Raw genomic sequence first — 50,520 nt, forward strand, 5'->3', positions numbered from 1 at the left:
TGGGGCAAGAGCCCTTTGCTTACTTTGGGGCTTTTCCAAAGTGAGCCGCCGTAAGGGCGGAACCATAAGCCGCCGTTACCCAAATAACGGATATGTACACCGAAAAAATGCCATCGCAGGCAAGCCAGCTCACACATTAGACCGGTGTACATCCAACAAAACTCAGCCGCAGGACAGACCGCCTTCGCGAGCAAGCCCGCTCCCACATGTCCAGCGCAACACTCAAAGTTGTGTAGATACCTATGGTCATCGCAGGCAAGCCACACACACACAAGCGAGTTCCCACATGGGGTTTGGATTTGGGTTAGAAGAGGCGGGCGAGCAGGGCGGTGACGGCGGTTTCAACCCGCAGGATACGTGCGCCCAACTGTACCGGCTGCATGCCGGCCTTGGCCAGAAGGTCTACTTCATAGGGAATCCAGCCTCCCTCCGGGCCAATGGCCAGGGTCACCGGCTCATCCAGCCCACGCGGGCAGGCCGGGTAATCGCCGGGATGGCCGATCAACCCCAAGGTGCCGTCAACCATGGCCGGCAGGCGGTCTTCGACGAACGGTTTGAAGCGCTTCTCGATGATGATCTCGGGCAACACCGTATCCCGCGCCTGTTCCAAACCAAGGATCAGTTGTTCGCGAACCGCCTCGGGTTCCAGAAACGGCGTTTGCCAAAAGCTCTTTTCCACCCGGTAGCTGTTGACCAACACCACCTTGGGCACGCCCATGGCGGCCACGGTTTGCAGCACCCGGCGCAGCATTTTCGGGCGGGGCAGGGCCAGCAGCAGGGTCAGGGGCAGTTTGGCCGGCGGCGGCTGGTCGAAGCTCACTTGCAGCTCGGCTTCGCCGGCGTCCAGGCGCAGCAACTGGGCATTGCCCATCAGCCCGCCGATGCGGCCGACCCGCAGGTTGTCGCCTACGGCGGCGCGGTGCACTTCCTGCATGTGCACCAGGCGTCGGTCACGCAGCACCACGCGGTCGGCCGCGATAAAGTCGGCCTCCTCCAGCAGCAATAGGTTCACGGCTGGGTCGCTGGCGGCTGGTCGTCTTCGGGTTGGTCGTCCGGATGGTCGCCACGTTTGCTGATCAAACCGCTGAACAGGATGCCGATCTCGAACAGCATCCACATCGGCACGGCCAGCAGGGTCTGGGAGAAGATATCCGGCGGGGTAAGGATCATGCCCACCACAAAGCAGCCGATGATCACGTACGGGCGGATCTTCTTCAGGTACGCCACGTTGACCACGCCGATCCACACCAGCAGCACCACGGCCACGGGGATTTCGAAGGCCACGCCAAAGGCGAAGAACAGCGTCATCACGAAGTCGAGGTAACTGGTGATGTCGGTCATCATTTCCACACCGGCCGGGGTGGCGGCGGCGAAGAATTTGAAGATCAGCGGGAACACCAGGAAGTAGGCGAACGCCATGCCGGTGTAGAACAGTAGGATGCTCGACACCAGCAATGGCACCGCGATGCGCTTCTCATGCTTGTACAGGCCCGGTGCGATAAAGCCCCAGATCTGGTGCAGGATCACCGGGATCGCCAGGAACAGCGACACCATCATCGTCAGCTTCAACGGCGTGAGAAATGGCGACGACACATCGGTGGCAATCATCGTCGCGCCGGCCGGCAGGTACTGGCGCAGGGGCGTGGAGACGAAGGTGTAGATCTGCTGGGTAAAGGCAAACAACCCGGCAAAGATGATGAAGATGGCCGCTACGCAACGCAGCAGGCGGGTACGCAGCTCGGTGAGGTGCGAGACCAGCGGCATATGCTGGTCGTTTTCCGGTTTATCAGCGCTCATGGGGCTCGCGGCGGCAAAGTAGGGTCATGGGGCGCGGGCGACGCAGCAGGCGTCGGCGCAGGCTCGGTGGGCGCAACAGGTGTGGCTTCGATAACCGGCGCAGGTGCGATGCTCTGTTCGGCCACAGGCTCAACCGGTTTGGCAGGCTCCTGCACCGGCGACAGAATCTTGCGGGCCTCTTGCTCCAACGACAGGATGTGCTCGTTGTGCAGTTGGCGGCGGATTTCGTCGGCGCCGATTTCCCGTTCAACTTCCTGTTTGATGGCGTTGAAACTGCGTTTCAGGCGCCCGATCCACAGGCCGGCCGTGCGCGCGGCACCGGGCAGGCGTTCTGGCCCCAGTACCAGCAGGGCCACGAGGCCGACGAGCAGCAGTTCAGAGAAGCTGATACCAAACATTAGTCAGTGCTCACGAGTCTTTGCGGGTCGGCTCTTCGACTTTCTCAGCCTGTACGTCGAAGGTACGACGCTCGCTGATCGGCTGGGCGGCCTGGGGGTGTACAGGCTGCGCTGGCGGTACTGGGCTGGCCGCAGGGTCGGCTGGCTTTTCGTCGTCGTTCATGGCTTTACGAAAGCCCTTGATCGACTCGCCCACGTCAGTGCCCAGGTTCTTGAGTTTCTTGGTGCCGAATACCAGTACGACCACCACCAGAATGACGATCCAGTGTTTCCAGTCAAAAATGCCCATGCTGCAATTCCTCTGTGAAAGTGAGTCAGGTAGTCGGGCGCGAGGCCTTTTCGGCGTGCCCGGACAAGCCAAAGCGACGGTCCAGTTCATCCAGTACGGCCTGTGGATGCTGCCCCAGTTGGGCGAGCATGACCAGGCTGTGGAACCAAAGGTCTGCAGTTTCGTAGATCACGTCGCTGCAATCGCCGCTGATTTGTGCGTCCTTGGCGGCGATGATCGTCTCAACGGATTCTTCGCCGAGCTTTTCCAGAATTTTGTTCAAACCCTTGTGGTACAGGCTTGCAACGTAGGAGCTGTCGGCGTCTGCGCCTTTGCGGTCTTCCAGCACCTGGGCCACGCGGTTGAGGGTATCGCTCATGTCTAGTGTCCTGCCGAGTAGATGGCGTGCGGGTCTTTGAGCACCGGTTCCACCACTTTCCATTCGCCATTCTCGAACACGCGATAGAAGCAGCTGTGACGGCCGGTGTGGCAGGCGATGTCGCCGATCTGCTCGACCTTGAGGATGATCACATCCGCGTCGCAGTCGATGCGCATCTCGTGCAGGGTCTGCACGTGCCCGGACTCTTCGCCCTTGCGCCACAGTTTGCCACGCGAGCGTGACCAGTAAATGGCGCGCTGCTCAGTGGCGGTGAGGCTCAAGGCCTCGCGGTTCATCCAGGCCATCATCAGCACGCGCCCGGTTTTGTAGTCCTGGGCAATGGCCGGCACCAGGCCGTCACTGTCCCACTTGATCTCGTCCAGCCAGTCTTTCATGTTCGGCTCCGGCAATTTGCGACAGTGTATAACCGGATTGGCTATCGACGCACGATCAGATAAACACCCACGGCGACCATGATGCCGGCCGGCCAGTGGCCCAACGCATTCAATGGCCCGCCCAGGCCCAGTATCACGCCACCCACCAAGTGCGCGGCGCCCAGCAGGCGCAGGAACCAGTCATCCTTGCGCTTGTGCCACGGCGGCGGTGGGTCCTTGGCGTGGGGCTGGGACATGCGCTCCAGCAGGTCGCGGGTCATACTGGCCAAGTGCGGCAATTGTTCGAACTGGCTGTGCAGGTTGCCGATCAGCGTCTTGGGGCTGACCCGCTCACGCATCCAGCGCTCCAGGAACGGCTGGGCGGTGTTCCACAGGTCCAGGTCCGGGTACAGCTGACGGCCCAGGCCTTCGATGTTCAGCAGGGTTTTTTGCAGCAGTACCAACTGCGGCTGCACTTCCATATTGAAGCGGCGTGCAGTCTGGAACAGGCGCATCAGCACCTGGCCAAAGGAAATGTCTTTCAGTGGTTTTTCAAAGATCGGCTCGCACACGGTACGAATCGCTGCTTCGAATTCGTTGAGCTTGGTCTCGGCCGGCACCCAGCCCGAATCGATGTGCAACTGCGCCACGCGGCGGTAGTCACGTTTGAAGAAGGCGAACAGGTTGCGCGCTAGGTAGTCCTGGTCTTGCGGGGTCAGGCTGCCGACGATGCCGCAGTCGATCGCAATGTACTGCGGGCTCCACGGGTTCACGGTGCTGACGAAGATATTGCCTGGGTGCATGTCGGCGTGGAAGAAACTGTCGCGGAACACCTGGGTGAAGAAAATCTCCACACCGCGCTCGGCGAGCATTTTCATGTCGGTGCGTTGGTCGGCCAGGGTGGCGAGGTCGGTGACCTGCACGCCGTAGATGCGCTCCATCACCAGCACTTTGGGGCGGCACCAGTCCCAATACACTTGCGGCACGTACAGCAGGGGCGAGCCTTCGAAGTTGCGCTTGAGCTGGCTGGCGTTGGCGGCTTCGCGCAGCAGGTCGAGTTCGTCGTAGATGGTTTTCTCGTAGTCGGCGACCACATCCACCGGGTGCAGCAAACGCGCATCGGCACTGAAACGCTCGGCGGCGCGGGCGAGGATGAACAGCCACGCCAGGTCCTGGCCGATGATCGGCTTGAGGCCGGGGCGAATCACCTTCACCACCACTTCTTCGCCGCTCTTGAGCTGCGCCGCATGCACTTGGGCCACGGAGGCGGAGGCCAGGGGCTCGACGTCGAAACGGCTGAACACTTCGCTGATCTTTTGGCCCAGCTGTTCTTCAATCAGCTTCATCGACAGCTGCGGATCGAACGGCGGTACGCGGTCTTGCAAGAGCATCAGCTCATCGGCGATGTCTTCGGGCAGCAGGTCGCGACGGGTGGAGAGGATCTGCCCAAACTTGATAAAGATCGGCCCCAAATCCTGCAACGCCAGGCGCAGGCGCGCGCCACGGCTCAGCTCCAGCTTTTTGCGCGGGAACCAGCGCCACGGCAGCACATAGCGCACCGCCAGCAGGAACCACGGCAGGGGCAGGGCGAACAGCAGGTCATCGAGTTGATAGCGGATTACGACGCGCTGGATACGAAACAAACGGCGGACGGCGAGCAGCTTCATGCGTTATCGCTTGGATCAAGGGAACGGCTCAGGCGCTCGAAGCGTGCCTCAAGGCGTTCCAGGTCGATTTTGGCCTTGTCGAGTTCACGAAAGCGCGCTTGCGCTTCCCGTTGCCCGACCAGGGTGCGCGATTCTTCGCTCAGGTATTCGGCGAGGTTCTGGTTGAGGCTGGCGAACCCCTGTTGGTACCAACGCGAGCGGCTGCGCAGGTGCCCGCTGATCAACTGGGTGGCCACCGGGCCGATCCAGCGTGACAGCTCGAATTCCCAGTCCAGCTCCAGGTCTTGCAGCACGGCGGCCAGGTCCATCAGCACCGAGCTGTCACCTTCCAGCTCCACCTCGGCGCTGTGCAAGATTGCGGTCTTGTTGCGGCTCAGCGCCAGGTGCAGCAGGCTCGAGGCCGGTGCGCGCAGGGTGCAGTCGGCCTCGGCGGCCCATTGGGCGGCGAGCATCAGGCCTTCATCGCTGGGCAGGATAAACAGCTGCAAGGCGGGGCTGCGGCAGTCCACGGCAATCACTTTGCCGTTGAGGTGCGCAAGCCGCGCCAGGGCGGTGCTGTCCAGTCGCAGTACACGGTTAACCCCGTGCTCGACGCTGGCGAGAAGACCTTGGAACAGCATCAGGGCTTGATGCCGCGGTGCAGGGCGACGATGCCGGAGGTCATGTTGTGGTAGGTCACGCGGTCGAAGCCGGCGTCTACCATCATCGACTTGAGGGTTTCCTGGTCGGGGTGCATGCGGATCGATTCGGCCAGGTAGCGGTAGCTCTCGGCGTCATTGGTGATCAGCTTGCCCATCAACGGCATGAAGGCGAAGGAGTAAGTGTCGTAGACCTTGGACATGATCGCGTTGGTCGGCTTGGAGAACTCCAGCACCAACAGGCGGCCACCCGGCTTGAGCACGCGCAGCATGGAGCGGATCGCGTCTTCCTTGTGGGTGACGTTGCGCAGGCCGAAGGCGATGGTTACGCAGTCGAAATGGTTGTCGGGGAACGGCAGCTTTTCAGCGTCGGCCTGGACGAATTCGATATTGCCGGCCACGCCTTTATCCAGCAGGCGATCGCGACCGACCTTGAGCATCGAGCCGTTGATGTCGGCCAGCACGACCTGGCCGGTAGGGCCGACGAGCTTGGAGAACTTGGCCGCCAGGTCGCCCGTACCGCCGGCGATGTCCAGCACGCGGTTACCGGTGCGTACGCCCGACAGCTCGATGGTGAAACGCTTCCACAGGCGATGCATGCCGCCCGAGAGCACGTCGTTCATCAGGTCGTACTTGGCCGCGACGGAGTGGAACACCTCAGCGACTTTTTCCGCCTTTTGGCTTTCCGGGACGTTCTTGAAGCCGAAGTGAGTGGTGGGTTCGGCATCGCTGCCTTTGCGCTGATCAGTCATATCGCTGTCACCAAAAGAGAATGCGGGACATGATAATCCCCAAGGCCTGCTTTGTCTTGGCAAGGCTCATCTGTAGTGAGCGGGCTTGCCCCGCGCTAGGTGGCGAAGCCGCCCCAATAGGGCCGCCGCGGTGTTTCAGGAAGACCGAGTTGCTTGGGTTTAGGGCGGCTTCGCCACCCAGCGCGGGGCGAGCCCGCTCACTACAAGGTATAGAATGACGGCCACCGAGACCTTTTGCCGCATAGAAGGTATCCAAACCGCTATTAAAGAGGAGTCATTGCAATGGCCCGTATAACCGTTGAGCGTGCACATTCCCTGGGTAAAGAAGGGGCGCGGGCAAAGGCCGACAAGTTGGCGCAAAAACTTCAGGAGCAATATGGCCTGGAACCGTCGTGGTCCGGCGATACCTTGAACCTCAAGCGTTCGGGGGTTAAAGGCACCGTACTTGTAGCCGATGATTCGCTGCGCATTGATGTGGAACTGGGGCTGTTGATGTCGGCCATGAGTGGCACCATCAAGTCCGAAATCGAGAAAGCCCTGGATAAAGCGCTTGCTTGAACGTTGTGTTCTAGGGTGCCGATTCTAATTTTTCCTCCTACTTTGTGCCCAAGCCCTCAACTCCTGTGGGCCGTTCCTCCCCCCTATTCTGCGTGAGGTGCACCATGGCCAAAGTTATCTTGAAGAAAAAAATCGACGCCCACACCACTGCCCTGAGTGACGTTAAATCCTACGCCCGCAAGATTTGGCTGGCAGGCCTGGGGGCTTATGCCAAGGTCGGCAGCGAAGGCAGCGAGTACTTCAAAGAGCTGGTTAAAACGGGTCAACATGTTGAAAGTAAAGGCAAAAAAGTTGCAGTTGAACAACTTGAGGCCGCCAACAGTCAGATTGACCAAGTAAAGAGTAATGTCTCCTCCGTCAAAGGTCTGGTAGAAGTTCAGCTGGATAAAGTTGAAAAAGCTTTTGATACTCGTGTTGCAAGTGCCTTGAATCGAATCGGCATTGCGTCTAAACATGACGTGGAGACACTCTCTGCTAAGCTCGAAGAGCTGACGGCATTGCTCGAACGTGTCGCGCGTAAACACTAAGGAGACATCGGGATGGCTGTTAAAAAGACTACTCAGAAAGAAGGCAGCTCGTGGGTCGGGGAAGTTGAAAAATATTCCCGTAAGATCTGGCTGGCTGGTTTAGGCGTGTACTCGAAGGTTAGCAGTGACGGCGGCAAATACTTCGAGACTTTGGTCAAGGACGGCGAGAAGGCCGAGAAGTTGACCAAAAGCACCGTCGGTAAAAAAGTTGAAGCGGCCAAGGCAACTGCCGGCTCCGCCAAGTCGAGCGTTTCTGACGCCTGGGGCAAGTTGGAAGAAACGTTCGACAAGCGCCTCAACAGTGCCATTTCGCGACTGGGCGTGCCTAGCAAAGCCGAACTGAAGACGCTGCACAGCAAGGTCGACACCCTGACCAAGCAAATCGAAAAACTCACTGGCGCCAAAGTGGCTCCGGTAAAAACCGCAGCGGCCAAACCGGCTGCCAAGCCTGTCGCTAAAACCGCTGCTGCAAAACCCGCCGCTAAAACGGCAGCCAAGCCATTGGTAAAAGCTGCCGCCAAGCCGGCTGCCAAGGCCCCAGCAAAAGCAGCCGCCAAGCCTGCGGCAAAAGCCGCCGCTTCCAAACCGGCCGCCAAGCCTGCTGCTAAACCTGTGGCTGCTAAAGCGGCTGCCAAGCCTGCGGCCAAAGCAGCAGCCAAACCTGCGGCGAAACCTGCGGCCAAAGCAGCGGCCAAGCCTGTGGCTAAAACCGCAGCGGCCAAACCTGCTGCTGCCAAGCCAGCCGCCGCGAAACCGGCCGCCAAGCCGGCAGCGACTAAGCCTGCGGCAAAACCTGCCGTGGCGAAAAAACCAGCGGTGGCCAAAAAGCCTGCGGCGGCCAAGCCTGCTGTTGCTGCCAAGCCAGCCACTTCGGCACCAAGCGTTTCGACAGCCAACTCGGTGTCCGCGCCCACCCCTGCCGCTACTGCGACTGCAACGCCGGTAACGCCGACGCCGTCCAGTCAGTCCTGATTGTTTCAGGGCACATAAAAAGCCCGGCCTGCTAAGGCCGGGTTTTTTTTGCCTGTTCGCAATGAGGTCGTTTCAGTTGTAGCTGATAGAAACGGTAACCGCACTGGCCAGGTTGCCCGCACTGAGCGCTAAGCCGGTTTTATGGTAGTTCGCGTTCATCGGTAAAACGGCTTTTCCAGCGGTGGTTGGAATTGTGCGGGTTCGCTCGGCGACAGTGCCGTTGGCGGGAATGTACGCGACGTTACGGTGGGAGAGTGAGAGTGCTGTCCCGCCTGAGCTTCCCGTATTGGCAAAGAGCGTGGCGTTTCCAACCGACGAAGGGCCCGTGAACAGAAAGTTCACAAACCGGATGTCGGATTCGCAATCGGCAGTGAGCTCAAATTGCACAAGCCCTGCGGTGTTGGAGTTATCAAAGTCGGAAACTTTCACTGTCGGCAGTGTAATGGTGCGGTTCACATCACCGGCCGCGAGATTGCACGTGCCTGCGGTGACCAGACCGTTAAAAGTCAGCCTGCCGGTGGTCGCGGCCTGGGCAGCCGTGCTGGCCAGGCCTGCTGTGATTGCGAGCATGAGGGGGAGATGTCGTAATTTCATCAGACTTCCCTATTTAGTTGTAAGTGATGGAGACCGTCACGGCACTGGCCAAGGTGCCTTGGGTGACCGCAACATCGGTTTTGTGGTAGGCCGCTCTGAGTGCAAGTATTGCCTTGTTGCCACTTGTAGCTACCGTTCGGCTTCGCTGGGCGGGTGTACCGTTGGCCGGAATGGTTTGAAGGCTTGGTAACCGAGACGTCAACCAAAGGGCTGTGCCACCGGAGGTTCCTGTGTTGGCAAACAGCAGGCCGTTGCCGGAGGACGCAGTACCGGTGAACAGGAAAATCACATTTCGCAGGTCCGACTCACAATCGGCAGATATCTCGAAATCAAAACTCCCCGCAAAAGGGCTCGTATCGAGATCTGGGACCTTGATCGTTGGCAATGTAATGGTGCGGTTCTCATCGCCAGCTGCCAGGTTGCACGTGCCCGCGTTGACCGTGCCGGCAAACAGCAAATTGCCTGTGGTCGCCGCTTGGGCAGCCGTGCTGGCCAGGCCAGCAGTAATCGCCAGTAGTAGGGGGAGGTTTCGCAGTTTCATCAGGGTTTCCTTCTGGTTTCAGTTGTAGGTGATGTTGACAGTGGCCGTGCTGGCCAGCGTGCCTTGGCCGACCACGCCGTTTCGGTAGTAAGCGGCGCCGAGCGGCAACACCGCGCGATTGCCGGAAACAGCGACCATGCGTGTGCCGTTGTGGCTGATGGTTTGGGGTGTGCCACTGGTGCGTGAGTACAGCCATAACGCTACGCCACCGGCACGTGAGTACAGCCATAACGCTACGCCACCGGCACTGCCGGTATTGGCGAACAGCGCGTTGTTTCCAATGGCGGGGGTGCCGGTGAAACGAAAGGTGACGTTGCTGGCGTTGGTGCAAGTGGCAGTCAGTTCAAAGTTGAGTGCGCCCGCAGAGACGGCATCATGCAAGGCCCTGGCTTGTATGGTGGGGAGCGTGATCGTGCGGTTGACGTCACCGGTCGCCAGGTCGCAGGTGGCGGCCGGCCGGATGAAGCGCACCGGGCTGCCAAGTTGCAGGCGAAACGTGCTCGAAGACTTAGTCCACTTTTGCTCGAAGAAGTATCCGCTGGGCACTGTTCCTGTGGTTACGGGGCCAATCTTGTAGAAAGTTGCTTCTGCCGAAGTGAAGCTCGAAGACGGTCCGGAAAAGGTGAGCGGAGCTATGTTATGAAGCGTGTGGAGTGAGCTGCTCCCGTTGTGCGATGTCATCCGAACGGCTATGCCGATGCCTGGAACCTCCGTGGGGTGCACACCTTGGTTATGATTGTTAGGGTAGCGCCCGTTGACCCATCGGGTAGCCAGGATGCAGAACGTGTTCCAGTTGGGAGCTGTGCCGTTGAATGCCTGGCGGGTTATGACACTGCCGATGGGAAGGCTGTCAGGCACCGCGATGGTCGCCGGAAGATTGAGTGTAAACGTGTCGTTTTGATACCTACCGCACGTCGCGTGGGCGGCAACTGGCAGTCCGAGAAACATCAGTGTCAAAAGACATTTAACCGACAGCTTCATTTTCAACCCCGTGATGAGATATGTGGCGCTGTGCACCGTGACGCCATCAGTTGTAGGTGATGCTGATGGTGGCGGTACTGATAAGGGTGCCCGCGCGGACCGTGCCGTTTTTGTGATACGCGGCGAGCATCGGCAGGACCGCTCGATTGCCGGAAACGGGCACCGCGCGTACGTTATTGGCATTCGGCGAGATGGTTTGCTGCGCCCCGTTCAGGTTTGAAGCCATCCACAGGGCCACTCCTTCGGCCGAGCCGGAGTTGGCGAAGAACAAGCTGTTTCCATTGGCAGGGGTGCCGGTGAAACGAAAGGTGACGCTGGTAGCGTCGGTACAGTTTGCGGTTAGTTCGAAGTTGCGCATGCCCGCAAAGTTGACGTCTTTCAGGTCGCTGGTTTTTATCGGGGCGAAGGTGATGGTGCGGTTGACGTCACCGGCGGCCAAGTCGCAAGTGGCGGCTGGGTTGACGAAACGTACCGAGTTGTTGAGTCGAATCTGAATGCGACCCCTGTGCCCATCGAGTGCAGAGTCCTGAAGATTTCCACTGGCCAAGGTACCGTTCGTTACAGGCCCTATTTTGAAAAACTCTGCGCGTAACGTGGTGACGAAATGGATGTAATTGGTGTTCGACCACCATGTTTTACTGCCATTTCGTAGCGGCACGCTGAAGGGGGGCTCGTAGTTGTCACTCTCTATCACCCGCATCCCGATGCCGGGAACATTCGTGTGATAAATCACGCCCCCTGGCGCCGATGAGCTAGACGAAAAGCGTCCTGTGTAGGCCTGTACCATGCCGGCACCGCAGTAGAACTTCATGTACGGAAAAGGACCGTTAAATGCCCGGCTGGTAATCATCCCGCCCACAGGAAGGGATTTGGGCACCGTGATGGTGTCTGGAAAGTTCACGCCATAGGTAACATTCGGGTACCCCGTGCACAGCGCCTGAGCGCTGATCGGCAGACCAAGGCTCAGCACTGTCAAGATGATTTTGCTCGAGTGTTTCATGTTCTTGTTCCTCGATAAGGCGTAAGGCGCCCCCTGGATCGCACACGGTTTTGCCGCCGAAGTGTCAGCCGGATTAGTTGTAAGTGATGTTGACGGTGGCGTTGCTTACGAGCGTGCCCGCGCCGACCGTGCCGTTTTTGTGGTACGCGGCGAGCATCGGCAGGACCGCACGATTGCCGGAAACGGGCACCTCGCGCACGTTATTGGCATTCGGCGAGATGGTCTGCTGCACCCCGTTCAGGTTTGAACCCATCCACAGGGCTACCCCTTCGGCCGTACCGGTGTTGGCGAAGAACAGGCTGTTTCCGTTGGCAGGGGTACCGCTGAAACGAAAGGTGACTTTGCTGGCGCCGGTGCAGTTTGCGGTCAGCTCGAAATTTTGCATGCCGGCAAAGTTGACGTCTTTCAGGTCGCTGGTTTTTATCGGGGCGAAGGTGATCGTGCGGTTGACGTCGCCAGCAGCCAGGTCGCAGGTGGTTGCTGGGTTGACAAAACGTATGGCGGTATTGAGAACCAAGCGATGAACTCTGTTGCCGTTAAAGGTGAGTTCAATAATTCGCCCGGCCGCCAGCGTACCGCTCCCGACGGGGCCGGTTTTATAAAATTCTGCCCGCAATGAAGTGTAGTTATGTTGGTTTGCCCCGGGGGGCAGTATTGAACCGTGGTTGTCTAGCCTCAATGTTGTGGAGAGCCCCGTATTAAAGGTTCCCCATACCCTCATACCGATGCCGGCAACACTGGTTTGATAAATGCCGGTTCTGACAGGGGCACCCAATTGCCCGATTACTGCTGTTGTCACTGGGGTGTTGCAGTTCATGACAATGATCGGATAGGGGCCTCCAAACGCTTGGCTCGTAATTAGCGCTCCTACAGGCAAGGTAGTCGGCACGTTAATCGTTGCTGGAAAGGAGACGCTATTTTCAACGTTGGCATAGCGGTCACATGCTGCATAAACGGCATGCGGCAGGCCGAGGGCCAGCATTGTTAAAACGAGCTTGATGGAATGTTTCATCTTGGGTCCCACAGGAATAAGTTGAGCTTCTGAGCGCACCCGATCATTTGCCGGAATTGGCTTGGCAAGTGCCTGCGTCCAGGTGGCGCAAACGGTTGTTGCCACCTGCCCCTTCTTCCGCCACAAGGCCGTATTGCAATAAGCAAGAGGCATCGGTGTTGGCGCCCCACTTCACGGTCAACGTTCCCTGTGGACGCGCCACGCGCACAAACGCCTTGCCACCCTGGCCGACGATGCCCACGCTGGCGCCACTCTCATCAAACACATCCGAACCAAACGGCAGCAGTGTCCCGTCCTCGCGCAGGGCTGTGATCAAGATCGCCTGGCCGCTGGTGGTCTCAAATTGCAGCTTTACCACCGACCCCGCGCGAGGCGCGATGTTTTGCGCGGCGGTCTTGAGTTCCACGTCCACGGAAAGGTCCTTGGGGTCCAGTTCCACGACGTTCTGGCGATACGGGGTGAGGTGAGGTACTACGGCGTAACCGCTCTTGCCGATTTGGGAACCGTGGTTGCCATTGATGCGCGCGCCTTGGGCATCCGGGGCCTGGACGATGCCGATGGTGTCGCCCAGTTCCGGGGCAAAGGTGACGCCGCCTGCATGGGCGACGATGCCGCCGGTAATGCCCAGGGACGTTGCACGGTAGGCGTTGCTTTGTCCGTAACCTGCAGACAGCACGCCATGACTGGCCTGGTACTTCATATCGGCCGACATCGTGTTGCTACTGCCTTGGGTGCGCGTGCCACCCAGCCCGTAGCTAAACTCGCTGCGCTCGCCCAGGGTGCCGCCGAGGTTCACCCGCTCGCCACTGCTTTGGTTGCCGCGGTAGGCCGTGGTGGTCAAAGTCGGTGCACGTGCGTCATTGCCCAACGGCAGGCTCACGCTCAGTTCCACTTGTTTGTCGACCCTGTCGCTGAGCAGGTCCGTGGTGCGCTGGGCGCTGAGGGTGTAGTTCATGCCTTTCCAGCTACTGGTGTAGCCTGCCGTGAAGGTCACGTTGCCGCTGGAGCGATTCCAGTAGTTTTGCGACGAGCCGGTCAGGTACACCGAACCATTGCCCAGGCTCTGGTTGAGGCTGATGTCCATCCTGTCGCGGATGCGCGACAGGTTGTCCAGGCTGCGCCCCTCGATGGCCAGGTCGCGCACCCTGGCTGCGTCGCCGATGGTCAGGAAGCCTTCGGTGGAGTAACGATAGGCACCGAGGGCAAAGTGGGTGCCGGTGTCGGTGAAGTTCTTGCTGTAGCGCAACTGCAGGCTTTGCCCGTCGCGGGACCCGTAGCCTGGCAGGTAGGCGTTGGAGTTGGTCAGGTCAAAAGACAGTGCGCCAAACGGAGTGTTGAAGGCCGTACCCACTAATTGCGAGCGATAGTCTTCGCCCACCACGGCCCCGGTGTAGCCGGTCAGCAAATTGTTCAGGCCATGTTGGTAAGTGGCTTGCATCAGCTTGGGCGGGTTTTGCAGGCCAATTTCGTCCAGCAGGCCGAAGCTTAAGGAGTAGCGGTTGTGGCCTGCACGCAGCAAGTTGGCGTTGGCGGCAAACGGTACGATGAATTCGCGTTGGCGGCCGTCGGCTTCGGTCACCGTGACCGTCAGGTCGCCGCCATAGCCGGTGGGGAACAGGTCGTTGAGCACAAACGGGCCTGGCGCGACCGACACCTCATCGAGCAACACGCCACGTTGGCGCACGGTGACCCGGGCATTGGTCTCGGCAATGCCCCGTACGACCGGGGCGAATCCGGTCTGGGAGTCGGGCAGCATCCGATCATCGGTGAACAGGCTGGCACCGCGCAGGCGCACGCTGTCGAACAGTTCGCCAGGGGTGTAGATCTCGCCTATTACCAGTTGCGAGCGCAGTGGGCTCAACTCGCGCTGCACATAGGTGCTGCTGCTTTGGTAGCCCGAGCCAGCATCGGTCTGGCTGAAGCTGCCGTTGTGGCGCCAATGCCAGTCGCCCAGGTTGAGCCCGGTGTTCAGGCCCAGGTAGTGAGAGTCGGACGAGCGACCGTTGGTGCGGGTTGCGAAGGTGTTGGCGTTGTAGCGTACAAAAGCGGCATCGACCCCGCTGTCCCAGTGCTTGGGGTCCACGTAGCCGCGCGCCTTGCGTGTCAGGTAGATCTGTGGAATCTGAAGGTCCAGGCGGTTTTCGCCTGAGTCGAACTGGCTGGTGGCGCCTGGCAGGTAAGTGGCGATGTCCGCGCAGCGGTCAAACGGCGGCGGCGCAGGCGCGCCGGTCTCGGCAGATTGTTGTTGCACCGCATCCAGGTCAACGCCTACCCGCAGCAGTGCATCGCGCTCCAGGCACATTTGTGCAGAGTCTTTGCCTTCAACGGCAACGAAGGACAAGGTCTCGCGGCCGAGCCATTGGCCGTTGAGGTGGACGTCGGTGCGATAGCTGCCTGGCAGCACGATGTTGCCTTGGCTGAATTTCGAAATATCGACCTGCTGGCCACCTGCACCGTCAGGAAAGAAGGCCGGGTTGAATTCGACGTTTTCGACGGCCTGGGCGCTCATCGCCTGGGCCCCACTGAGCAACAACAGGCAGCGTGCGGTAAGCGTCAACCGAGGGCGTGTCAGGGACCAAATTCCAGTGCTGGCGGGCGTGTTCAAACTCATGTTTACCATTTCCAAAAAGAGGTGCTGTCTGAATTCGGGCAAAGGGAAGCCCTACCCTGAAAAATGGGCATCAACCGAACGTGTGTAATGAAGTGGGTTAGGCGATCAGGACGCTATGAGGTGCGGTAGGTCTCGTCGGTCATGTTGAAAGCTTGGCGCTGTGGGAAACCTTTACGCCGAAGTCGTCGAGTGTCTGGAACTCTACGGTGGCTGCATTGCCCGGCGGCGACTTGAGGCTGGGCAGCTCGTAGCGGTTGCGCCCCCCTGGTACCACCATGTTTTCTGCGCTTGTTGCGGCGTCCTTGCGGGCGTGCCGCTGCTTTGAATCCAGCACTTCGACCTGCTCGAACGTCACGTGATAGGGCGTAGGGTTATAGACCTCCAGGACTTGGCCTTGCTGGGTTGTCTCACGGCGCCATTCCAGTTTCCCGGGAGCACTCTCAACCCCGTAGGGCAAGCCTTTGGGGCGGAAAAACAGTTTTATCCGGGAGCGGAAGGCGAGCTGCAATTGATTGCTTTGCTCGGCACCTTGGGATTGTGCAGGGACCTCCAGCAGGTTGAACCAGAACAGGCTTTCTTGTGTGGGAGGCAAGGCCTCGCCTGTATACGCCAAGCGCACGACCTGTTGCTTTCCGGGCTCCATGCGAAAGACCGGCGGCGTGGCAATAAAGGGGATCCCGGCCAGGTCCGGTGTTGAATGCTCGTTGCCACTGTCCAGCCAGGCCTGGATCAGCACCGGCGCCTGGTTCTTGCTCTCAAGCCTGACGGTGACCTCTTTGTCATTCTGCGGGTAGATGATCCGGGTGTTGTTGATCACAACGCTTGCGTGCACGGAAACGGCGCCGAACAGGGCAAGCGCCAAGGTCATGAGCTTGATGGGCAGATGGAAGATGGCATTCATACAGCGGTCACCGCGAGGCAGTAGGGGTTAGGCCAGCTGAATGGCGCACGCGGGCACCGTAGTCGCTGACGCTGGTGAATTCGATTTTGACCGTGCCGTTGGGTCGATCACGTAGTTGGGGTAACGCAAACACTTTCACGTCGCCGGCAGGCAGCAACAGGCTGTCGTTGGGCTCCTGGTTCGGCGCTTTGCTGAACCGCTTGCCGTCGCTCAACAAGTCCACCGATGTCAGGGAAATATGGTAGGGCGTAGGGTTTGTCGCTTGCAGCGCAAAGCCCTGGTTGTGGTTCACCAGTTGCCATTGCAGTTTTGACGGCGCGCTGCCCACGGGGTAAGGCAGGTTCGACGGGCGTACGTACACCCGCAGGCGGGTGCGAAACGCCAATTCGATCAGGTTGTTTTGCTCGGAGCCCGTGGTAACCGGTGGCACTTCCAGCACGTTCAGCCAATACAGGCTTTCACGGTCGGTGGGTGCCGCCTCGCCGGAATAGCGCAGGCGCATTGCCTGTTGCTGGTTAGGTTCGATGCGAAAGATCGGTGGCGAAAGGGTAAAGGGCGTTTGCGCCGTTGCCGGCGTCGAGCGAATGTCGCCCGCATCCAGCCAGGTTTGCACCAGCGCCGGGCGGTCGCCTTTGTTTTCCAGCCGTACCACAACCTCCTGTTGTTCGACTGGGTAGATCACGCGGGTGCCGTAAATAATTACGCCTGCATGGGCGGGAAGCGCTTGCAGCAATGACAATCCAAGGCCACAGGTGGCAAGCGCGAGGCAGGCCAGTTTTTTCATAGTCGCAAAGTCTCATCGAAACAGGGGAAGGACCTGCGTAGTTACCGCAGGTCCGGTGCATGCAAGGCTTGCAGAGGCAAGCCTGCTCGCCCCTTAGTCGGCGTACACGACCGTGAAACCAACACGGGTCTTGACCAAGCCCTCGGTGGCGGGTGCAGTGGCATAGAACTGCGCGGCCATTGGGATAACCGCCTGGTTATCGGCGATTACCACACCTTGGGATTTTTCGGTGTAAACGTGAATCGGCGAGCCGTCACGGTTGGTCACCTCAACCTGGACGTTCTTGGCGTTGGTGGTATCGGACGGATCATCGTAGCCATCGATGTTCAAGCGACCGGTTGCCACGTCAATGGCCGGGCTGGTTGGGTCGAACAGAACCAAAGCGGTTCGGCCGTTGGTGCAAGTGCCTTGGCCAGGCCCACCCACACGGATGGTGAAGCCGGTCAGGTTGGCGCGATCACCCGGGTTTGCCAGACGTGAGGCAGAAACGCTTGCCAGGTTGACGTCCTTGACCACAGCCCCCGTGCCTGGTGCAACGCCTTCTACGGTGCAGGTCGTATCGTTTACTTGGCCGGAAAAGTTGATGTTGCCGTCAATCGCTGCATGTGCCGATTGCGATACAGCGGCGGCCAGGGCTAGAGCTGCCGCAACTGTGGAGAGCGCATTGAATTTCATAGTATTCCCAATCTTGAGTTATCGGTGAGGCCTGCCGCAGGTAGTGATAGACCCGTGCCTCTAAACGTGCGTTGAAGGCGTCGGCTTGGCGGGAGGAATATTTGTCTAATGCGCATGTAATTGCCTATAGAGAAGTAGCGATGTTTGTCTCGTGATTATTCGAAAATCGTCCATTTTATGAAAGATTTTGAATTGACTTTTTGGTGTAAGACGTGGCTGTAAGACTCTCCTGAAAGAATGGGACTTATTATTTTGCTGTATTGATACCTGTGGATGGCTGGGATATACCGTGTTCGTAATAGTTCAACGTTACTTGGGGTTGGCGGTATTTACTTATGCGGGTTTCCTGATGGCGAGTTCAATTTCTAAGATGCACACCGTCATATTACTGGATGACCATGAAATGGTCCGGCAGGGGATCGAGTTGGGCCTGAGCAAAGAAGCTGACCTAGATGTGGTCGGCTCCTTCGGCACCGGTAGGGAATTATTGGAGGCCCTGGCCCAGAGGCCTGTGGATGTGGTGGTCATGGATTTTGTCCTGGGGCCCTCGGACATCGATGGCCTCAGCCTGATCCAGACGCTGAGTAGGCGCTTTAGCAAATGCAAATGTATTGTTGTGTCCTCTCACTGCACCCCGGCGACTGTTTCACTGGCATTGAAGGCGGGAAGTTGGGGGGTGTTGGGAAAGACCCGAAACCTGACTGAGTTGATCACGGCGATTCGAACGGTGGCCCAAGGGCGCATTTACTTGGAACCCTGCATGTTGCCTGCGCTGCAGGGGGCGCAGTCGATGTTGGAGGTGACCAGTATAAAGTCGAAGATGGAAATCTCGTCTCCTGTGCGCTTGAACGCCAGCCTTACGCCAAAAGAGCAGGAGGTGCTGCGTTGCTTTCTGGACGGTATGTCGGTGAACTCAATTGCGGCCAAGTTTTCGCGAAGTGCGAGTACGATAAGCACGCAGAAACAATCGGCTTATCGAAAGTTGGGTATAAAATCTGACAGTGAATTGTTTAAAATCACTCAGCAGTTTGGAGGGGCAGGTTGATGCGGTAGTTGTAAGAATTTTTTCTTATTGCTGTAAGTTAAATAGGGCTATCCAAGTAACGCAGGGCCAATCGCTCGGTCGCCTGGCGCGCAGGAGGCAACAGGTGCGGTGCCACCAGCATCATGATCTGGTAGATCACCACCTGTACTTCGCCTTCACGGTCGAGGATTCGTTGGTAGTCCAGGGAGAACAGCAGGGTCATCGTGATCTGTTCAACCAGTTGCCCCAAGGCTTGAGTGTCACTGACCAACTGCCCGGCTGCCTTCAATCGCGCCAGTAACGACGCGAGGGTCCGCTTGAGTGCCGTGAGCAGGTTGCGAATGCCCTTGGCCAGCTTCGGCAAGCGCCCCGCCAGGTTGGACAGGTCCTGAAACAGAAACCGGTAGTGGGCCATGCGCTCGACAATCAGGTGTAGGAACAGCCAGTAGTCCTGCGCCTCCAGTTGAGCATCTGCCGGTGGATCGAGCAGCGGCGCCAGTTCGTTCTGGAAACGTTCGAACAGCCCAAGCACCAGCGGTTCCTTGCCATGGAAGTGGTAGTAGAGGTTGCCGGGGCTGATCCCCATTTCATTGGCCACCTCCATGGTCGACACGTTCGGCTCGCCCTTCTGGTTGAACAACTGCAGGGCACATTCAAGGATACGGTCGCGGGTCTTCATCCAGTCTTCTTAATCTGATCGTTGAGCTCAGCGCACGCGCACGTAGGTGCCTGGCGCTGCTTCCATCGGTGGGTAGTTCTGGTTGCCCAGGGCGGTGAGGGTTTCGCGTTGCACACCGGAGCGTTGCTGGATCCACTCCAGCCACTGCGGCCACCAGCTGCCTTCGATGTGATTGGCGTCGTAGTACCAGGCACGTGGGTCGCTGCTTAGCTTGGAGTTCTCGACGTAGTTGGCCTTGGGGTTGCCCGGCGGGTTGAGGATGCTCTGGATATGCCCGCTGTTGGACAGCACGAAGCGCTTGTCGCCGCCCAGCAGCTGGGTGGAGCGGTACACCGCGTCCCAGGGTGTGATGTGGTCGTTGATGCCGGCCACGCTGAAACTGTCTACCGTGACCTTCTGCAAGTCGATGGGCGTGCCGCACACCTCCAGACCGCCTGGATGGCTGAGGGGGTTGTGCTTGAAGAAGTCCAGCAGGTCGCCGTGCATGGCGGCAGGCAGGCGCGTGTTGTCGTTGTTCCAGTACAGGATGTCGAAGGCCGGCGGTTCCTTGCCCAGCAGGTAGTTGTTGACCCAGTAGTTCCAGATCAGGTCGTTGGGACGCATCCAGGCAAATACCTTGGCCATGTCGCGGCCGTCCAGCACGCCTTGCTGGTAGGAGCGGCGCTTGGCGGCTTCCAGGGTTTGTTCGTCGGCGAACAGCGTGGCGGGGCTGTCGATTTGGCTGTCCAGCAGGCTCACCAAATAGCTGGCGCTGGAGATGCGCCGCAGCTGGCGCTTGGCTTGCAGGTGGCCTTGCAGCGCGGCGATGGTCAGGCCGCCGGCGCAGGCGCCCATCAGGTTGACCTCGCGGGCACCGGTGATCGCGCGGCATACGTTGAGGGCTTCCTCCAGCGCCGCAACGTAGGTGGACAGGCCCCATTCGCGATGGCGCACATCCGGGTTGCGCCAACTGACCATAAAAGTCTGCAGGCCGTTTTTCAGGGCGTACTGCACAAAGCTGTTGGCCGGGCTCAGGTCAAAGATGTAGTACTTGTTGATTTGCGGCGGCACCACCAACAGCGGCTTGGCGTACTGCTTTTCGCTCATGGGCTTGTACTGGATCAGTTCCAGCAGCTCATTGCGAAACACCACGGAGCCTGGGGTGGTGGCGACCGTCTTGCCGACTTCAAAGGCATGCTTGCTCACCTGGCGTGGCAGGCCATTATTGTGTACCAAGTCTTCGAACAGGTTGGTCACGCCGCGCACCACGCTGTTGCCGCCGGAGTTGAGCAGCTCCTTGATGGCCAGTGGGTTGAGCAGGGTGTTAGACGGCGAGACGGCATCGTTGATCAGGGAGAAGGCGAAGTGCGCTCGGGCCCGATCATCGGCGCTCAGGGAACTGTCGTCGATCCAGTGGCGGGTTTGTTTTTGCCAGCTCAGATAGGCTTGCAGGCTGCGGCGGTACAGCGGGTTGAGTTTCCAGGTGGGGTCGCTGAAGCGGCTGTCGTGGGGGTTGGGTTCATGCACGGTTTCGCCCAGCAGCACACGCCCTAACTGACCGCTCAATGCCCAGGCATGGCGCGCGGTGTGCACTGGGTTGCGCAGGCCGTGTGCAGCGACACTGCGCAGGGTTGACAGCAAGTCACGACCGCGCAGGCCGGTGATTGCGTTTTGCGCATTGATGAACACGGCCGGGGTGGGCGCCGGGTTCGTCACGGGTCTTTCTCGCATGAGCCAACACTCCTTCGTCAAGCCATCAAACAGGCACGCCAATTCAGAACCATAGTCGGTTCCTGGCAAGTTGCGCGGCGGTGTGGTCCTTACACGGCCGGTCGCGGATGAATCACCGCACGCATGCGCTCCTCTTCGAGAAACTTCATGATGATCGGCGCTACGGCCTCGGCCCGGGTGATCAGGAATAGGTGGCCGTCATCGATGATGTGTAGCTGCGCATTGGGAATCCGCCAAGCCAGCATGCGCATGTTGATCAGCGGGATCAGCGGGTCGTCGTCCCCGGCCAGTACCAGCGTCGGTTGGCGGATCTTGTGCAGCCAATGGATGCTGGTCCAGCCCAACCCGGCGAACAGTTGCCAGTAGTAACCCAGCTTGCCGGCCGAACGCACTTTGCTGGCGTGTTCGGCCGCGAGTTTGGAATCGCGGCGGAACGAGCCGCCATAAATCATCGGCGCAATGCGCACCACATGGGAGGGTTGGATGTAACGCCGTGGGCTGGCCATCAGCCACAACACTTTCGGCTTGCCCGGCACCATCACTGCGCCCGCCGCCGTAGCTGCCAGGATCAGCTTCTTGCAGCGTTCCGGATAGTCGTAGGCAAACTGTTGCGCCAGTGCGCCGCCCCAGGACACGCCCACCACGTTGACCTGGCCATAATCCAGGTAATCGAGCATGCGCGCGGTGAGCTTGGCCAGGCCCGGAAAACGGTACGGTCGTTTGGGCGTGGATGAGCCGCCCACTCCGGGTACATCGAAGGCGATCACCTCCAGGTCCGGGTCCAGGGCCTGGACGAACGGAAACACCAACTCAAGGTTGGCACCGATGCCATTGAAGATCAGCAGCGGCGTCAAGTGAGGCTTGCCCGGGCGCACCGCCGTGCGGATGGTCTGGCCATCCAGGTCGATGGTACGGAAGATGAACGGTTGCGGCATGCTCAAGCCCTGTGAAGTGTGACAGCCGGAATGCGGTCTAAATGTGGGAGCGGGCTTGCTCGCGAAAGCGGTGTATCAGTATCAGATGTGCTGACTGACACACCGCTTTCGCGAGCAAGCCCGCTCCCACATTTGGATCTCATTTCAATCTAGCGTTCGTGTACATACGTGCCGGGCGCCGCCTCTGCTGCGGCATAAGTCTTGTTCCCCAAACTCGTCGGCGCCTTCTTCAACTTCCCCGCCCGCTCCGCCTGCCACGCCTGCCAATGCAACCACCAGGAATCGGTGTGCTTGGTCGCATTCTCCTGCCACTCCAGCGGCTTCGCCGTCAGGCTGTCACTGGTCTGGTAGCGCGCCTTGGGGTTGCCCGGGGGGTTGAGGATGCTCTGGATATGCCCGCTGCTGGACAACACAAACTCCACCTTGCCACCAAACAGCTGCGCCGACTTGTAGCAGGACTGCCACGGGGTGATGTGGTCGTTGGTGCCGGCCAGTGAGTAGATGTCGGCGGTGACTTGCTTGAGGTCGATGGGGGTGCCGCACACTTCCAGGGCGTTGGCGCGCACCAGTGGGTTGTTCTTGAACAGTTCGATCAGGTCGCCGTGGAACGCAGCGGGCAAGCGGGTGGTGTCGTTGTTCCAGAACAGGATGTCGAACACCGGCGGCTCATTGCCCAACAGGTAGTTGTTGACCCAGTAGTTCCAGATCAGGTCGTTGGGCCGCATCCAGGCGAACACCTTGGCCATGTCGCGGCCTTCCAACACACCGGCCTGGTAGGAGTGGCGCTTAGCCGCCTCCAGGGTCTGCTCATCGACGAACAGCGCCACCTGGGTGTCCAGGGTGGTGTCCAGCACACTCACCAGCAGGGTCAGGGCGTTGACCTTCTTCTCGCCCAGCGCCGCGTAGTGGCCCAGCAGGGCGGTGCAGGTGATGCCGCCGGAACAGGCGCCGAGCATGTTGATGTCTTTGCTGCCGGTGATGGCGGTCACCACATCCACCGCTTCCTTGAGCGCCTCGATGTACGTGGACAGCCCCCACTCGCGCTGGGCCTTGGTCGGGTTGCGCCAGCTCACGATAAAGGTTTGCTGGCCATTGCGCAGGCAGAAGCGCGCCAGGCTCTTATCCGGGCTCAGGTCGAATACGTAGAATTTGTTGATCTGCGGCGGCACCACCAACAGCGGGCGCTCGTGCACCTGTTCGGTGATCGGTTTGTACTGGATCAGTTCCAGCACGTCATTGCGAAACACCACCGCGCCCTCGCTGGTGCCCAGGGTCTTGCCCACTTCAAAGGCGCCCATGTTGACCTGGCTCGGCATGCCGCCGTTGTGCACCATGTCCTTGGCCAGATGAGACAGGCCGTCGAGCAGGCTCTTGCCGCCGGTTTCAAAGAAGCGTTTGACCGCCGCCGGGTTGGCCGCGCTGTTGGTGGGGGCCATGGCTTCGGTCATCAGGTTGATCACGAAGTGACCGCGGCTGATGTCCTGAGGGGACAGGTTGCTGTCGCCGATCCAGTCGTGCAGTTCCTTGCGCCACGCCAGGTAGGTTTGCAGGTAGCGTTTGTAGAGCGGGTTCTGGCTCCAGGCCGGGTCATGGAAGCGACGGTCGTCGCTCTCGGGCACCAGTTGGGATTTGCCGAACATCACGTTCTTCAATTCGACGCCGAAGTGGGCGACGTGCTTGACGCTGTGCAACGGTTGCTTGATGGCTTGGGTCAGCACCATCTTCGCCGAGGCGAGTAAATCCTTTTTCCGTAACGCGATGATCGGGTTGAGCCCCAGGGTGTTTTCCGAGGCCTGGCGTTTCAAGTCATCGTTGTTCTTGTTACTCATCTACGACGCTCCATTGTCCGAAAGACGAGTACCCGTTACCGCTGTGCACCCATTATCGATACACAACACAAGCCAGGTACTGCGACTCGGGTGACCGTTGATACCGCATCGTCAAATGCAGGGAACTTGCCAGTTCCATTGGTTACCCGAGTTTAATTTTTTTCGCAAGCGGGCCAATCGTTGGCCACGCGACAGGGCATTCAAACAGATGAAATTAGAAAATGCCCTCTAAAGAGCAAGACGCCTGGGCTAGAGCATCAGCCGCACAACCGACTCACTCGGATCGCGGGTTTTGCCGGCCGCTTTGAGTTCGGCCAGATAATCAGCCCACAACGCATCCTGGCGCACCGCCAGTTGGTAGAGGTAGTCCCAGGTGAACAGTCCGCTGTCATGACCGTCATCGAAGGTCAGTTTCAGTGCGTATTGGCCAGCGGGCTCTATCTTGGTGAGCCGGACGTTGAGCTTGCCGAATTGCAGGATGGGCTTGCCGTGGCCCTGCACCTCAGCGGAAGGCGAGTGGGTGCGCAGCAGTTCGGCGGGGAGTTGGTACACCTCGTCGGGCCCGTAGGTGAGGCCGAGGGTGTTGGAGGTTTTGTGGAGATTTACAGCGGTGGGAAATTTGGTCATGGCGCAAGTCGTCCAGTATGGCTGTTATATGTGGCGAGGGAGCTTGCTCCCGCTGGGCTGCGCAGCGGCCCCAAAATCTTGGGAGCGCTTCGCACTCCAGCGGGAGCAAGCTCCCTCGCCACATATAACAGCCATACTGGACGACTTGCGCCATGACCAAATTTCCCACCGCTGTAAATCTCCACAAAACCTCCAACACCCTCGGCCTCACCNCTCCAGCGGGAGCAAGCTCCCTCGCCACAAGAGCCGGCTATCACCGATAGATGACTTACAGGATATAACGAGACAAGTCTTCGTTCTGCGCCAATTCGCCCAAGTGGCTGTTGACGTATTCAGCGTCGATCTTGATCACTTCGCCATTTTGCGCCCCAGCCAAATCGCCAGCACTGAAGGACACCTCCTCCAGCAAACGCTCCAGCAAGGTGTGCAAGCGACGGGCACCGATGTTCTCGGTCTTCTCGTTGACCTGCCAAGCAATCTCCGCCAGGCGCTTGATGCCGTCCGGTTGGAACTCGATGCCCAGGCCTTCGGTTTTCAGCAGCTCGCGGTACTGCTCGGTCAGCGACGCGTGCGGCTCGCTGAGAATGCGTTCGAAGTCGCCCGGGGTCAGCGCCTTGAGTTCCACGCGGATCGGCAGGCGGCCTTGCAGCTCCGGCACCAGGTCGCTTGGCTTGCTCAGGTGAAACGCACCGGAGGCGATAAACAGGATGTGGTCGGTCTTGACCATGCCCAGCTTAGTGTTCACGGTGCAGCCTTCGATCAGCGGCAGCAGGTCGCGCTGTACGCCTTCGCGGGACACATCGACGCCGCCGGAGTTACCGCGCTTGGCCACCTTGTCGATCTCGTCGATAAACACGATGCCGTGCTGTTCGACGGCTTCCAGGGCCTTGGCCTTGAGTTCTTCCTCATTGACCAGGCGCCCGGCTTCTTCGTCGCGCACCAGTTTCAGCGCTTCCTTCACCTTGAGCTTGCGGCTTTTCTTTTTGCCCTTGCCCATGTTGGCAAACAGGTTTTGCAGCTGGCTGGTCATTTCTTCCATGCCAGGCGGCGCGGAGATATCGACGCCGGCCACTTCGGCGACTTCGATCTCGATTTCCTTGTCGTCCAGTTGGCCTTCACGCAGGCGTTTGCGGAACAGCTGGCGGGTGTTGGAGTCCGAGGCCGGTGCGGCGTCTTCGTTGAAGCCCATGCGCGCCGGTGGCAGCAGGGCATCGAGGATGCGCTCTTCGGCGGCGTCTTCGGCGCGGTGGCTGACCTTGGTCATTTCCTGTTCGCGCAGCAGCTTCAGCGCTGCATCGGCCAGGTCGCGGATGATTGACTCAACGTCACGGCCCACATAGCCCACTTCGGTGAACTTGGTGGCTTCGACCTTGATGAACGGTGCGTTGGCCAGCTTGGCCAAGCGGCGGGCGATCTCGGTTTTACCCACGCCTGTAGGACCGATCATCAGGATGTTCTTGGGCGTTACTTCAACGCGCAGTTCTTCGGGCAGTTGCATCCGGCGCCAGCGGTTACGCAGGGCGATGGCAACGGCACGCTTGGCATCGTCCTGGCCGATGATATGGCGGTTGAGTTCGTGGACGATTTCGCGGGGAGTCATGGACATAGTATTTGGCGGCCTCAAGCGGGAATAAGCCTACGGCTTACTCGGCGAGGTCCTGCTCCTCAATGGTGAAGTTGTGGTTGGTGAACACGCAGATATCGCCGGCGATGCCCAGGGCGGTCTCGACGATTTCACGGGCCGACAGGTCGGTTTTCTTCAACAGTGCGCTGGCCGCAGCCTGGGCGTAGCCACCGCCGGAACCCATGGCGATCAGGCCGTGCTCGGGCTCAACCACATCGCCGTTGCCGGTGATGATCAGGGACGCGTCTTTGTTGGCCACGGCCAACATGGCTTCCAGGCGGCTGAGGGAGCGGTCGGTGCGCCATTCTTTGGCGAGTTCGACGGCGGCGCGCACGAGGTGGCCCTGGTGTTTTTCCAGTTGGCCTTCGAAACGTTCAAAAAGGGTGAAGGCGTCGGCGGTAGCGCCGGCAAAGCCCGCGAGAACCTGGCCGTGGTACAGGCGACGCACTTTCTTGGCGTTGCCTTTCATCACGGTGTTGCCAAGGGAAACCTGGCCGTCGCCGCCCATGACGACTTTGCCGTGGCGACGTACTGAAACGATGGTGGTCAAGGGGAGAGTCTCCACGCAGCGGGGCGAAAATGCCCTGATGAAAACTCATATGGGGGTGGCGGGGGGGATTTCAACCGTAGGGGCAGTGTGCGGACGAGTGGTGTTTATCTTTCGGACACGCCGCAAAACAAAATGTGGGAGCGGTTTTGTGGCGAGGGAGCTTGCTCCCGCTGGAGTGCGAAGCGCTCCCAAGACCTTGGGGCCGCTGCGCAGCCCAGCGGGAGCAAGCTCCCTCGCCACAGCAAACCAGCTCCCACATTTTGATCGGTGTCGGCTGTGGCTCAGCGGCTCTGGCGTTGTTGTAACAACAGGTTGCTAAACCCTGCGCCGGCCAGTTGCTTCTGTGCCACGGTCAGCTGTTCACGGTTGCTGAACGGCCCCACCAGCACGCGATACCACGTCGCATCCTTCACCGTGCCGGACTCTACTGTCACCGCCTGGCCCAGCAGAATGATCTGCGCCCGTACCCGATCCGCATCCGCCTGTTTGGGGAACGAGCCCGCTTGCAGGAAGAACTTGGTCACCGGTGCTGCCTTGGTCTCTGCCACAGGCGGTGCTGGCGGCGGGGTGATGCCGGCCAGCGCGGCCTGGGCGCGCGCGGTATCGATCTTCGCCGCTTCAGCAGGGGTAACCGGCGTGGTCGGAACTTGTGGCGTCGGCAGGGTTTTCTCCGGCACGGCGTCAGGCGGCACGATCACTTCCGACTCCGGCAGCAGCGTGTAGAAGTCGTACTTCGGCTTCACCGGTGCAGTCGGGCTCGGCGTGGTTTTATTGGCTTCGGCCATTTTCGTGGCCTTTTGCTGTTCCTGTTTGACTCGTTTGACGTCATCGCCCTTGCCTGGGTCCAGCTTCATCAGGAACACAATAAAAGCGCCGACCGATAGACCGATGGCCATCCATAGCCAGCCCGGAATCGGTTTCTTCGCTGGGGCCTGGTAGCGGCTGGCGCCGCGCTTGGGTGCAGGTTTTTTCTTGGCAGCCAACTTACATGCGCTCCAGGGTTTCCAGGCCCAGCAGTTCCAGGCCTTGCTTGAGGGTACGACCGGCCAATGCGGCGAGGCGCAGGCGGCTTTGCTTCTGGGCTTCGTCGTCGGCGGTGAGGATCGGGCAGTTCTCGTAGAAGCTGGAGAACAGGCCGGCCACTTCGTACAGGTAGGTGCACAAGATGTGCGGCGTGCCTTTCTCGCCGACGCTGTTCAATACTTCGCCGAATTGCGCCAGCTTGGCCGCCAATTCCTGTTCGTGTGGGGCATCCAGCACGATCTGGCCTTCAACTTCGCTGAAATCCTTGCCCAGCTTGCGGAACACGCCCGCCACACGGGTGTAGGCGTACAGCAGGTACGGCGCGGTGTTGCCTTCGAAGTTGAGCATCAGCTCAAAGTTGAAGCTGTAGTCGCTGGTGCGGTGCTTGGACAGGTCGGCGTATTTCACCGCGCCAATGCCCACCACGCGGGCGATGTTGCGCAGGTCGGCCTCGGCCAGCTCCGGGTTCTTTTCCTTCACCAGGTTGTAGGCACGTTCCTGGGCTTCGTTGAGCAGGTCGATCAATTTGACGGTGCCGCCGTCGCGGGTCTTGAACGGGCGGCCGTCGGCGCCGTTCATGGTGCCAAAACCCATGTGTTCCATGTGCATCGGGTGGGTGATAAAGCCCGCGCGACGGGCCACTTCGAACACCTGCTGGAAGTGCAGGGCCTGGCGCTGGTCGACGAAGTACAGCGCACGGTCGGCCTTGAGCACGCCACTGCGGTAGCGCACGGCTGCCAGGTCAGTGGTGGCATACAGGTAGCCGCCATCGGCCTTGACGATGATTACCGGCAGCGGCTCGCCATCGGCGGTCTTGAATTCTTCGAGGAACACGCACTGGGCGCCGTTGCTTTCCACCAGCAGGCCCTTGGCCTTGAGGTCGTTGACCACGTTGATCAGGTCGTCGTTGTAGGCGCTTTCGCCCATCACGTCGGCCATGGTCAGTTTGACGTTGAGCAGCTCGTAGATTTCCTGGCAGTGGGACAGGGAGATGTCACGGAAGCGGCTCCACAGTTCCAGGCATTCCTGGTCGCCGGCTTGCAGCTTGACCACCAGGCCACGGGCGCGGTCGGCGAACTCTTCGGATTCGTCGAAGCGCTTCTTGGCGGCGCGGTAGAAGTTTTCCAGGTCCGACAGTTCGTTGCTGGTGATCGGGTTTTCTTGCAGGTACGCCATCAGCATGCCGAACTGGGTGCCCCAGTCGCCCACGTGGTTCTGACGGATCACGGTGTCGCCGAGGAACTCCAGCACGCGCGCCACGCCGTCACCAATGATGGTGGAGCGCAGGTGGCCCACGTGCATCTCTTTGGCCAGGTTAGGCGCCGACAGGTCGATGGCCACGCGTTCCAGTGGGCCGGCCTTGCGCACGCCGATCTTGGCATCGGCCAGGGCCGCGTCCAGGCGCGCCGCCAGGGCCTGGGTGTTCTGGAAGAAGTTGATAAAGCCTGGGCCGGCAATTTCGGCCTTGGTGACGCTGTCGTCGGCAGGCAGGGCAGCAATGATTTTTTCCGCCAGGTCGCGGGGCTTCATGCCCGCCGGCTTGGACAGCATCATCGCGATGTTGCTGGCGAAGTCACCGTGGGTCTTGTCGCGGGTGTTTTCCACCTGGATCGCCGGCGTCAGGCCTTCAGGCAACACACCTTCGTTGACGAGTTGGGTGAGGGCTTGTTGGATCAGCTGGCGAATGGTGTCTTTCATGGTGTTCTCTTTGTGCCGCAAGCGGCGGCGCGCGATGCGCAGGTGGAAAAACTGGGCATTATCCGTGGCGAGGGCGGGCTTGCCAACCTTCGCGGGACCTATGGCCAGGCTTAATACAAATCTACCGGGTCCACATCCAACGACCATCGCACCTGCCGGCCGCTGGGCATTTGCTCCAGGGCAAGCAACCAGCTACTTAATAACCGATGCAGTGGTGCGCGGGATGTTGCCTGCAAGAGTAGCTGGGCACGATAACGCCCGGCGCGGCGTTCCATGGGGGCGGGGACCGGGCCGAGCAATTCGATGCCCGTCAGGCCCAATTCGCCCAACAAGCGTTCGGCAGCGCTGCACGCTTCATCCAGGAAGCTTTCGGCCTGCCCGGGTTTATGCGCTTCGGCCCGCAGCAGCGCCAAGTGGGAAAAGGGCGGCAGGCCCGCAGCGCGGCGTTCACTCAGGGCCTGTTCGGCAAAGGCAAAGTAGCCTTGTTCTGTCAGTTGGATCAGCAGCGGGTGGTCGGCCAGGTGGGTCTGGATAATCACTTTGCCCGGTTCTTCGGCGCGGCCTGCGCGGCCAGCAACCTGCACGATCAACTGCGCCATGCGCTCGCTGGCGCGGAAGTCCCCGGAGAACAAACCACCGTCGGCATCCAGGATCGAAACCAGGGTTACCCGTGGAAAGTGGTGCCCTTTGGCTAGCATCTGCGTGCCGATCAAGATGCACGGCTGGCCTTTCTGGATAGTGGCGAACAGTTGGTTCATCGCGTCTTTACGCGACGTGCTATCGCGGTCTACCCGCAAAACCGGGAAGTCCGGGAACAGGATTCCCAGGCGTTCTTCGGCGCGCTCGGTGCCCGCGCCAACCGGTCGCAGATCCACCTTGCCGCACTGCGGGCAGTGACGCGGCACCCGCTCCACATGGCCGCAGTGATGGCAACGCAGCTCGCCGTGGCGCTGGTGCACGGTCATGCGTGCATCGCAGCGCTCGCATTCGGACATCCAGCCGCAGTCATGGCACAGCAGCGTCGGCGCAAAGCCACGGCGGTTGAGGAACACCAACACCTGCTGGCCAGCGGCGAGGGTCTGGCCGATGGCTTGCTGCATCGGCCCGGAAATACCACTGTCCAGCGGACGGCTTTTTACATCCAAGCGCAGGAAACGCGGTTGTTTGGCGCCACCAGCGCGCTCGTTGAGGCGCAGGAGGCCATAACGACCGGTGTAGGCATTGTGCAGGCTCTCCAGGGACGGTGTGGCCGAGCCCAGCACGATCGGGATGTCTTCCTGGCGTGCGCGCACCAGCGCCAAATCGCGGGCGTGGTAGCGCAGGCCTTCCTGCTGTTTATAGGAGCCGTCGTGCTCCTCGTCGATGATGATCAGCCCGGGGTTTTTCATCGGGGTGAACAGCGCCGAGCGGGTGCCAATGATAATGTCGGCCTCGCCATCCCGTGCCGCCAGCCAGGACTCCAAGCGCTCGCGGTCGTTGACCGCCGAATGCACCAGGGCGATGCGTGCGTTGAAGCGCTGCTCGAAACGCGCCAGGGTCTGCGGCCCCAGGTTGATCTCGGGGATCAGCACCAGCGCCTGCTTGCCGGCCTGCAGGGTTTCGCGGATCAGCTGCAAATACACTTCGGTCTTGCCGCTGCCGGTGACGCCGGCCAGCAGGAAGGCGTGGAAGCTGTCGAAACCTGCGCGAATCGCCTCATAGGCGGCGCGTTGTTCGGGGTTCAGCGGCAGTTCCGGTTGGGCCAGCCAGTGTTCGTGGCGCGGGTCGGGGGCGTGCTTGCGGATTTCCACCTGCACCAGGTCCTTGGCCAGCAGCAGGTCGAGGCTGTCCTTGCTGAGCATCAGCTTGCTCAATAGCTGATGGGCGACGCCGTGGGGGTGTTGGGCCAGCGTGGCCAAGGCCTCACGCTGCCGCGGGGCGCGGGCGATGCGCGGGTCGTCCAGGCGTGCGCCGGGGGCCATCGACCAGAAGCGTTCCTGGCGCGCTTCGGCCAGTTCACCCTGGCGCAGCAGTACCGGCAGCGCCCAACTCAGGGTGTCGCCCAGGCTGTGCTGGTAATACTGGGCGGTCCACAGGCACAACTTAAACAGCGCGGGGGGCAGTGGCGGCGTGGCATCGAGCATGGCCAGGGCGGGCTTGAGCTTCTCGGCCGGCACTTCGCTGTGGTCGGCGATTTCCACCAGGATGCCGATCATTTCCCGGCGCCCAAATGGCACGCGCACACGCATGCCCGGCTGCAATTGCGCGCGCAGCACGCCGGCCGGCGCCCGGTAGTCGAACAGGCGGCGCAGGGGCGAGGGCAGGGCGAGGCGCAAAATGGCGTCGGGCACGCGGGGGTCTCATCTATATAAAGGCAGGCGGTGGCGCAGGGGCGGGAGCCTAGCAGAGAGGGGAGGGCTTGGGGTAGCCGATGGTTTTCTGATGAAAGGGGGATTCGTGGCCTAAGCGCCGCTTGCGCGTTTAAAAAGGTCTGGTAGAATCCGCGGCCTAATTACGTGCGGTATTCGACAATAGTGTCGAGTGGCGGCACGCTAGCCCGAGGAAGTGCCATGAAAGCCGATATCCATCCAGCGTACGAAACCATCGAAGTAACCTGCAGCTGCGGTAACAAGTTCGAAACTCGCTCGAACCTGTGCAAGCCACTGGGTACTGACGTATGCAACGAGTGCCACCCGTTCTACACCGGTAAGCAGAAGACTCTGGACACCGGCGGCCGCGTACAGCGCTTCGCAGATCGCTTTGGTGCTTTCGGCAAGAAGCCTGCTGCTACTCCAGCAGAGTAAGGCTCAAAAGCCTTATGGGCTTTTGCAAGCTGTTGAAAAAGGCGTCCCTTTGGGGCGCCTTTTTTGTGCCTGGGATTTGGCTGTCAGCCGCCCACGCCCAGGTGTTTTGCCCGGCACCGGCCTCGCTGGCATCCGTGGACGTGCAGCGCGTGGTGGATGGCGACACCGTACGCCTCAAGGACGGCCGCAGCGTGCGCATGATCGGCCTCAATGCGCCTGAAACCGGCAAGAAGGACCGCCCGGATGAACCCTATGCCGTCGCCGCACGCCAGCGCTTGCAGGCGTTGATCGAGGCCAGCGGCGGTCGAGTCGGGCTGGTGAAGGGGCGTGAGAGCAAGGACCGTTATGGTCGAACGTTGGCCCATCTCTATGGTGCCGACGGCGAGAGTCTTGAAGCGCGGTTGTTGGCCGAAGGCCTGGGGTTCCAGGTAGGCGTGGCGCCCAATACCGATCTAGTCACTTGCCAGCAGGCTGCCGAAACCAATGCACGCAATGCGCGGTTGGGCCTGTGGCGGCAGTCGCCAGTGCAGAAAGTGGCGCAGCTCAAGCAGTCTGGCTTTGCCTTGGTCAGCGGCCAAGTGAGCAAGATTGAGCGCAATCGCGGTGGCGTCTGGATCGAATTGCAGGGTTCGCTGGTATTGCGCGTTGCTCCCGACTTGGTCCGTAAATTCGACAGCGACCTGTTGAATGGTCTGCAAGGCAAGACGATCGAGGCGCGTGGCTGGGTGCAGGATCGCGCCAAACGGGGCGGCATAAAAAACGGCCAGGCACGTTGGTTGCTGCCAATTACTGACCCCGGCATGCTCAAATCGACGAATTATTAAAAAATTGTAGACATTTTTTTATTCGATTGTGAACAGTTGAGCCCTTGTATCCCGTGGCCTTAGACCAAAGTACGTCGCTTTGGGGCCTTGACACCGGTGACTACCCAGTCTTGTAGGGACTTTACGACACGCGTATCCTCGGCGGTCCGTCGACCAACAGTAAAAGCGGAATGCCGATATGTCTGATTTGAAAACTGCCGCTCTCGAATATCATGCCCATCCTCGTCCAGGAAAGCTGAGTGTAGAGCTCACCAAAGCCACCGCCACCGCTCGCGACCTGTCGCTGGCCTACAGCCCTGGCGTGGCCGAGCCCGTACGTGAAATCGCCCGCGACCCTGAGCTGGCGTACAAGTACACCGGCAAAGGCAACCTGGTTGCAGTGATTTCCGATGGCACCGCGATTCTTGGCCTGGGTAACCTTGGCCCATTGGCGTCCAAGCCAGTCATGGAAGGTAAAGGCGTGCTGTTCAAGCGCTTTGCCGGCATCGACGTTTTCGACATCGAAGTCGATTCCGAGAGCCCGCAGGCTTTCATCGACACCGTCAAACGCATTTCCATCACCTTCGGTGGCATCAACCTGGAAGACATCAAGGCACCTGAGTGCTTCGAGATCGAAAAGGCCCTGATCGAGCAGTGCGACATCCCGGTATTCCACGATGACCAGCACGGCACCGCGATTGTTACCGCCGCCGGCATGATCAACGCCCTGGAAATCGCTGGCAAAACCCTGGCCGACGCACAGATCGTCTGCCTGGGTGCTGGCGCTGCAGCCATCTCCTGCATGAAGTTGCTGGTGAGCATGGGCGCCAAGCTGGAAAACATCTTCATGGTCGACAGCAAGGGCGTGGTCCAGTCCGAGCGTACCGACCTGAACCAGTACAAGGCGATGTTTGCCCACGCGACCGACAAGCGCACCCTGGCAGACGCCCTTGACGGTGCAGACGTGTTCGTCGGTCTGTCCGGCCCGAACCTGCTGAGCGCCGAAGGCCTCAAGTCCATGGCGGCCAACCCGATCGTGTTCGCGTGCTCCAACCCGGACCCAGAGATCTCGCCAGAGCTGGCTCACGCCACCCGCAGCGACGTGATCATGGCCACCGGCCGTTCGGACTACCCGAACCAGGTCAACAACGTGCTGGGCTTCCCGTTCATCTTCCGTGGTGCCCTGGACGTTCGCGCCAAGCGCATCAACGAAGAGATGAAAGTGGCTGCCGCCAACGCCCTGCGTGAACTGGCCAAGCTGCCGGTGCCTCAGGAAGTGTGCGACGCCTACGGTGGCATCAAGCTGGAATTCGGTCGTGAATACATCATCCCGAAACCAATGGATAAGCGCCTGATCACCCTGATCTCCGATGCCGTGGCCAAAGCCGCTATCGAGACTGGTGTGGCCACCCTGCCGTATCCGAAGAACTACCCGCTGCAAAGCGTGGATGATGTGTTCAACGGCTAAGCCGTTGTAGCGCACCAACAAAAAGCCCCGGCTCTTGCGAGTCGGGGCTTTTTGCTGTGTGGCCTTTTACTTGGGCTTGGCGAAGATCCAAATGTGGGAGCGGGGGGGGGGGGGGGGGGGGGGNGAACTACCCGCTGCAAAGCGTGGATGATGTGTTCAACGGCTAAGCCGTTGTAGCGCACCAACAAAAAGCCCCGGCTCTTGCGAGTCGGGGCTTTTTGCTGTGTGGCCTTTTACTTGGGCTTGGCGAAGATCCAAATGTGGGAGCGGGCTTGCTCGCGAATGCGGTGTGTCAGATACAAATCTGGCGACTGACACTCAGCATTCGCGAGCAAGCCCGCTCCCACAATGGATCTGCATTCAGGCGCAGATCGCGTTAGAACAAATCAATCGGCGCCGCCTCATCCGCCGGCAGCGGGCTACCCGGTGCCACGCCATTGCCCAGTTCATTGACCGACGGCGGCGTGTCTTCGCTCTTGAACAGCTCGAAGTACGCATTCGGTGTGCTTGGCGAGGCCACGCGGCCGCTGATCGGGTCGATGCGCAGGCTGAGGATGCCTTCCGGTTCCGGTTGGGTGTGCAACGGCTTGTCCTTCAAGGCTGCGCCCATGTAGCTCATCCAGATCGGCAGCGCGACGGTGCCACCGAACTCGCGACGGCCAAGGCTTTCCGGCTGGTCGTAGCCGGTCCACACGGTGGTCACGTAGTCGGCGTTGTAGCCGGAGAACCAGGCGTCCTTGGAGTCGTTGGTGGTACCGGTCTTGCCCGCGATATCCGCACGGCCCAGGGCCAGTGCGCGGCGGCCGGTGCCCTTTTTGATCACGTCTTGAAGGATGCTGTTGAGGATATAGGTTGTACGGCCATCCACCACGCGCTCTGCAACGGCGGGTGCTTGTGGTTCGGCTGGCGCGGTGGCGCTTGCGGCGGGCGCAGTGCCTGGCGTCGGCTCGATGGTGATACCGCCGTGGCTCGGGGCGGCCAGGCCATCGGTAGCGGCCAGCCCGTTGACCACATCCCCCGGCACCCGTGGCGGGTTGGCGGTGAACAGGGTGTCGCCGTTGCGGCTCTCGATTTTGTCGATCAGGTACGGCGAGATCTTGTAGCCACCGTTGGCAAAGGTGCTCCAGCCCGTGGCGATTTCCATTGGGGTAAGGGTCGCGGTGCCCAGCGCCAGTGACAGGTTGGGCGGCAGGTCCGATTTGTTAAAGCCAAAGCGCGTGATGTAGTCGATGGTCTTGCCGACGCCCATCGCTTGCAGCAGGCGGATCGACACCAGGTTACGCGACTTGTACAGCGCCTCGCGGATGCGAATCGGGCCAAGGAAGGTGTTGGTGTCGTTTTTCGGGCGCCAGACCTTGTCCAGGTACTCGTCGACAAACACGATCGGCGCATCGTTGACCAGGCTGGCGGCGGTGTAGCCGTTATCCAGCGCGGCGCTGTAGATGAACGGCTTGAAGCTCGAACCTGGCTGGCGCTTGGCCTGGGTGGCGCGGTTGTAGTTGCTCTGCTCGAAGGCAAAGCCGCCCACCAGGGCGCGGATGGCGCCGTTCTGCGGGTCCAGGGAAACCAGGGCGCCTTGGGCCAATGGCACCTGGCTGAATTTGAGGCTGTCGTCTTTCTGGCGTTGCACGCGGATCAAGTCACCCACCTGCGCCACGTCGGAAGGCTGCTTGGGCATCGGGCCCATGCTGTTGGTGTTCAGGAACGGGCGTGCCCACTTCATGCTGTCCCAGCTCACATGGGCTTCACCGGTGCGGGTCAAGACCTGCACGCCGTCTTTCTTCACCTGGGTGACGATGGCCGGTTCCAGGCCGCTGATGGCGCGTTGCTTGCTCAGCTCGGTGGTCCAGGCGCTCAGGGTCTTGCCCGGCAGGCGCGATTCGGGGCCGCGGTAGCCATGGCGCTGGTCGTAGGTGACCAGGCCGGAATGCACCGCGTTATTGGCGATGTCCTGCAGGTCGCTCGGCACCGTGGTGGTGACGCGGAAACCTTCTGTGTAGGCCTCGCTGCCATAACGGCCAACCATCTCGGCGCGGGCCATTTCAGCAATGTATGGCGCGTTCACTTCTGGTGTCGGCACGTGGTAGCTGGCGTTCAATGGTTCAGCCACTGCGCTTTCGTAAGAGGCTTGGTCGATCTTGCCCAGCTTGTACATACGCCCCAGGATCCAGTCGCGGCGCTCTTTGCTGCGTGCCGGGTTGGCCAGGGGGTTGAAGCGCGAAGGCGCCTTTGGCAGGCCAGCAATCATGGCCATCTGCGCCAGGCTCGCGTCACGGATGGACTTGCCGTAGTACACCTGGGACGCGGCTTCGATCCCATAGGCGCGGTTGCCCAGGTAGATCTTGTTGACGTACAGCTCAAGGATCTCGTCCTTGGTCAGCTGACGTTCGATTTGCAGGGCCAGCAGGATCTCGGTGGCTTTGCGCGAAAAGCTGCGCTCGCTGGTGAGGAAGAAGTTCTTCGCCACCTGCATGGTGATGGTGCTGCCGCCGGATTGAATGTGTCCGCTTTTTACCAATTGCGTGGCCGCACGCACCAGGCTGCTGGGGTCGACGCCGTAGTGGTTGGCAAAATTATCGTCTTCTGCTGAAAGCAGGGCGCTGATGAAATTGGGTGGAATATCGGCAAAACGGATCGGTGTGCGGCGCATTTCGCCGAACTCCGCGATCAGTTTTTCATCGCTGCTGTAGACCCGCAAAGGAATCTGCAACTGGATACTTCTGAGGGCCTCTACGGAGGGTAAACCCGGACTAAGGTAGAGGTAGGCACCGCTGAGTACGAGCAGCAGCCCGCACACAATCGCGACAATGGAGTACCCGAAAAACTTCAGCAGACGAATCAAGGCTTTTGGATTTCCAGAGAAAAGAATGAGTTAGGCGTCGGGGCATGCATGGCAAACGATGGATCAACCCGAGCTGCAGATAAAAAGCGGGAAAAAACGCTGGGCATTAAAGCATTTTTCGACTTGGGGCGTCATTCGCGGCTCTCCAACATGTCGACCGAGTGCACGGCGCCCAGCGGCAATCAGGCGGTATGACAGGTAAAGTTTTGGGGAGTTTTATGGGAAAGGGATTTTTCAAGGGAAAAGCCGACACTTTGTTAGGCGTCGACATTAATGACACAGCCATTCGGCTGGTCGAATTGGGCCATTCTGCCCACGGGTACACTATCCAAAGCTATACCTCCCAGGTCCTGCCTGCCCATGCGGTGGTCGATGGCGCCTTATTGGATCTCGAAAGTGTGGGTCGCACGCTGCATGCCGCATTACCCAGGCTTGAAACCAGGTTGCGCAACGCAGCAGTTGCAGTGGCGGGACCTTCGGTCATCACGCGGGTTATCGAGATGGCGGCCGGGCTCAGCGACGACGAGATGGCATGGGCGATCCAGGCCGAGGCGGAGCAGTACATTCCTTACCCGCTGGATGAAGTCGCCATCGACTATCAGGTTCAGCGGCGGTCCACCCAAGACCCTGCACGGGTCGAAGTGCTACTGGCGGCTTGCCTGAAAGAACACGTAGAGTCCCGCGAGGCGGTTTTGGCCCTGGCCGGGTTGGTGCCGAAGGTGGTCGATGTCGAAGCGTTTGCATTGGCGCGTGCTTGCAGTCAGGATTTCGCCAGCTTCACGCCGGGCCATCGCGTCGATGGTGCACTATGGGCCGTGGATGCCCGAGGGATGGGAGTGGCTTGCGGGTTGGCCCTGAGGAGTTTCGCTTGAGTACACGAATCAACCTGTTGCCTTGGCGCCAAGCGCTGGTGCAGCGGCGGCGCAAGTATTTCCTTGCGCTTTTGCTGGCGTTCGCAGCTGTGGCGCTCGCCGCCGTGTGGCTGGCGGACCAGGTAATCGACCAGGCGATTGACCGGCAAGTAACGCGCAATAACCATCTGGACAAGGACGTTGCCGTTCTGGACTCACGCATCAAGACCATCGACGACCTGCAAGTGCAAAGCCAGCAACTGGCGGAACGCATGAAGGTCGTGCAGGACCTGCACGATGGCCGCTCGTCCAGCGCCCAGTTGCTGGAGCAGCTGGCGCGCACGGTGCCCGATGGAGTGCATTTGCATGAAGTGGTCGCCAAGGGCAATACGGTGAGTATCAGCGGCAGTGCGGAATCCAGCCAGGACATCGCCCAGTTGATGCGCCGCCTGGAAACCTCCGAAGGTACCCGTGCCACGCGGCTGCAGCATGTGCGCACCGAAGGCGTGCGCGGCAATAACGAATTCCAATTAATGGTTCGCCAGGGAGAATCCTCCGAGGTTCAGCCATGAGCCGGCCCGGGCTCACACTTCGCACACTCACTGACCGCGCTGCAAAAAGGCCTCTACCTGGCAAGGCCTTGCTGGGTTGTGCGCTGGCGGGCGTGGTGTGGCTGGTCGGTGAGGTTGTGTACCTAAACCCTGCGCGGGAGCGGTTGCATCAGGTCGAGGTGCGCGAAGCGACCCTGCAGCAGCAAATAGCGCAAAAGACCGCCCTGTCTGCCGGCCTTGAGGAGCGTAAGCGCGAGTTAATGGCGACGCAGGAGAAGGTCGATGAGCTGTTACGGCAATTGCCGGGCGAATCCGAAATGCCTGGTTTGCTGGAGGATATTGCACGCTTGGCGCTGGTCAATGGCCTGCTGGTTGAAAGCGTCACGCCACTGGACGAGGCGCCTCGTTCGCTCTATATCGAGCAAGCCGTGCAGATTGGTGTGGCGGGTGCGTATCACGACCTGGCGATGTTCGTAAGCGCTCTGGGTAGCCTTTCGCGAATCACCACGACCCACGATGTTGTGCTGCGGCCAGATGGCAGGCTGTTGCGCCTTGATGTACTGGCCAAGGCCTATTGGCGCGGGCAGCAAGGTGGTGAGGTGAGCGAGTCTGCTGCGTCTCCACTTTCTTTTGCCTACGATTCGTCCGGCCTGCGCGATCCTTTCCAGCCCCTTGCCTTGCAAATCGACCACGCGCCTGGGCGTCCGGCCGCCGCGCCAGACATGGCCCGGCTGCGTGGTCCCCTGGAAAACCTGGCGGTGGAACAGTTCGAAATGGTCGGCACATTGTCCCGTGGCCTGCACACCTTCGCCCTGCTGCGCGCGGCGTCCCAGGTGCATCGCCTGGCGGTGGGCGATTACTTGGGGCCGGACCATGGTCGGGTCACGGCCATCCATGATGGCCATGTCGAACTGGTCGAGCTGTTCCCCGATAAGCAGGGCGCGTGGCTAGAGCGTCCGCGAACCTTAGTGTTAAACGTCAACTCATAACGGAATCAACCCAATGAAAAGGACTTTCTCGTCCTTCGGTGTGGCGCTATGGATAGCGTTCATGGCACCGATGGCTGCTGCTGTGCCCAATCGCGTCGACTTGATTCACCTGCCACCCCCCGACAGTGCGGTGGCGGGTATCTATACCGGCGACAAGCTGAACCTCAACTTCCAGAACATCGCGCTGCGTGCTGCATTGCAGCAAATCGCCGACGTGGCAGGCCTCAACCTGGTGGTCGGCGACGATGTACAAGGTTCGATCACCCTGCGCCTCAAGGCGGTGCCCTGGGACCAGGCGCTGGACCTGGTGTTGCAAGCCAAGGGCCTGGATAAGCGGGTAAAGGCCGGCGTGTTGCTGGTTGCGCCCGCTGAAGAGCTGACGGCGCGTGAATTGCTGATCCTGGAGTCGCGCAAGCAAATGGCCGAGTTGGCGCCCCTGCGCCGGGAGTTGTTGCAGGTCAATTACGCCAAGGCCGCAGACCTGGCCAAGCTGTTCCAATCGGTAGCTGGCCTGGAAGGCACCACCGATGAGCGCGGTTCGGTAGCGGTGGATGAGCGCACCAACAACATCATTGCCTATCAGACTGTTGAGCGGCTGGATGAGCTGCGGCGAATCGTGACGCAATTGGATATCCCTGTACGCCAAGTGATGATCGAGGCGCGGATTGTCGAGGCCAATGTCGATTACGACAAAAGCTTGGGCGCGCGCTGGGGTGGCCGACTCAATCGTGGCCATTGGGGGGCGGGCGGTATCAACAAGCCGTTGGCCGAGGGCGCAGAGCCGCCAGAGAACTCGCCCAGTGCGCCGTTTGTCGATTTGGGTGCGATTACCGCCACCTCTGGCCTGGGGCTCGCCTATATCACCGACAACCTGTTGCTGGACCTGGAGCTGACCGCCATGGAGAAATCCGGCAACGGTGAAATCGTCTCGCAGCCCAAGGTAGTGACCTCTGACAAGGAAACTGCGCGCATTCTCAAGGGCACCGAGATTCCCTATCAGGAATCCACCTCACAAGGCGCTACGTCGGTGTCGTTCAAGGAGGCCTCCCTGTCATTGGAAGTCACGCCGCAAATCACCCCCGATGACCGAGTGATCATGGAGGTGAGGGTGACCAAGGATGAGCCCGACTACCTGAATAAACTCAACGACGTGCCGCCGATCAAAAAGAACGAAGTCAACGCCAAGGTGCTGGTCAAGGATGGCGAGACCATCGTCATCGGCGGGGTTTTCTCCAATACCCAAAGCAAAGTGGTAGATAAAGTGCCATTTTTGGGCGATGTGCCGTATCTTGGCCGCCTTTTCCGGCGCGATGCGCTGGCCGAGAAAAAATCCGAGCTGCTGGTATTCCTGACTCCGCGTATTATGAATAACCAGGCGATTGCTGTGAGTCGTTGATTCTGTGCGAAATTTGATTCTTGTAGGACCGATGGGGGCTGGAAAAAGCACCATCGGCCGTTTGCTGGCCAAAGAGCTGCGCCTGCCATTCAAAGATTCCGACAAGGAAATTGAAGTGCGCACGGGTGCCAATATCCCATGGATCTTCGATAAGGAAGGCGAGCTGGGCTTTCGTGACCGCGAGCAGGCGATGATCGCCGAGCTGTGCGGGCTCGACGGCGTGGTATTGGCCACCGGCGGTGGCGCAGTCATGCGCGAAGAAAACCGTCGGGCGCTGCACGCTGGAGGGCGGGTGGTCTATCTGCATGCTTCTGTGGAGCAGCAGGTGGGCCGCACTGCCCGCGATCGCAATCGCCCGTTGCTGCGCACGGCCAACCCGGAGAAAACCCTGCGGGACCTGCTCACGCTGCGCGATCCGCTGTATCGGGAAATCGCCGATCTGGTGGTGGAAACCGATGAGCGACCGCCCCGGATGGTGGTCCTCGACATTCTTGAGCGCCTGCAACGGCTGCCACCCCGTTAAAGCCAGGCCCGAAATGCGCTATTCTCGGCGGCGCGCTACTACCCTTTGAGGTGTGGCGTAGAGCCATCAGGCAACGCCGGATCTTGGCGTTACCGGTCGTCAATACATCTCTAACGCGGGGACACATGCAGACACTTAAGGTTGATCTAGGCGAGCGCAGCTACCCGATCCATATTGGCGAAGGTCTGTTGGACCAGCCCGAGTTGCTCGCACCGCACATTGCCGGGCGGCAAGTGGCGATCATCTCCAACGAAACGGTCGCGCCGCTGTATCTTGAGCGTTTGAGCCGCAGCCTGTCGGCCTATTCAGTGATCTCGGTCATCTTGCCCGATGGCGAAGCCCACAAGAACTGGGAAACCCTGCAACTGATCTTTGATGGCCTGCTCACCGCACGCCATGACCGCCGCACCACCGTGATCGCCCTCGGCGGCGGTGTGATCGGCGATATGGCCGGTTTCGCAGCAGCCTGCTACCAGCGTGGCGTGGACTTCATCCAAGTGCCGACCACCTTGCTGTCCCAGGTCGATTCGTCGGTGGGCGGCAAGACCGGCATCAACCATCCGCTGGGCAAGAACATGGTCGGCGCGTTTTATCAGCCGAACGCTGTGCTGATCGACACCGCTACCCTCAATACCCTGCCGCCACGCGAGCTGTCGGCGGGCCTAGCAGAAGTCATCAAGTACGGGTTGATTTGCGACGAGCCGTTCCTCACCTGGCTGGAAGAACATGTCGATGCCTTGCGCAACCTCGACCAGGTTGCCCTCACCGAAGCGATTTCCCGCTCCTGCGCCGCCAAGGCGCTGGTGGTGAATGCCGACGAACGGGAGTCCGGTGTACGGGCCACCTTGAACCTGGGCCACACCTTCGGCCATGCGATCGAAACCCACATGGGCTATGGTGTGTGGCTGCACGGTGAGGCCGTGGCGGCTGGCACGGTGATGGCACTGGAGATGTCGCAACGCCTGGGCTGGATCAGCGCCCAGGAGCGCGATCGTGGTATCCGCCTGTTCCAGCGTGCCGGTCTGCCGGTTATCCCGCCTACGGAGATGACCGAAGCGGACTTCCTCGAACATATGGCGATAGATAAAAAAGTGATCGACGGTCGACTGCGACTGGTGCTGCTGCGCCACATGGGCGAAGCGGTGGTGACCGACGATTATCCAAAAGAGATTCTACAGGCCACGCTGGGTGCGGATTACCGTGCCCTGGCTCAGCTGAAAGGTTAATCAGATCCCGATGACTAGTTTGCATGCCGACGAGGCGTTCCTCGGCCATTACCAGTTAAGCCACGACCCTTTTGCTCCACGGGTGCCTGGTTTCAAATTTTTCCCGGCCCAGCGCAAGCCGGTGCTCGGGCAGTTGCACCACCTTGCGCGCTACAGCCAACTGCTGCTGGTCGTCACTGGCCCGTTGGGTAGCGGCAAGACCTTGCTCCGCCAGGCCCTGGTGGCCAGTACCAACAAGCAGTCGGTACAAAGCGTAGTGGTATCGGCCCGTGGTGCCGGTGATGCGGCGGGCGTGTTGCGCCAAGTGGCCCAGTCGCTCGACGTGGCCACTGCCGAGCCGAACGCGATCCTCAAGCAAGTGGTGCAGTTGGGCCTGACCGGCCAGGAAGTCTACCTGTTGGTGGATGACGCCGAGCAGCTCGACGAATCTGCCCTGGAAGCCTTGCTGGCGCTGGCAGCGGGTACGCCGGAAGGCCGTCCGCACGTGTTCCTGTTTGGTGAGTCGTCGTTGATTGCCGATTTGGAGCAGATCAGCGGTGAACAAGAGCTGTTCCACGTCATCGAATTGCAGCCATACGAAGAAGAAGAAACCCGCGAATACCTGGCTCAGCGCCTGGAAGGGGCGGGGGCGGGTATCGAACTTTTCTCCGCTCAGCAGATCTCTGATATTCACGAAAGCTCCGACGGCTGGCCTGGCACCATCAACCAGGTTGCCCGCGATGCCATGATCGAAGCCATGATTGCCAGCCGCTCTGCGGTCAAGCGTCCTAAGATGGGGTTCACTATGCCTAAGAAGCACGTATTGGCTATTGCCGCGGTTGTCGTGGTCGCGGCTGCCGCTGCCTTGATTCTTCCCGGTCGCGGCAAGGCTCCGACCACTGCCGGCGCGCCAACCGAACAGGCGCAGTTGCCACTGGGCAAGCCTACGCCAAACGTTGAGTTCGCCAATTCCGGCCAACCGACCAACCTGCCGATGGTCGGCCAGCCAGTGATGCGCGGTCCGCTCGCCGAGGAAGCCGGGGGCATTTCCGAAGGCGACGATGGCGTGCCGGTGGAAGGCTCTAGCGCCACACCGCCGACCGTGACCACCACCGCGCCACCTGCGGGCGTGCCAGCAGGTCAGCCGGCCGCCAAGCCAACGCCTGCACCGACGGTCGCCACCGCCAAGCCTGCGCCTGTCACCAAGCCTGTCGCGCCAGCACCAGCGGCCAAGCCAACTCCGGCACCCGCGGCAAAACCTGCTGAAAAACCGGCAACCGTTGCCAAAGCCGGTGCCGCAGGCAGCGGTTGGTATGGCAGCCAACCGGCCAGCAACTTCGTGGTGCAGATCCTCGGCACCAGCTCCGAAGCCAACGCCCAGGCGTTCGTGAAAGAGCAGGGCGGCGAGTACCGTTATTTCAAGAAAGTGCTCAACGGCAAGCCTTTGTACGTGATCACTTATGGCAACTTCGCAAGCCGTGCCGCAGCTGATTCTGCTATCAAGGCCTTGCCAGCGAAGGTTCAGGCTGGTAAACCTTGGCCTCGCACTGTCGCCAGCGTTCAACAAGAACTGGCAGCAACTCGCTGAAGATCCGGCGACCTTACCCAGGTCGCCCTCCCGGCACCTCAAAAAAATCCCATGGTGTGCTGCCCCTAAAGGCCGCGCACTTTGTGGTGTCTGCGTCACAGTGGCTTTTGAGTCGTAGCGGTCAAAACTAAAAAAGTTTTGACTAGCACAGCATATCGCTTTAAACCTTTCATAAATGCGACATAGATTTGCGACATTTCGTCGCTAAATTTGTGAGCGTCTGTGTCGGTGTGTACAATGACCTCCCTTTTGCCCCCGCTAAGCCGGCGTACGTTCGGCGTGGAAGGTAACCGGTTGAATTGAAAAGAAATTTGCCTCGATATAAGAGGCAGCCTGGTGAGAAAGTGTCTATGAAAGCAGGTCTGTACCAACCCGATGAATTCAAGGATAACTGCGGTTTCGGCCTGATAGCCCATATGCAGGGCGAGCCCAGTCATACCCTTTTGCAAACGGCCATCGAGGCCCTGACCTGCATGACCCACCGCGGTGGGATCAACGCCGACGGCAAGACCGGTGACGGTTGTGGCTTGCTGATTCAAAAGCCCGACCTGTTCCTGCGCGCTGTCGCAAAAGAGCAATTTGCGGTCGACCTGCCCAAGCAGTACGCCGTCGGCATGGTGTTCTTCAACCAGGACCCGGTTAAAGCCGAAGCCGCTCGCGCGAACATGAACCGCGAGATCCTGGCCGCTGGCCTGCAACTGGTCGGCTGGCGCAAAGTGCCGATTGACACCAGCGTGCTGGGCCGCCTGGCCAACGAGCGCCTGCCGCAGATCGAACAAGTGTTCATCGCCGGCGACGGCCTGAGCGATCAGGACATGGCGATCAAGCTGTTCACATCGCGTCGTCGTTCGTCCGTGGCCAACGCCGCTGACGCCGACCACTACATCTGCAGCTTTTCCCACAAGACCATCATCTATAAAGGCCTGATGATGCCGGCGGACCTCACCGCCTTCTATCCAGACCTGAGCGATGAGCGCCTGCAAACCGCAATCTGCGTGTTCCACCAGCGCTTCTCCACCAACACCCTGCCGAAATGGCCGCTGGCCCAGCCATTCCGCTTCCTCGCCCACAACGGCGAGATCAACACCATCACCGGCAACCGCAACTGGGCCGTGGCCCGTCGCACCAAGTTCGCCAACGACCTGATGGACCTGGAAGAGCTCGGCCCGCTGGTTAACCGCGTAGGCTCCGACTCTTCCAGCATGGACAACATGCTCGAACTGATGGTCACCGGCGGCATCGACCTGTTCCGTGGCGTGCGCATGATCATTCCGCCAGCGTGGCAGAACGTCGAAACCATGGACCCGGACCTGCGTGCGTTCTACGAGTACAACTCGATGCACATGGAGCCGTGGGACGGCCCAGCCGGCGTAGTAATGACCGACGGTCGCTACGCGGTGTGCCTGCTCGATCGTAACGGTCTGCGCCCGGCGCGTTGGGTCACCACCACCAACGGTTTCATCACCCTCGCGTCGGAAATCGGCGTGTGGGACTACAAACCCGAAGACGTCATCGCCAAAGGCCGCGTAGGCCCTGGCCAGATCCTGGCCGTGGACACCGAAACCGGGCAGATTCTCGACACCGACGCCATCGACAACCGCTTGAAGTCCCGTCACCCGTACAAGCAATGGCTGCGCAAGAACGCCCTGCGCATCCAGGCGACCATGGAAGACAACGACCACGGTTCGGCTTTCTACGACGTCGACCAGCTCAAGCAGTACATGAAGATGTACCAGGTCACGTTCGAAGAGCGCGACCAGGTGCTGCGCCCGCTCGGCGAGCAAGGCTACGAGGCCGTCGGCTCCATGGGCGACGACACGCCAATGGCCGTGCTGTCCCAGCGTGTGCGCACGCCGTACGACTACTTCCGCCAGCAGTTCGCCCAGGTGACCAACCCACCGATCGACCCGCTGCGTGAAGCCATCGTGATGTCGTTGGAAGTGTGCCTGGGTGCCGAGCGCAACATCTTCCAGGAATCGCCTGAGCACGCCTCCCGCGTGATCCTCAGCTCGCCGGTGATTTCGCCGGCCAAGTGGCGCTCGTTGATGACCCTGGATCGCCCAGGCTTCGACCGCCAGATCATCGACCTGAACTACGACGAGAGCCTCGGCCTTGAAGCCGCTGTGCGCAACGTCGCCGACCAGGCCGAAGAAGCCGTGCGCGCCGGTCGTACCCAGATCGTTTTGACCGACCGCCACATCGCTCCGGGCAAGCTGCCAATCCACGCCTCGCTGGCCACTGGCGCGGTGCATCATCGCCTTACCGAAAAAGGCCTGCGCTGCGACTCCAACATCCTCGTCGAAACCGCCACTGCCCGCGACCCGCACCACTTTGCGGTGTTGATCGGCTTCGGCGCCTCGGCGGTGTACCCGTTCCTGGCTTACGAAGTGCTGGGTGACCTGATCCGTACCGGTGAAGTGCTGGGCGACCTCTACGAGGTGTTCAAGAACTACCGTAAAGGCATCACTAAGGGCCTGCTGAAGATCCTGTCGAAGATGGGCATCTCCACCGTCACGTCTTATCGCGGCGCTCAACTGTTTGAAGCCATCGGCCTGTCGGAAGAAGTCTGCGAGCTGAGCTTCCGTGGCGTGCCGAGCCGCATCAAGGGTGCGCGCTTCGTCGACATCGAAGCCGAGCAAAAAGCCCTGGCCGCCGAGGCCTGGAGCGCGCGCAAGCCGATCCAGCAAGGCGGCCTGCTCAAGTTCGTGCACGGTGGCGAATACCACGCGTACAACCCAGACGTGGTCAATACCTTGCAAGCCGCCGTGCAGCAGGGCGACTACGCCAAGTTCAAGGAATACACCTCGCTGGTGGATAACCGCCCGGTGTCGATGATCCGCGACCTGTTCAAGGTGAAGACCCTGGACACGCCGATGGACATCAGCGAAGTCGAGCCGCTGGAATCGATCCTCAAGCGCTTCGACTCCGCCGGTATTTCCCTGGGTGCCTTGTCGCCTGAGGCCCACGAAGCCCTGGCCGAAGCCATGAACCGCCTGGGTGCGCGTTCCAACTCCGGCGAAGGCGGTGAAGACCCAGCGCGCTACGGCACCATCAAGAGCTCGAAAATCAAACAGGTCGCGACTGGCCGTTTCGGTGTAACCCCGGAATACCTGGTCAACGCCGAAGTGCTGCAAATCAAGGTCGCCCAAGGCGCCAAGCCTGGCGAAGGTGGTCAACTTCCAGGCGGCAAGGTCAACGGCCTGATCGCCAAGCTGCGTTACGCAGTGCCGGGCGTAACCCTGATTTCGCCGCCGCCGCACCACGACATCTACTCGATTGAAGACTTGTCGCAGCTGATTTTCGACCTCAAACAAGTCAACCCGCAGGCCCTGGTCTCGGTGAAACTGGTAGCAGAAGCCGGCGTCGGCACCATCGCTGCTGGTGTAGCCAAGGCGTATGCCGACCTGATCACCATCTCCGGCTACGACGGCGGCACCGGCGCTTCGCCGCTGACCTCCATCAAGTACGCTGGCGCGCCATGGGAACTGGGCCTCGCTGAGACCCACCAGACCCTGCGCGGCAACGACCTGCGTGGCAAAGTCCGTGTACAAACCGACGGCGGCCTGAAAACCGGTCTCGACGTGATCAAGGCCGCCATCCTCGGCGCCGAAAGCTTCGGCTTCGGTACTGCGCCAATGATCGCCCTGGGCTGCAAATACTTGCGTATCTGCCACCTGAACAACTGCGCCACCGGCGTGGCGACGCAGAACGAGAAGCTGCGCAAGGATCACTACATCGGCACCGTCGACATGGTGGTGAACTTCTTCACCTACGTCGCCGAAGAGACCCGTGAGTGGCTGGCCAAGCTGGGCGTGCGTTCCCTCGAAGAGCTGATCGGCCGTACCGACCTGCTGGAAATCCTTCAGGGCCAGACCGCCAAGCAGCACCACCTGGACCTGACGCCGCTGCTCGGCAGCGATCACATCCCGGCCGACAAACCGCAGTTCTGCGGCGTCGAACGCAACCCGCCATTCGACAAGGGCCTGCTGGCCGAGAAGATGGTGGAAATCGCCGGGTCGTCGATCAATGACGCCAGCGGTGGCGAATTCGAACTGGATATCTGCAACTGCGACCGTTCCATCGGTGCACGCATCTCCGGCGAAATCGCACGCAAGCACGGCAACCAAGGCATGGCGAAAGCGCCAATCACCTTCCGTTTCAAGGGCACTGCGGGCCAGAGCTTTGGCGTGTGGAACGCCGGTGGCCTGCACATGTACCTCGAAGGCGACGCCAACGACTACGTGGGCAAGGGCATGACCGGCGGCAAGCTGGTGATCGTTCCGCCTAAAGGCAGCGTCTACAAGACCCAGGACAGTGCCATCATCGGCAACACCTGCTTGTACGGCGCCACTGGTGGCAAGCTGTTCGCCGCCGGTACGGCCGGTGAGCGTTTCGCCGTGCGTAACTCCGGTGCCCACACCGTGGTGGAAGGCACGGGCGATCACTGCTGCGAGTACATGACCGGGGGCTTTGTCGCGGTACTGGGCAAGACCGGTTACAACTTCGGTTCGGGCATGACCGGCGGTTTCGCCTACGTGCTCGACCAGGACAACACCTTCGTCGACAAGGTCAACCATGAGTTGGTCGAGATCCAGCGCATCAGCGGCGAAGCCATGGAGTCCTACCGGAACCACTTGCAGCACGTGCTGGACGAGTACGTCGAGGAGACCGGCAGCGAATGGGGTCGTAACCTCGCCGAAAACCTCGATGATTACCTGCGTCGTTTCTGGCTGGTCAAGCCCAAGGCTGCCAACCTGAAATCGTTGCTTTCCAGCATCCGTGCCAACCCGCAGTGATATGCGCCTGAAGAGTTTGATGAGGTTTTAACATGGCTGAACGTCTGAATAACGACTTCCAGTTCATCGATGTCGGGCGCAAAGATCCGAAGAAGAAACTGTTGCGTCAACGCAAGAAAGAGTTCGTGGAGATCTACGAGCCCTTCAAACCCCAGCACTCGGCCGACCAGGCCCACCGCTGCCTGGGTTGCGGTAACCCGTATTGCGAATGGAAGTGCCCGGTGCACAACTTCATTCCCAACTGGCTCAAATTGGTGGCCGAGGGCAACATCCTCGCCGCCGCCGAGCTGTCGCACCAGACCAACACCTTGCCGGAAGTGTGCGGCCGGGTGTGCCCGCAAGACCGTCTGTGCGAGGGTGCCTGCACCCTTAACGATGGCTTCGGCGCGGTGACCATCGGTTCGGTGGAGAAGTACATCACCGACACCGCGTTCGCCATGGGCTGGCGCCCGGACATGTCCAAGGTCAAGCCGACCGGCAAGCGTGTCGCCATCATCGGCGCCGGTCCTGCTGGGCTGGGCTGTGCCGACGTGCTGGTGCGTGGCGGTGTGACCCCGGTGGTGTTTGACAAGAACCCGGAAATCGGCGGTCTGCTGACCTTCGGCATCCCCGAGTTCAAGCTGGAAAAAACCGTCCTGAGCCACCGTCGCGAAGTGTTCACCGGCATGGGTATCGAGTTCCGTCTCAATACCGAAATCGGCAAAGACATCACCATGGAGCAACTGCTCGAAGAATACGATGCCGTGTTCATGGGCATGGGCACCTACACCTACATGAAGGGCGGTTTTGCCGGTGAGGACCTGCCGGGCGTGTATGACGCTTTGGACTTCCTGATCGCCAACGTCAATCGCAACCTGGGCTTTGAAAAGTCGCCGGAAGATTTCGTCGACATGAAGGGCAAGAAGGTCGTGGTGCTCGGCGGTGGTGACACCGCGATGGACTGCAACCGGACCTCGATCCGCCAGGGCGCGAAGTCGGTGACCTGTGCTTACCGTCGTGACGAAGCCAACATGCCCGGCTCGCGCAAAGAGGTGAAGAACGCCAAGGAAGAGGGCGTGAAATTCCTCTACAACCGCCAGCCGATTGCCATCGTCGGTGAAGACCGCGTCGAAGGCGTGAAGGTGGTCGAGACCCGTCTCGGCGAACCGGACGCCCGTGGCCGTCGCAGCCCTGAGCCGATCCCGGGTTCCGAGGAGATCATCCCGGCTGATGCCGTGGTCATCGCCTTCGGTTTCCGCCCAAGCCCGGCGCCGTGGTTCGAACAGTTCCAGATCCAGACCGACAGCCAGGGCCGCGTCGTGGCCCCGGAACAAGGCCAGTACAAGCACCAGACCAGCAACCCGAAGATCTTCGCCGGTGGCGACATGGTGCGCGGTTCCGACCTGGTGGTGACTGCGATCTTCGAAGGCCGCAATGCTGCCGAAGGGATCCTGGATTACCTGCAAGTCTGACCCCGATCCCGAGCTGAAATGCGATCAAAAATGTGGGAGCTGGCTTGAACTGGTCCAGTAATTTCGGACCTTCTTTTCGGTTCTCACGCTGCTAGCTTTTCCGCCGCTATCGGTGAGTGATAACCGTTGTAGCTGTGACGCCTTAC

45 protein-coding genes are annotated in these 50,520 nt (G+C 60.3%); 16 read left to right on the forward strand and 29 right to left on the reverse strand.

What is annotated here, in order from left to right:
- Positions 1-304: 304 nt before the first annotated feature.
- Genes ACLD1Y_RS29710 through ubiE form a run of 9 tightly spaced genes read right to left on the reverse strand, consistent with a single transcriptional unit; the run spans position 305 to position 6,273 of the window.
- Complete coding sequence (locus tag ACLD1Y_RS29710) at positions 305-1,012, reverse strand: 16S rRNA (uracil(1498)-N(3))-methyltransferase (RefSeq protein WP_429481230.1); 708 nt, start codon at positions 1,010-1,012, stop codon at positions 305-307.
- A complete protein-coding gene (gene tatC / locus ACLD1Y_RS29715) occupies positions 1,009-1,797 on the reverse strand; it encodes a twin-arginine translocase subunit TatC (RefSeq protein ID WP_159960263.1) in 789 nt (262 codons plus the stop codon). Before tatC ends, ACLD1Y_RS29710 begins: the two co-directional genes overlap by 4 nt.
- On the reverse strand, positions 1,794-2,195 hold the full coding sequence (gene tatB, locus ACLD1Y_RS29720) for a Sec-independent protein translocase protein TatB (protein WP_429481231.1): 402 nt from the start codon (positions 2,193-2,195) through the stop codon (positions 1,794-1,796). The genes tatC and tatB overlap by 4 nt, the downstream gene beginning before the upstream one ends.
- A 10-nt stretch (positions 2,196-2,205) precedes the next feature.
- Positions 2,206-2,484, reverse strand: coding sequence for a twin-arginine translocase TatA/TatE family subunit (locus ACLD1Y_RS29725; protein WP_429481232.1), 279 nt, complete (start codon positions 2,482-2,484; stop codon positions 2,206-2,208).
- A gap of 25 nt (positions 2,485-2,509) precedes the next feature.
- On the reverse strand, positions 2,510-2,842 hold the full coding sequence (locus tag ACLD1Y_RS29730; protein WP_105695035.1) for a phosphoribosyl-ATP diphosphatase: 333 nt from the start codon (positions 2,840-2,842) through the stop codon (positions 2,510-2,512).
- A gap of 2 nt (positions 2,843-2,844) precedes the next feature.
- A complete protein-coding gene (hisI, locus tag ACLD1Y_RS29735; RefSeq protein ID WP_429481233.1) occupies positions 2,845-3,237 on the reverse strand; it encodes a phosphoribosyl-AMP cyclohydrolase in 393 nt (130 codons plus the stop codon).
- A gap of 41 nt (positions 3,238-3,278) precedes the next feature.
- Complete coding sequence (gene ubiB, locus ACLD1Y_RS29740) at positions 3,279-4,883, reverse strand: ubiquinone biosynthesis regulatory protein kinase UbiB (protein WP_429481234.1); 1,605 nt, start codon at positions 4,881-4,883, stop codon at positions 3,279-3,281.
- A complete protein-coding gene (locus ACLD1Y_RS29745) occupies positions 4,880-5,503 on the reverse strand; it encodes a ubiquinone biosynthesis accessory factor UbiJ (protein ID WP_429481235.1) in 624 nt (207 codons plus the stop codon). The genes ubiB and ACLD1Y_RS29745 overlap by 4 nt, the downstream gene beginning before the upstream one ends.
- Complete coding sequence (gene ubiE / locus ACLD1Y_RS29750) at positions 5,503-6,273, reverse strand: bifunctional demethylmenaquinone methyltransferase/2-methoxy-6-polyprenyl-1,4-benzoquinol methylase UbiE (RefSeq protein WP_159960255.1); 771 nt, start codon at positions 6,271-6,273, stop codon at positions 5,503-5,505. Before ubiE ends, ACLD1Y_RS29745 begins: the two co-directional genes overlap by 1 nt.
- 282 nt (positions 6,274-6,555) lie before the next feature.
- Between ubiE and ACLD1Y_RS29755 the strand changes: the two genes are divergently transcribed.
- The 3 genes from ACLD1Y_RS29755 (at position 6,556) to ACLD1Y_RS29765 (ending at position 8,330) form a co-directional block, all read left to right on the forward strand.
- Complete coding sequence (locus ACLD1Y_RS29755; RefSeq protein WP_101265670.1) at positions 6,556-6,831, forward strand: polyhydroxyalkanoic acid system family protein; 276 nt, start codon at positions 6,556-6,558, stop codon at positions 6,829-6,831.
- Between the two features lie 104 nt (positions 6,832-6,935).
- Complete coding sequence (locus ACLD1Y_RS29760) at positions 6,936-7,358, forward strand: phasin family protein (RefSeq protein WP_429481236.1); 423 nt, start codon at positions 6,936-6,938, stop codon at positions 7,356-7,358.
- A 12-nt stretch (positions 7,359-7,370) separates the two neighbouring features.
- Positions 7,371-8,330 (forward strand): phasin family protein, encoded by a 960-nt coding sequence (locus tag ACLD1Y_RS29765; RefSeq protein ID WP_429481237.1) that lies wholly within the window; start codon positions 7,371-7,373, stop codon positions 8,328-8,330.
- 72 nt (positions 8,331-8,402) lie between these two features.
- On the opposite strand, the gene ACLD1Y_RS29770 is transcribed toward ACLD1Y_RS29765, so the two are convergent.
- From ACLD1Y_RS29770 to ACLD1Y_RS29810, 9 genes are all read right to left on the reverse strand, one after another.
- Entirely contained in the window at positions 8,403-8,924 is a 522-nt protein-coding gene (locus tag ACLD1Y_RS29770; protein ID WP_429481238.1) for a fimbrial protein, read from the reverse strand.
- Between the two features lie 13 nt (positions 8,925-8,937).
- Entirely contained in the window at positions 8,938-9,465 is a 528-nt protein-coding gene (locus ACLD1Y_RS29775) for a fimbrial protein (protein ID WP_429481239.1), read from the reverse strand.
- An 18-nt stretch (positions 9,466-9,483) separates the two neighbouring features.
- Complete coding sequence (locus ACLD1Y_RS29780) at positions 9,484-10,446, reverse strand: fimbrial protein (RefSeq protein WP_429481240.1); 963 nt, start codon at positions 10,444-10,446, stop codon at positions 9,484-9,486.
- 46 nt (positions 10,447-10,492) lie between these two features.
- Positions 10,493-11,446 (reverse strand): fimbrial protein, encoded by a 954-nt coding sequence (locus ACLD1Y_RS29785; RefSeq protein WP_429481241.1) that lies wholly within the window; start codon positions 11,444-11,446, stop codon positions 10,493-10,495.
- A 73-nt stretch (positions 11,447-11,519) separates the two neighbouring features.
- Entirely contained in the window at positions 11,520-12,458 is a 939-nt protein-coding gene (locus ACLD1Y_RS29790) for a fimbrial protein (RefSeq protein WP_429481242.1), read from the reverse strand.
- A 43-nt stretch (positions 12,459-12,501) separates the two neighbouring features.
- Positions 12,502-15,069 (reverse strand): fimbria/pilus outer membrane usher protein, encoded by a 2,568-nt coding sequence (locus ACLD1Y_RS29795; RefSeq protein WP_429481243.1) that lies wholly within the window; start codon positions 15,067-15,069, stop codon positions 12,502-12,504.
- A gap of 139 nt (positions 15,070-15,208) precedes the next feature.
- A complete protein-coding gene (locus ACLD1Y_RS29800) occupies positions 15,209-15,970 on the reverse strand; it encodes a fimbrial biogenesis chaperone (RefSeq protein ID WP_429481244.1) in 762 nt (253 codons plus the stop codon).
- A 7-nt stretch (positions 15,971-15,977) separates the two neighbouring features.
- Positions 15,978-16,754: a fimbrial biogenesis chaperone gene (locus ACLD1Y_RS29805; RefSeq protein ID WP_429481245.1), complete on the reverse strand. Its 777-nt coding sequence runs from the start codon at positions 16,752-16,754 to the stop codon at positions 15,978-15,980.
- A 93-nt stretch (positions 16,755-16,847) separates the two neighbouring features.
- Positions 16,848-17,429 (reverse strand): fimbrial protein, encoded by a 582-nt coding sequence (locus ACLD1Y_RS29810; protein WP_429481246.1) that lies wholly within the window; start codon positions 17,427-17,429, stop codon positions 16,848-16,850.
- A gap of 370 nt (positions 17,430-17,799) precedes the next feature.
- On the opposite strand from ACLD1Y_RS29810, the gene ACLD1Y_RS29815 reads away from it, so the two are divergent.
- Positions 17,800-18,474: a response regulator transcription factor gene (locus ACLD1Y_RS29815; protein ID WP_429481261.1), complete on the forward strand. Its 675-nt coding sequence runs from the start codon at positions 17,800-17,802 to the stop codon at positions 18,472-18,474.
- Positions 18,475-18,511: 37 nt separating this feature from the next.
- Here the strand turns inward: ACLD1Y_RS29815 and ACLD1Y_RS29820 are convergent, their stop codons facing one another.
- The 10 genes from ACLD1Y_RS29820 to ACLD1Y_RS29865 form a co-directional block, all read right to left on the reverse strand.
- A complete protein-coding gene (locus ACLD1Y_RS29820; RefSeq protein ID WP_185704835.1) occupies positions 18,512-19,132 on the reverse strand; it encodes a TetR/AcrR family transcriptional regulator in 621 nt (206 codons plus the stop codon).
- 27 nt (positions 19,133-19,159) lie between these two features.
- On the reverse strand, positions 19,160-20,842 hold the full coding sequence (gene phaC / locus ACLD1Y_RS29825) for a class II poly(R)-hydroxyalkanoic acid synthase (protein WP_429481247.1): 1,683 nt from the start codon (positions 20,840-20,842) through the stop codon (positions 19,160-19,162).
- Between the two features lie 89 nt (positions 20,843-20,931).
- Entirely contained in the window at positions 20,932-21,777 is an 846-nt protein-coding gene (gene phaZ / locus ACLD1Y_RS29830) for a poly(3-hydroxyalkanoate) depolymerase (protein WP_429481248.1), read from the reverse strand.
- A 149-nt stretch (positions 21,778-21,926) separates the two neighbouring features.
- Positions 21,927-23,606 (reverse strand): class II poly(R)-hydroxyalkanoic acid synthase, encoded by a 1,680-nt coding sequence (phaC, locus tag ACLD1Y_RS29835; protein WP_429481249.1) that lies wholly within the window; start codon positions 23,604-23,606, stop codon positions 21,927-21,929.
- A 249-nt stretch (positions 23,607-23,855) separates the two neighbouring features.
- Positions 23,856-24,233: a gamma-butyrobetaine hydroxylase-like domain-containing protein gene (locus ACLD1Y_RS29840; protein ID WP_016972724.1), complete on the reverse strand. Its 378-nt coding sequence runs from the start codon at positions 24,231-24,233 to the stop codon at positions 23,856-23,858.
- A 268-nt stretch (positions 24,234-24,501) separates the two neighbouring features.
- The gene (hslU, locus tag ACLD1Y_RS29845) at positions 24,502-25,839 is read right to left on the reverse strand and encodes an ATP-dependent protease ATPase subunit HslU (RefSeq protein WP_429481250.1); all 1,338 of its coding nucleotides are present in this window, start codon (positions 25,837-25,839) and stop codon (positions 24,502-24,504) included.
- A gap of 37 nt (positions 25,840-25,876) precedes the next feature.
- Complete coding sequence (gene hslV / locus ACLD1Y_RS29850; RefSeq protein WP_010563201.1) at positions 25,877-26,407, reverse strand: ATP-dependent protease subunit HslV; 531 nt, start codon at positions 26,405-26,407, stop codon at positions 25,877-25,879.
- A gap of 281 nt (positions 26,408-26,688) precedes the next feature.
- Positions 26,689-27,390, reverse strand: a complete 702-nt coding sequence (locus ACLD1Y_RS29855; RefSeq protein WP_429481251.1) for an SPOR domain-containing protein — start codon at positions 27,388-27,390, stop codon at positions 26,689-26,691.
- A 1-nt stretch (position 27,391) separates the two neighbouring features.
- Complete coding sequence (gene argS / locus ACLD1Y_RS29860; RefSeq protein WP_429481252.1) at positions 27,392-29,128, reverse strand: arginine--tRNA ligase; 1,737 nt, start codon at positions 29,126-29,128, stop codon at positions 27,392-27,394.
- Positions 29,129-29,238: 110 nt separating this feature from the next.
- Positions 29,239-31,458, reverse strand: a complete 2,220-nt coding sequence (locus ACLD1Y_RS29865; protein WP_429481253.1) for a primosomal protein N' — start codon at positions 31,456-31,458, stop codon at positions 29,239-29,241.
- Between the two features lie 219 nt (positions 31,459-31,677).
- On the opposite strand from ACLD1Y_RS29865, the gene rpmE reads away from it, so the two are divergent.
- The 3 genes from rpmE (at position 31,678) to ACLD1Y_RS29880 (ending at position 34,182) form a co-directional block, all read left to right on the forward strand.
- Complete coding sequence (gene rpmE / locus ACLD1Y_RS29870) at positions 31,678-31,911, forward strand: 50S ribosomal protein L31 (RefSeq protein WP_005784030.1); 234 nt, start codon at positions 31,678-31,680, stop codon at positions 31,909-31,911.
- 14 nt (positions 31,912-31,925) lie between these two features.
- Entirely contained in the window at positions 31,926-32,735 is an 810-nt protein-coding gene (locus tag ACLD1Y_RS29875; RefSeq protein ID WP_429481254.1) for a thermonuclease family protein, read from the forward strand.
- A gap of 178 nt (positions 32,736-32,913) precedes the next feature.
- A complete protein-coding gene (locus ACLD1Y_RS29880; RefSeq protein WP_429481255.1) occupies positions 32,914-34,182 on the forward strand; it encodes a malic enzyme-like NAD(P)-binding protein in 1,269 nt (422 codons plus the stop codon).
- A 376-nt stretch (positions 34,183-34,558) separates the two neighbouring features.
- Here ACLD1Y_RS29880 and ACLD1Y_RS29885 read toward each other — a convergent pair whose 3' ends face one another.
- Positions 34,559-37,021: a penicillin-binding protein 1A gene (locus ACLD1Y_RS29885; RefSeq protein WP_429481262.1), complete on the reverse strand. Its 2,463-nt coding sequence runs from the start codon at positions 37,019-37,021 to the stop codon at positions 34,559-34,561.
- A 221-nt stretch (positions 37,022-37,242) separates the two neighbouring features.
- Between ACLD1Y_RS29885 and pilM the strand changes: the two genes are divergently transcribed.
- From pilM to ACLD1Y_RS29930, 9 genes are all read left to right on the forward strand, one after another.
- Positions 37,243-37,896 carry a type IV pilus biogenesis protein PilM gene (pilM, locus tag ACLD1Y_RS29890; RefSeq protein ID WP_429481263.1) on the forward strand — a complete coding sequence of 218 codons (654 nt, stop codon included), beginning with the start codon at positions 37,243-37,245 and terminating at the stop codon, positions 37,894-37,896.
- Entirely contained in the window at positions 37,893-38,447 is a 555-nt protein-coding gene (locus ACLD1Y_RS29895; RefSeq protein WP_429481256.1) for a PilN domain-containing protein, read from the forward strand. Before pilM ends, ACLD1Y_RS29895 begins: the two co-directional genes overlap by 4 nt.
- The gene (locus tag ACLD1Y_RS29900) at positions 38,444-39,415 is read left to right on the forward strand and encodes a pilus assembly protein PilP (protein WP_429481257.1); all 972 of its coding nucleotides are present in this window, start codon (positions 38,444-38,446) and stop codon (positions 39,413-39,415) included. The genes ACLD1Y_RS29895 and ACLD1Y_RS29900 overlap by 4 nt, the downstream gene beginning before the upstream one ends.
- 70 nt (positions 39,416-39,485) lie before the next feature.
- The gene (locus ACLD1Y_RS29905; RefSeq protein ID WP_429481264.1) at positions 39,486-40,811 is read left to right on the forward strand and encodes a type IV pilus secretin PilQ; all 1,326 of its coding nucleotides are present in this window, start codon (positions 39,486-39,488) and stop codon (positions 40,809-40,811) included.
- A 4-nt stretch (positions 40,812-40,815) separates the two neighbouring features.
- Complete coding sequence (aroK, locus tag ACLD1Y_RS29910) at positions 40,816-41,334, forward strand: shikimate kinase AroK (protein ID WP_105695062.1); 519 nt, start codon at positions 40,816-40,818, stop codon at positions 41,332-41,334.
- A 125-nt stretch (positions 41,335-41,459) separates the two neighbouring features.
- On the forward strand, positions 41,460-42,560 hold the full coding sequence (gene aroB, locus ACLD1Y_RS29915) for a 3-dehydroquinate synthase (RefSeq protein ID WP_429481258.1): 1,101 nt from the start codon (positions 41,460-41,462) through the stop codon (positions 42,558-42,560).
- 10 nt (positions 42,561-42,570) lie between these two features.
- Positions 42,571-44,127: an SPOR domain-containing protein gene (locus ACLD1Y_RS29920; RefSeq protein ID WP_429481259.1), complete on the forward strand. Its 1,557-nt coding sequence runs from the start codon at positions 42,571-42,573 to the stop codon at positions 44,125-44,127.
- 350 nt (positions 44,128-44,477) lie between these two features.
- A complete protein-coding gene (gene gltB / locus ACLD1Y_RS29925) occupies positions 44,478-48,923 on the forward strand; it encodes a glutamate synthase large subunit (protein WP_429481260.1) in 4,446 nt (1,481 codons plus the stop codon).
- A gap of 32 nt (positions 48,924-48,955) precedes the next feature.
- Positions 48,956-50,374 (forward strand): FAD-dependent oxidoreductase, encoded by a 1,419-nt coding sequence (locus tag ACLD1Y_RS29930; RefSeq protein ID WP_016979195.1) that lies wholly within the window; start codon positions 48,956-48,958, stop codon positions 50,372-50,374.
- Positions 50,375-50,520 lie beyond the last annotated feature (146 nt).

Source organism: Pseudomonas sp. 18175 (assembly GCF_050432925.1).
Taxonomy (GTDB): Bacteria; Pseudomonadota; Gammaproteobacteria; order Pseudomonadales; family Pseudomonadaceae; genus Aquipseudomonas.

What these genes read in the sequence shown, in the direction of transcription:
- ACLD1Y_RS29730 (WP_105695035.1), bottom strand. Translation starts at nt 2,842, where the DNA reads ATGAGCGATACCCTCAACCGCGTGGCCCAGGTGCTGGAAGACCGCAAA.
- ACLD1Y_RS29795 (WP_429481243.1), bottom strand. Translation starts at nt 15,069, where the DNA reads ATGAGTTTGAACACGCCCGCCAGCACTGGAATTTGGTCCCTGACACGC.
- hslU (WP_429481250.1), bottom strand. Translation starts at nt 25,839, where the DNA reads ATGTCCATGACTCCCCGCGAAATCGTCCACGAACTCAACCGCCATATC.
- ACLD1Y_RS29805 (WP_429481245.1), bottom strand. Translation starts at nt 16,754, where the DNA reads ATGAAAAAACTGGCCTGCCTCGCGCTTGCCACCTGTGGCCTTGGATTG.
- ACLD1Y_RS29815 (WP_429481261.1), top strand. Translation starts at nt 17,800, where the DNA reads ATGCACACCGTCATATTACTGGATGACCATGAAATGGTCCGGCAGGGG.
- ACLD1Y_RS29790 (WP_429481242.1), bottom strand. Translation starts at nt 12,458, where the DNA reads ATGAAACATTCCATCAAGCTCGTTTTAACAATGCTGGCCCTCGGCCTG.
- ACLD1Y_RS29745 (WP_429481235.1), bottom strand. Translation starts at nt 5,503, where the DNA reads ATGCTGTTCCAAGGTCTTCTCGCCAGCGTCGAGCACGGGGTTAACCGT.
- ACLD1Y_RS29755 (WP_101265670.1), top strand. Translation starts at nt 6,556, where the DNA reads ATGGCCCGTATAACCGTTGAGCGTGCACATTCCCTGGGTAAAGAAGGG.
- ACLD1Y_RS29775 (WP_429481239.1), bottom strand. Translation starts at nt 9,465, where the DNA reads ATGAAACTGCGAAACCTCCCCCTACTACTGGCGATTACTGCTGGCCTG.
- hisI (WP_429481233.1), bottom strand. Translation starts at nt 3,237, where the DNA reads ATGAAAGACTGGCTGGACGAGATCAAGTGGGACAGTGACGGCCTGGTG.
- tatB (WP_429481231.1), bottom strand. Translation starts at nt 2,195, where the DNA reads ATGTTTGGTATCAGCTTCTCTGAACTGCTGCTCGTCGGCCTCGTGGCC.
- ACLD1Y_RS29900 (WP_429481257.1), top strand. Translation starts at nt 38,444, where the DNA reads ATGAGCCGGCCCGGGCTCACACTTCGCACACTCACTGACCGCGCTGCA.
- phaZ (WP_429481248.1), bottom strand. Translation starts at nt 21,777, where the DNA reads ATGCCGCAACCGTTCATCTTCCGTACCATCGACCTGGATGGCCAGACC.
- tatC (WP_159960263.1), bottom strand. Translation starts at nt 1,797, where the DNA reads ATGAGCGCTGATAAACCGGAAAACGACCAGCATATGCCGCTGGTCTCG.
- ACLD1Y_RS29905 (WP_429481264.1), top strand. Translation starts at nt 39,486, where the DNA reads ATGGCTGCTGCTGTGCCCAATCGCGTCGACTTGATTCACCTGCCACCC.
- phaC (WP_429481249.1), bottom strand. Translation starts at nt 23,606, where the DNA reads ATGAGTAACAAGAACAACGATGACTTGAAACGCCAGGCCTCGGAAAAC.
- ACLD1Y_RS29920 (WP_429481259.1), top strand. Translation starts at nt 42,571, where the DNA reads ATGACTAGTTTGCATGCCGACGAGGCGTTCCTCGGCCATTACCAGTTA.
- ACLD1Y_RS29880 (WP_429481255.1), top strand. Translation starts at nt 32,914, where the DNA reads ATGTCTGATTTGAAAACTGCCGCTCTCGAATATCATGCCCATCCTCGT.
- ubiB (WP_429481234.1), bottom strand. Translation starts at nt 4,883, where the DNA reads ATGAAGCTGCTCGCCGTCCGCCGTTTGTTTCGTATCCAGCGCGTCGTA.
- ACLD1Y_RS29725 (WP_429481232.1), bottom strand. Translation starts at nt 2,484, where the DNA reads ATGGGCATTTTTGACTGGAAACACTGGATCGTCATTCTGGTGGTGGTC.
- ACLD1Y_RS29820 (WP_185704835.1), bottom strand. Translation starts at nt 19,132, where the DNA reads ATGAAGACCCGCGACCGTATCCTTGAATGTGCCCTGCAGTTGTTCAAC.
- ubiE (WP_159960255.1), bottom strand. Translation starts at nt 6,273, where the DNA reads ATGACTGATCAGCGCAAAGGCAGCGATGCCGAACCCACCACTCACTTC.
- rpmE (WP_005784030.1), top strand. Translation starts at nt 31,678, where the DNA reads ATGAAAGCCGATATCCATCCAGCGTACGAAACCATCGAAGTAACCTGC.
- ACLD1Y_RS29810 (WP_429481246.1), bottom strand. Translation starts at nt 17,429, where the DNA reads ATGAAATTCAATGCGCTCTCCACAGTTGCGGCAGCTCTAGCCCTGGCC.
- phaC (WP_429481247.1), bottom strand. Translation starts at nt 20,842, where the DNA reads ATGCGAGAAAGACCCGTGACGAACCCGGCGCCCACCCCGGCCGTGTTC.
- pilM (WP_429481263.1), top strand. Translation starts at nt 37,243, where the DNA reads ATGGGAAAGGGATTTTTCAAGGGAAAAGCCGACACTTTGTTAGGCGTC.
- ACLD1Y_RS29760 (WP_429481236.1), top strand. Translation starts at nt 6,936, where the DNA reads ATGGCCAAAGTTATCTTGAAGAAAAAAATCGACGCCCACACCACTGCC.
- aroB (WP_429481258.1), top strand. Translation starts at nt 41,460, where the DNA reads ATGCAGACACTTAAGGTTGATCTAGGCGAGCGCAGCTACCCGATCCAT.
- argS (WP_429481252.1), bottom strand. Translation starts at nt 29,128, where the DNA reads ATGAAAGACACCATTCGCCAGCTGATCCAACAAGCCCTCACCCAACTC.
- ACLD1Y_RS29930 (WP_016979195.1), top strand. Translation starts at nt 48,956, where the DNA reads ATGGCTGAACGTCTGAATAACGACTTCCAGTTCATCGATGTCGGGCGC.
- ACLD1Y_RS29840 (WP_016972724.1), bottom strand. Translation starts at nt 24,233, where the DNA reads ATGACCAAATTTCCCACCGCTGTAAATCTCCACAAAACCTCCAACACC.
- ACLD1Y_RS29770 (WP_429481238.1), bottom strand. Translation starts at nt 8,924, where the DNA reads ATGAAATTACGACATCTCCCCCTCATGCTCGCAATCACAGCAGGCCTG.
- ACLD1Y_RS29765 (WP_429481237.1), top strand. Translation starts at nt 7,371, where the DNA reads ATGGCTGTTAAAAAGACTACTCAGAAAGAAGGCAGCTCGTGGGTCGGG.
- ACLD1Y_RS29800 (WP_429481244.1), bottom strand. Translation starts at nt 15,970, where the DNA reads ATGAATGCCATCTTCCATCTGCCCATCAAGCTCATGACCTTGGCGCTT.
- ACLD1Y_RS29875 (WP_429481254.1), top strand. Translation starts at nt 31,926, where the DNA reads ATGGGCTTTTGCAAGCTGTTGAAAAAGGCGTCCCTTTGGGGCGCCTTT.
- ACLD1Y_RS29785 (WP_429481241.1), bottom strand. Translation starts at nt 11,446, where the DNA reads ATGAAACACTCGAGCAAAATCATCTTGACAGTGCTGAGCCTTGGTCTG.
- ACLD1Y_RS29780 (WP_429481240.1), bottom strand. Translation starts at nt 10,446, where the DNA reads ATGAAGCTGTCGGTTAAATGTCTTTTGACACTGATGTTTCTCGGACTG.
- gltB (WP_429481260.1), top strand. Translation starts at nt 44,478, where the DNA reads ATGAAAGCAGGTCTGTACCAACCCGATGAATTCAAGGATAACTGCGGT.